This window comes from Mucilaginibacter gossypii (assembly GCF_900100945.1).
In the GTDB taxonomy this organism is placed as follows: Bacteria; Bacteroidota; Bacteroidia; order Sphingobacteriales; family Sphingobacteriaceae; genus Mucilaginibacter; species Mucilaginibacter gossypii.
This window is the reverse complement of sequence record NZ_FNCG01000005.1, coordinates 57,672-114,940: the sequence shown is the minus strand read 5'-3', so window position 1 is coordinate 114,940 and position 57,269 is coordinate 57,672. Positions and strand designations below refer to the sequence as shown.

Here is a 57,269-nt window from a genome sequence, read left to right as displayed (position 1 = left end):
TAACGTTTGATTGGGTAAGTTCTTTACCACCAATTTTAGTTGATGAGTAACCGGTTTCTCTTGCCGCCTTTTTAATGCCCAAAGCACCAGTTACAACTACCTCTCCCAGCTGTTTAGCTGAGGGTTCAAGAACTGCATTAACAATTGATGAAGTTCCAACCGTCTTGTCAAGTGACGTGTAACCAACGAATGAAAATGTGAGCGTTGAATTTGCCGGTACGCTGAGAGAGAATTTACCGGCTGCACTGGTTTGGGTACCTATGGTTGTACCCTTAATCTTTACTGTTACTCCCGGAATGGGTAGGCCGTCGTCTTTGGCCGTAACCGTACCAGTAACTGTACGGTTTTGCGCGAATACTTGCGTCATAGACAACACAAGTAAGCACAAACTTACGAGTAGAAGTTTTTTCATTTCGTTAATAATAAGATCAGTTAATAGTTAATTAATCATAAAAGTAATGTTACGTTATCAAAAAGTCAAGTAATTTCTTTTAAAACGTCATTTTTTTTTCAAAAAACCAAGTTTCAGCTAAAAGAATAATAATTATAGTACTATGTATTGCATAATACAATCTAAAACATATATCTTTGTATTATGATCGTCGAAAACACCCAAACCCAAATGAGGAAAGGCATACTGGAGTATTGCATCCTCTCCATCATAGCTAAGGGCGAAACATATGCATCAGACATAATTGCTGAACTTAAGAAAGCCCAACTGCTTGTAGTTGAGGGTACTCTGTATCCTCTTTTAACCCGTTTAAAAAATAACGGACTGCTCACCTATAACTGGGTAGAGTCAATTTCCGGGCCGCCCCGAAAGTACTATGTGCTCTCGGACGAAGGCCGGGCGGTACTTGAACAATTAGATAAAACCTGGCAGGAGCTGGTATTTGCTGTTCAAACAGCTATCGGCGATAGAAAATAGAAAAACCTACAAACTCACTACAATCATGAACAAAACAATTATCATAAATATAAACGGCATGGTTTTTCACATTGAAGAAGATGCCTACGAAGTGCTGAAGAATTATATGACGGATGTAAAGCGTCATTTTTCTACTTCGGCCGATAGCCTGGAGATCACAACCGACATCGAAAACCGCATTGCCGAAATGTTTAACGAGATCCTGGCACGAGACGCCAAACAAGTTATTGTTGAGACCGACGTTAAGGAAGTTACCGAGCAAATGGGCAGCGTACAGGATTTTGAAACTGCCGAAACCGACGCCAAAGCTGCAGGTGGCAATCCGTTTGAGTACAATACCGAACGCCGCAGGCTTTTCCGCGACCCGGATGATCACCTCATCAGTGGTGTATGTGCTGGTATTGCCAATTATTTTGACATTAACCCGGCCTGGGTAAGGCTGGCCTTCGCTATCCTGGTACCTTTTGCCGCCATGGGCCTTATTATATATTTTATACTATGGATGGCTGTCCCAAAAGCCATTACCCGCGCCGACCGTATGGCTATGAAAGGCGAAAAGCAGGACTTGAAGGGTTTTAAAAAGAACTTTGAAGAAGAGTTGAGTACCGTACGTGAAAACCTTCAAAACTTTAAGCATGAAGCCAAACCGTTCATTTACCAGGTTCGCGATCTGATCAGCGATATCTTTGAACATCTTGGCGCCTTTTTAAGGGGTACGGGCAGTTTACTTGGCAAACTATTGGCTGCAGCTGTTTTATTGGCCTGCCTTGGCATGACCATAGCGCTAATCGTTTCGCTTGTCGCTTTATTTGCGGCTGGTAATATGGGCATCTACAACCTGTTTCCGTTCAACATAACTAATCACCAGGCCAATGGTATTTTCATGGCGAGCGGCTTTTTAGTACTAACTATACCTTTATTAGCCATTATTTTATCAACGATAGGCTTCCTGTTTAAAAAAGCTTCATTTAACCGTTCAATTGGTACTACCTTGTTATGTATCTGGTTAGCATCCCTGGGTGCGGTTTCATATTATGGCGTAAAAACGGCGGCCGGCTTCCGCGAGGGCGGTAAGTTTACGCAAACAGTTAAACTTAAGCCAACTACAAACAACACGTATTACCTGCAGCTGAACGACACTAAGTATTTAAGTAATGAAGACAGCACACGCCTCAAAATAAACGAGCGCTTTAAAGGCATGATCATTTTAGATGATGATTTTAATGGCGATGATATGCCAAATCGCAACGTTACCATTGATATTGAAAAGAGTGATGTTCCTCAACCTGTGCTCATCGAAACATTCAGCGCCCGCGGCAGCAATCTTGAAGAAGCCTTGATCAACGCCCGCAGTGCAGCTTACCGTTTTGAGCAAAAAGATTCTGTTTTAAATTTCGATCGGCACCTGGAAATGCCTAAAGGCTTTTTATGGCGCGGGCAGGAATTACACCTCACCCTTAAAGTACCTCTTAATGCTAAAGTTGTTATTGATGAAAAACTCGACCGCAACATCAACTTTAATATATATGAGTGCAAAGACCAGGACAAGAATAACGGCATTACAACCGCCACTTATATCATGACCACCAATGGCCTCGAATGTAAAATAGATACCAATACAACAGCGGATAAAATTATGGAGAAGATAAAAGCATCAAAAGATGCAGGTGTTCCGGATACTACCAACGCACCTGGGCGTTAAAAATCGCCTGCCCTATGAAAAGTATTTTTAAATATATAAGCCTGCTAATTTTTAGCGGGCTTATTATTCCTTTTTATTTCCTGTTGCAAACAGGAGGCAAATCGCTTTTAAACAACAGGATAAGCAATCGGGAGGCAACCATCCCCTGCCAAAATGAAATGCCAATTACCTTCCGGATTATTAAGGATATGGCAAAAAATTTAATGCCTGCATTAAAAAGTGAAAATAATCTGTAACCAACACCCCTGTTTTTGCATCTTACTATAAAAAGCAACACAATTACCATTTCCGGGTAATCCGGCAACATAAATTTAATAATCGTTAAAAAATGGCCTAAAAGCCAGGTGGGATTGTTTTGCTAAAATTTAAATCAAAAGCATTAACACAATGAAAACAATCGCCTATATCTCATAATTACTAAACCCTAAAAAACCGGAAAAAGCACCCCGGAAACTAAAAACACTTATTTACAAATTTTTAAAAAGGAGCAATCCTTTAACGGCATTGTATTGCCCTTACTTTTAAACCGAACTAAAAATGAAAGCTATCATACACAACATATTTTATACACTGCTGCTTGTTGCTATCAGCTGTAGTGTATCGTTTGCCCAGCAGGCTCCGCCTGCCGCCAAGGTATCAGGGGCCTTAGTTAACGAGCAGGGCAAACCACTTGATTATGCGACTGTAAGCCTTTTACGCGCCTCCGATTCAACTGTGGTTAAAGGAGCATTAAGTAACGATGCCGGTGTTTATGTTTTTGACAACATAAAAGCGGGCAACTATATTATTAAAGCCACTGTTGTTGGCTATCAAAAAGCTGTAAGCAAAAGCTTCACCGTGCCTGCAAATACACCGCATGTTACAGCTCCTGCTTTAAACCTGCACACAGGCAGCACCGAATTAAAGGCCGTTACCATCACCGCCACAAAACCCCTTATTGAGCGTAAAATAGACCGCACCGTAATGAACGTCGAAAACAGCGTACTTGCAGCCGGCAATACCGCCATGGAAATTTTAGAACGTGCACCGGGCGTTACTGTTGATAAGGACGATAACATCAGCCTGAAAGGTAAACAGGGCGTAACTGTCATGATCAATGACAAGCTAACCTATCTTACGGCAGCGCAGCTGGCTACTTTATTACGTTCAACTGATGGCAATACCATTAAATCTATTGAGATCATTACCAACCCATCTGCAAAATATGATGCGGCCGGCAATTCGGGCATCATTAATATTAAATTGAAAAAGAATACACAATCGGGCACAAACGGCAGTATTACCGTGGGCGGTGCCAAAAGCAAATACTGGCGCGATAACAGCAGCCTAAACCTTAATCACAAACAGGGCAATCTCAATGTGTTTACCTCATTAAGCAGGGGTGATAACAAACGCGGCCACGATATTGGCATTGACCGTATCATTACTGATTCGCTTGGCAATAAAACTTATTTCAACCAGAAATCAAACCTGCCAAGCATCAACCATTACAACAACTATCGTTTAGGTGCCGACTATGACCTAACCCCGAAACATACCATAGGTTTTGTGGTAAGCGGCTATTCAAACAGCGAAAAAGACTTGAATGATAACCGCACAATTATCGGCAAACAATTTGGCGTGCCCGATTCTTCGTTGCACACTACATCAGATATCAGGCAAACCTATAAAAACTTCGCCCTTAACCTTAACGACAGGCTTAAGCTTGATACCAGCGGCCAGGAGCTGAGCATTGATTTGGATTACTCTAAATTCAAAAACAACTCCAATGCCATGTACAATACCGATTATTTTTTACCTGATGGAAGTATACAGCATGAACCACAAATGCTGCGTAACCAAACACCTTCAACCATAAGCATCTACACCGGTAAAGCTGACTACACCAAACCGCTTACCAAAACCATCAAACTGGAAGCCGGGGTAAAATTCAGCAGTGTTAAAACCGATAATGACCTGCAAGCGCAGATCTTCAGCAACGGTGCTTATATTAATGATACTACACGTACCAACCGGTTTATTTACACCGAAAAAATTAATGCCGGGTATTTGAACCTGAATAAGCAATTCAAAAAATTCTCTGTACAATTAGGCTTACGTGCCGAACAAACCCGATCTACAGGTAACCTTATTGGTAGCACACCTGTTAAGAGAAGCTATTTAAATCTTTTCCCAAGCGTATTCATTAATCAAACCATTAATGATAAAAACGAAGTAAGCTTTTCATACAGCCGCCGTATCGACCGTCCGGGCTATGACGACCTGAACCCTTTTGTTTATTACCTTGACCCTTACACTTATTCGCAAGGTAACGCGTTCCTGAACCCGCAATACACTCAAAACTTTGAGCTTAATTATACTTATAATAAAACCATCAACGTAAGCCTCGGTTACAGCCATACTACCGATGCTATTACCGAGCTGATTTTAACAGAAGGCAAGCGTTCATTTGAAACACATCAAAACCTGCAAACCCAAACCGGTTACAATGTCAACGTCAACACACCATTCACCATTACCAAATGGTGGGAGGGCAATGTTAACGCAACCGCGTTTTACCTGGGCTTTAAGTCGGATACCCTTGCCGGTCAAAAGTTCAATGATGGGCAATGGGCTTTCCAAGGCCGTACAACACAAACATTCAAGTTTGCAGGCTACCGCTTTGAAGTAACCGGCGATTACCAATCATCATTAACCTACGGCATTTACAAGATCAGGCCGCGCTACTCGGTAGATATGGGTGTCAGTAAATCATTCATGGAAAAGAAATTCAACATCAAAGCTTCATGCGATGACATCTTCAACATTCGCCGCAATGATTTGAGCAGCCAGGTGGTGAACAATAACTTTGTTATCAAACAAAAAAATGATACCCGGGTAATGCGCCTTACTTTTACTTATAACTTTGGTAACAGTTCTATCAAAATGCGTCAGCACCGCAGCGGCGCCGATGATGAAAAAGGAAGGGTAAAGGGGAATAATTAACCCCCCAGCCCCCTGAAGGGGGAGCCTTTGATTAGCATGGCTATAAGTTAAAATTAAAGGGCTTGTTTCCAAAATGGAAACAAGCCCTTTAATTTTAAAGCGATGTAGCTGCTCCCCCTTCAGGGGGCTGGGGGGCTTACTGCCCCACCATAAATACGGCATTACTGAACAACAGCTTACCGTTTTCCCAGAAGCTGCGGAACAACGGGTCATCAACCATATAAACTACCGAACCGCGGCCCATGGGCTGTACGCCAAGCAGCAAACCGTTTATGATCTTCTTTTTTGATTCGGCACCTACAAAGCCTGATACGTAACTATCCTTTTTTATAGTGCCTACGTTCCAGCCATCATCGCCAGAGAAAAGATCGTAGATATCATCATTCAACTTTAATGAATAGTAGTAATCCGGCAAGCCAAAACCAAGCGGATGGGTATTGTCAAGGTTCAGTTTATAAATAGCGCCTGGAATAGACTCGCTAAGCGCTAACCGGTCGCGATCTCCATATAACTTAACCGTTTTATCCTTGTCCTTTTCTTTGTCCTTATCTTCTTTTTTCTCTTCCCTATGCTTAATCAGGAAGCCTTTTTTATCAACCAGTAACGATACAGCATTATCCACGGCTATCAGCTTACCACCATCACGGATCCAGTTTTGTAATTTCTCCGAAGGGAAATCTTCATAACGGCCATCGGGGCAAATCACCACATCAAATTCGCCCAGTTTTGTGCGACTTAAGTCCTGATACCTTATTAAAGTAACCGGGTATCCAATCTGCGCCTCAAACAAATGCCAAACTTCGCCCATAGCTTCCGAATTAACACCGTCGCCGGCAATCAATGCTATTTTAGGTTGATGGATAAACCTTACCGCATCCGAACCAATATCCGATCCTTTATCAACAAAGCCTGTTGAAATAGGAGTGATCTCCTGATTAAGTGCTGCAGCTGTTTGTGTAACCACCTGGTCAAAAGCAGCCAGGTCGTTGCCCGCGCGGGTAACAATTAATGAACCTGCTGTAAATTGCTTGCCCCCTGCTTCAAAAGGCTTCTCGGCATAACGCACTTTAATCTTCTTTTTTAGCAAAGCAGCCAAAAACTTCACATCATTAACCGATTGCCACGCCGATACATATGCGTAAGCATGTGTATTTACCAGAGGCTTAGGCTCGGCCACGCTCCATTCGGTACTGGCAGGTTTAAATGATTCCTTCAATCCGTAAGCTTTCAATCCATAAGCATACGGAAGCGACCATGCCGTGATATCATATGTATTCGAGTCCGGGATAAAGGTTTTGGGCTCCAAAAGCACATGCAGTAATACTGCTTTAGGCTGATAGGCATTAACTACCAGGTCGTTTGCGCCAACATTATATTGCTCCGTTTTTTGGGTAACATAGTTAAAGCCGGTAACGGTTTTATTAGCTAAGCCAAAACCATACTGGATGCCGTTGCGGCCCAGCATTTTTGCCAACGCGTTAATTTTATTATTGTTATCGTTTTTAATAACATAGGTTTTGTAATCGCCCGGGGGATTGGCCCGACTGTTGTCAAAAAACTTTTTATACTCATCCAAAAGCTTTTGAGTATTTAACGCGGCTATTTCAAGCGTGCTTAAACTTGTTGAGTGGTGATGGGCTACACGTTGCACCAAGGTAAGGGTATCACCGCTGCGGGTAACCACAGCCAAACCGGCACTGATACCACCTTGCTCATACGTCATGCCGATAGAGCCATTGTATAAAGGATAAGTATCGCCATATGACGGGTAAAGCAGATCGAACTCGTATTTTGTAAAATACATCCAACCGTTCTGGTCAAAGTACTTGGCATTGTTTTTACCAATGGTGATCTGGAACTGGCGTTGCCATTGGGTAATATCTTTATGGTAAGGCTCGGCAGCAGGGGCAAAGTAATATGGTGCGTTATAACCCTGCTCATGGTAATCAACATGTACCTGCGGCAACCATTGATTATACAAACCTACACGTGCCTGGGTTTCTTTTTGCTGTTGCCATGCCCAATCGCGGTTAAGGTCAAAATAAAAATGGTTTACCCTGCCACCCGGCCATGGTTCAACGTGCTCGCGCGATGTTGGGCTGGGATCTGGCGCAGCGCCAACTACCGAATTATAAAAATTAACATAGCGGTCGCGCCCATCGGGGTTTAAACAAGGATCGATAACAACAACCATATTTTTAAGCCAGGCTTTAGTAGCAGCATTTGCCGGATCAACCATGTCAAACAAAGTCCACATCGAAGCTTCACTTGATGCAGGCTCGTTACCGTGTACATTATAGCTTAGCCAGGTAACAACAGGCATGGCAGTGCTGCCGCCGCCGCTTTCTATCCCGGCCAGTTTAAGGTTATTATGACGGATCTCTTCCAGCCTGCCAATATTTTCATCAGAAGCGATGAACATCGCCAGTAAAGGCCGGCCCTCGTTGGTAGTACCAAACTGCTGTAGTTTTACATTTTTTGAAACCGACGCAACGTATCTAAAATATTCGGCGATACGATAATGTGGAGTAAAATGCTCACCCAGTTTATAACCCAGGAACTCCTGCGGCGATTGGATCTTTTGCGCAAAGGCCGGGCAAAAAAAACTTACAAATACAAAAAGGAGTAAATGTTTTTTTATCATAAATAAATAATAGATATATAGGAGAAAAGAGATAAGCTAATATGCAGAAAAATATTGGCAAATTGTTAGATGTGCAAATTTCAGATGTGCATATGTAAATGATAAAATGTAATTACAGTTAGTTAAGGTAGAAGAGAACCGCACATCTGGAATTTGCACATCTATAATTTAAAATTTGCACATCTGAAATCCGCATATTTATAATCTGAAATCTGCACATTTGCATATCTGCAATCAACAAACATGACACCTATTCAGGCCCTGCAAAAATACTTTGGTTATAGTACCTTCAGGCATGAGCAGGAGGCTATCATTCAAAATATACTTAAGGGGCAGGATGTAATGGCGCTGATGCCTACCGGTGGCGGCAAATCATTGTGCTACCAACTGCCCGCTGTTTTGCTTGATGGCTTGACCATTGTAATATCACCGCTTATTGCGCTGATGAAAGACCAGGTAGATAGCCTGAACGTTAACGGCATCCCTGCGGCTTTCCTCAATTCGTCGTTAAATCCCGAGGAAACGAGGGTGCTGGTAAACCGGCTCCGAAACAATGAGATCAAACTACTTTACCTTGCCCCCGAACGTTTGTTCAGTGCCGAAAGCAAAGAGAATAAAGAAAGTAAGCTTATTCCTTTTTTAAAAACGCTGAAAGTTTCCCAGATAGCAATTGACGAGGCGCATTGTATCTCATCATGGGGACATGATTTCAGGCCTGAGTATTTAATGCTTGCCGGGCTTAAGGAAGAGTTTCCGTCGGTGCCGGTTATAGCACTTACGGCTACTGCGGATAAGCTTACACAAAAAGATATTCTTGAAAAGCTCAACCTTCATAAGCCGGCAATATTTGTATCCTCATTTAACAGGGCAAATATTACTTACCGCGTAGCGCCTAAAAAGAACAGCTTTAAACAGCTCATCGCCTTTTTAAATGAACATAAGGATGAGTCGGGGATTATTTATTGCCTATCCCGTAAATCTACCGAGGCTTTGGCCGAGGATTTAAAAGATGAAGGCTTTGCTGCCGAGGCCTATCACGCCGGTCTTAGTAATGAAGTTAAAGCCCGTAACCAGGAAGCTTTTTTACGTGACGACCTCAAAATCATCGTGGCAACCATCGCCTTTGGTATGGGTATCAATAAATCAAACGTGCGCTATGTAGTACATGTTGATCTGCCAAAAAACATTGAAGGATATTACCAGGAAACCGGCAGGGCTGGGCGCGATGGGCTTCCATCGGAAGCATTGTTGCTTTACTCGCCCGGCGATGCAATGAAATTGCAGGCTTTTGCCAAAGTTGAAGGCAACGAGCAGCAAAGCCGCATCATGCTTAATAAGCTTAATGATATGGTTAAATATTGTCAGCTGCTATCGTGCCGCAGGCAATACCTGATGAAATACTTCGACGAAGAATTTCCGGCCAAATGCGGCTCATGCGATGTTTGCTTAACTGAATATAAACGTTTTGATGGCACGCTGATCGCTCAAAAAGCGCTCTCGGCGGTAGCCCGGTTAAATGAACGTTTCGGGGCTAACTATGTAATAGATTTTTTGCGGGGATCGAAAAGCGATAAGATCCGTGAAGAACATAAGCAGTTAAAAACCTACGGTATCGGTGCAGATATCAGCAAGGCCGACTGGCAGCACCACATCCGCGAGCTGGTTACCATGGGCTATCTGCAAACCGCCGGCGACGAATATCCGGTTTTAAAGCTTACCGCGCAAAGTGCAGCTGTTTTAAAAGGCGGCCAAAAAGTTGAGTTTATTGAAATAGAAAAAGTTGAAGAAGTTCATCATGAAGAAAGCCTTCCTTATGAGATTCCGTTATTCAACCGGTTAAGGGAAGTTAGGCGGGGCATTGCCGAGGGTGAAAATGTACCGGCTTATGTTATTATATCCGATGCTACACTGCAGGAAATGGCTACCTACCTGCCACAAAGTTTGGATGAATTGCGAATGATTTCTGGTTTTGGCGATATTAAACTGGCCCGTTATGGTCGCGAACTGCTTGAACCGGTTAAGATTTATTGTGCTGAAAAAGGCCTCGGTTCAAAAATAAAACAGAAATCGCCTAAACGGGAGCGGAAGGCGAAATCACCGGGGCAAACCAAATCTTCTTCGCGAAGCAATGATACTAAAGCCGAAACGTTTAACCTATATCGCTCCGGAAAAACCGTTGTCGAAATAGCTGCTGAGCGTGGGTTCACTACAGCTACCATAGAAACACACCTGAGTTATTATGTACAAAACGGCGATCTGGATATCACCGAAATAGTTCCGCAGAAAAAGATCGCTGTTATTGCCGACGCCGTTGAAAGTTATGGAACTGAAAGACTATCGCCCTTAAAAGAAGTTTTAGGCGATGATTACAGCTACGGTGAAATCAAAGCTGTAATTGGCTGGATGAACAAGGGGGAATAATTTTTGTTAAGTTTGAAACCTTGGGCTCGTTTGCAACGAGCGCTTAAAATGGGCTTGCGTTTTAAACGCAAGCCCGGCGATACAATCGCCGAGCCACGTTAAGCACTCGTTGCAAACGTACGCAAGCTAATGATGACATATTTTTGAATTGTATTTGTTCAACACACATGACTACCACAACCCAACTGTACGATATATACCTCAAACACCCCGTAATTAGCACCGACACCCGGAAGATAGTGCCTGGCAATCTGTTCTTCGCCCTCAAAGGCGATAAGTTTGACGCCAACACTTTTGCACAAAAAGCAGTTGAGGCCGGTGCAGCTTACGCAGTAATTGATAACGCCGAATATCAACTGGGCGAACAGTATTTATTGGTTGAGGATGTTTTAACTACCTTGCAGGATTTAGCGCGTTATCATCGCCGTCAGCTTGACATCCCGGTTATCGGACTTACAGGTACCAACGGAAAAACCACCACCAAAGAACTGATCAATGCCGTATTATCGCAGCATTTTAAAACCCAGGCTACCCAAGGCAATTTAAATAACCATATTGGTGTACCACTTACAATTTTAACCATTGATGCCAGCCACGAGGTGGCCGTTATTGAAATGGGGGCCAATCACCAAAAAGAGATCGAGATGCTTTGCAGTATTGCTCAACCATCGCTTGGCTTAATTACCAATGTTGGTAAAGCGCATCTGGAAGGTTTTGGCGGAGTTGAAGGAGTGAAGAAGGGTAAAGGGGAGTTGTATGATTATTTTGCCCCCCTGCCCCCTAAAGGAGGAGTAAGCAAAACAGATGGTGCTGTCTTTGTCAATAGCGATGATACTGTTTTAATGGAGATGGCTGCTGTCCGTCGTTTACCTCACGTGGAGTATTACGGAACCGATGCTATTGACAATCTCATCAGCGGTGAACTGTTGGAAAATTCTCCGTTGCTCACTTTAAGTTGGACCAATAATAAAACCGGCGACTGCTATCAAGTTAAAACCCAGCTAACGGGTACTTATAACCTGCCCAATATTTTAGTAGCCATATGTATAGGCACCTATCTCGGTTTACCGGCTAATGAAATCAACGCCGGTATCGAGGGTTATCAGCCTAAAAATAACCGCTCGCAAATTGTACAAACAGCTACTAATACGCTCATTTGCGATTATTACAATGCCAACCCAAGCAGCATGTTTGTAGCCATTGAAAACGTGGGCAAAATTGAAGCAAAAAGGAAGGTACTTATTTTGGGCGATATGTTTGAAATGGGGCCGGAAGCGGCTGTTGAACATGCATCTGTTATCCGCAAAGCTATGGATACCGCTGTTGATGAACGCATCTTTATCGGAAAGGATTTTTTGGGTGCTTCGCAGTCCATGGATCATGGACCATGGACCATGGACAAGTTTTATGAAACTGCCGAAGATGCCATTGCTGCTTTGAAAGCACAGCCTATTACCAATTCAACTATCCTGATCAAAGGATCGAGAGGGATGGCTTTGGAGCGGTTGGTGGAATTGTTTTAAGTTTTCAAAGTAAAGACGCATCACATGCGTCTCCCATGAGGACAGATAAGCAATCAACGCAAAACCAGTCATTCGGGAAACGCATGTGACGAGTCTCTACCAATTTGAACCAACTATTACTCCCTCCTTAAACTATCAACCGGGTTAGCCAGCGCGGCTTTAACCGATTGAAAGCTGATGGTAATAAAGGCTATCAATAGGGCGATAGCTGCCGATAAGATGAAAGTTGTCCAGCTAATACCCACTCTGTAAGCGAATGCATCCAACCAGTGGCTCATAGCCAGCCAGGCTATCGGGAAGGCTATTACAATAGCAATCAATACAAGCTTTATAAAATCTTTGGCTAATAAGGCAACAACATTAGTAACGGTAGCGCCTAAAACCTTTCGCACGCCAATTTCTCGGGTACGCACCTGGGCGGTGTAAGCAGCTAAACCAAGCAGGCCAAGACAAGAAATTAAAATCGCGATCCCTGCAAAATAGTTAAATAAGGTACCTTCGCGCTGCTCGCCCTGGTAAAGGTTGTTGAATATGTCATCCAGGAAAGTGTAACCAAATGGAAATTGCCCATTGTATTGTTTAAACTCTTTTTCGGCAGCTGCTATGGCTTTTGGCGCACCATCGCCGGTTGTTTTAATATACAGTGAAGCATACGTATCCGGGGCGTAGAAAAACACCATCGGCCCAATTTTTTCACGCATACTTGCAAAGTGAAAATCCTTTACCACGCCTATGATAGTTCCTTCAGTTTTACGCAACCTGAAACGTTTGCCTATCGGGTCTTTCATACCTAACTCCTTAATTGCAGCCTCATTCAGGATATAATGAGCCGAATCACTCACCGAGCCATCAAAACCGCGACCTGCAGTCATTTTTATCTTGAAAAAAGAAATAAAATCTTTATCAATTCCCTGCGGGTGCACGATAAATGTTTGCCCTGTGGCTTTGCCATCCCAATCATTATCGCCCGAGATGCCGCCGTTGTTAACAATATTTCCGCTTGATCGGGTTACCGCCTCAACACCCGGTTGTTTCAACAGTTCGGCTTTAACAGCATCATAATGATCTTTCATATCGCGCATCCAAAAAGCAAACACATGGCTTTTATCATAGCCTAAATTTTTAGACCGGATGTAATTAAGTTGGCTGGTGATTACGATTGTACCGATAATAAGCACAACCGAAAAGGTAAACTGTACCACTACCAGGATTTTACGGAAAACCACATCGCCAATGCCATTGGATATTTTACCCTTAAGTGCCTTTAAAGGTTCAAAAGATGATAACAGGAGCGCCGGGTAAATACTGGACAATACAAGTGTAGCAGTAATGGTACCCGCAATAACTAACCAGATATGGTAGTTGGAAAGATTAAATACCAGCTGCTTACCCGCAATTTCATTAAATACAGGAATTACGTTATAAATTACCAACACTGCTAAAACCGACGAAAGGATAAACAGCAAAGCTGTTTCTACCACAAACTGCATAAACAATTGTGTTTTTGCCGCGCCGATGATCTTTCGCATGCTTATTTCCTTGGCGCGCAGCATGGCCCGCGCGGTTGAAAGGTTAACATAGTTGATACAGGCAATTACTAATATTACTAAGGCGATAATGATAAAGATATGTACAGTGCTGATCCCCCGGTCGGTACCATCAGCATTATAAAGGTGCATTTTAGTTGCGGGCAGCAAGAGGTAATCGGCATCGGTATCTTCAGGCTTCCGTTTCAGGTGAACTTTATTCAAATCGGCCGATAGCTTTTTTAAAGAAGTACCCGGCTTCAACAACAAATAGGTTTCATAAGCGTAATTGCTGAAATCATGGTTCAGATCAACCTTATTGTTGGTAAACATATATTTGATATGATAGCTCATAGGCATGATCATATCATAATTAATGCTTGAGTTAAGCGGGAAATCATCAATAACGCCCGATACAGTAAAATTCTCTTTATTATCGGCCACAATAACTTTTCCTAAAGCATCTTGATTACCGAAATATTTTTTTGCCGTTCTTTTTGTAATCACTACGGAATTATCGTTCGTAAAAGGCTTTGCCTTGTTACCTTCAATCAGCGGAAAGTCAAAAACAGTAAACAGGGAGGGATCAGCAAAGCCTACCGCCTGCTCGTTAAAAATTTTATCCTGGTATTTAAATAATGAGAAAAACCAGTTATTGGTTATGCGCACCTGATCTTGCACAACGGGCAGTTCCTGTTTGGCCAGCGGCCCCATCGGTGCTACTGTTGTTTGCCAGATCTGCTTGCTGGCCCCTGTACCGCCAAAAAGCTCTACCCGGTAAATATTTGATGCGTTTTTATGAAAGCTATCAAAGCTAAATTCGTCCTGCACCCAAAGCAGGATGAGGATCCCAATGGCGAGGCCTACAGTTAACCCGGCAATATTGATCACCGAATAAAACTTATTGCGGACAAGGTTCCGCCAGGCGGTTTTGATATAGTTTTTCAGCATAAAAATCCGTTTTATTTAATTGTGTGGCATGCAAAACAGTGCCAATATCACAAATAGCTATATATCAAACAATTAAACTCAACCAACAATGAAGTACCGTTCGGATACGGACAGGTGGGTGTTCATTTATGTAACGCAAGCATCACTCAGTTCTTAAGCTCTTAATAGGGTTCACGGTTGCGGCTTTGATAGATTCATAGCCAACCGTAAGCCAGGCTATACCCAAAGCTGACCCCGATGCCAACAAGAATATCAGCCAGCTAACATTAATATGATAAGCAAATCCAGCCAGCCAGGTATTTGCCGCGTACCACGCAACCGGTAATGCTATACAGATAGCTATCAGGATCAACCTGGTAATTCCGGATGATAACAAATAAACCAGGTTAAATACCGATGCGCCCAATACCTTGCGTACGCCTATTTCCCTGGTACGCTGTTCGGCAATAAACGCCGATAAACCGTATAAACCAAGACATGAAATAAAAATGCCTATTGCCGCAAATAGTTTAAAAATATTACCCATCTGCTGCTCTCCATGGTAAAGGCTGGCCATTTGCTGATCAACAAAATTGAAGCTGAAAGGATAAGCAGGACTAATTTCTTTACTCATTTTCTCCAGAGCCTTTATAGTTGCAAAGGTTGCTCCAGGCTTAGTTCGTATAACCACATTACCGCCACCACCTGTTAAAGCAATGATCAGGGGTTCAATGGCCGACTGGGCAGGTTTGAAATTAAAGTCTTTAACCACACCAATAATAACACTGGGTTTATTGTGCAATGTCATCGGTTTGCCAATGGCTGCCGCAGGATCAGTAAAGCCCATCAAGCTCAATAGTTTTTGGTTAATGACACAATTATTTGAATCGGTTTTAATTGATTCGGAAAAGAAACGGCCTGCCAGTAATTTCAATCCGAATAGATGGGCAAAATTTTCGCTCACGTAAATTCCCGGCGTCGGGTTTCCGAGCGTTTTGGGGTCTTTGCCGGGCCATGAAACGTTTGCGCCAGCTCCCACATCTATAGGAAGTTCGTTGGTAATAGCAAAATCACTGGTGAGCGGATTTTGCCGTAGCTCATTTCTCAGCAAAGCTTCTTTATCTACCATGTCACCGTTCATGTCCATATATAAAAGACTGGATTTGTTAAAGCCGGGATTTCTTTCTCGTACAAACTTAAGTTGCTGGTAAATAACTATCGTACCTATCAGTAAAACCACCGAAACAACAAACTGGGTCACCACCAAAGCATGGCGAAAAATTAAATTACCGCCCATTGATTTCACATTCCCCTTAAGCACTTTAACAGGATTAAAACCCGATAAAAACAATGCCGGGTAACTTCCCGATATCACCCCTGTTAATAACGCGATACATAACAGACCAAGCCAAAGATTCGCATCGGCAAAATCAATGGTAAGTTGTTTACCAATCAGCTGATTAAACATCGGCAGGACCAAAACTACTATCCAAAGTGCAAGAAGCAGCGATAAAAAAGCAGTGAACACGGCTTCGCTTAAAAACTGAAATATCAGTTGAAACCTTTGCGCCCCAGCTACTTTGCGCAAGCCAATTTCCTTTGCCCGTCGGGCCGAACGCGCAGTAGCCAGGTTCATGAAATTGATACAGGCAACGGCAAGTATTAAAATAGCTACAACAAAAAACATTTTTAGGTATAGCGCATTACCGTGCCCGGGTAAATCCATCTCTATCGCCGGGGCCATATGGATTTGGGTAATCGGCTGAAGATGGAAAGCGCTCTTCATTTGCGGTTCGTATTTATGGTAGATCTGGAAAATCTGGCTTTCCAGCTTTTTTAAATTGACAGGGCTTGGATCAAAATTTTCATCTAACTGAAGATAAGTATGAAAATACGGCGCTTCCCATTGATATTTTTCAACCTTTGGGTTAGCTCTGTACAATGCTGCTGTTGGCATTACAAAATCAAATTGCATGTGCGAGTTAGCAGGGATGTTGGCTAAAACCCCGGTCACTACCACGTTTTCACTATTGTCTTTTTTCAGAAACTTGCCAACGGGATTTTCATTACCAAAATATTTCACGGCTGTAGCTTCCGTTATTAAAACGCCATCTATTTGCTTTAGAGCTTCTGCACGATCACCTTTTACAAGCGGGAATGAAAATACATCCAGAAAATTGGGATCGGCATAAATTACCCTGTCTTCTATAAACCTTTTGTCGTTGGCTCCAAACAAGTAACTCTTCGTGTTTATACGTACTGCATTTTTCACAGCCGGTAATTGCGCTTTTACCGAGGCAGCCATTGCAGTGGGTGTGCCGGCCATGGTTAAGCCATCAACATCCCAGTTTATACGATATAGTTGTGCCGCATTTTTATGAAACATATCGTAACTCAGTTCGTTTTGTACCCAAAGCAATATCAGGATACTTGCTGCGAGGCCAATTGCCAAACCAGATATATTAATAACGGAATAGGTTTTGTCTTTAATTAAATTGCGGTAAGCGAGTTTAAAGTACGTTCTGATCATGGTTATGTAGGTTTAAGTTTTCCTAACGAAAAGAACAATTTTATTCATCAATATACAGTCCCCAACAGCGTTATGCTATTATACTCACAGATATGTCCCAATAATCTTTTTCAGCACATATTTAAACTAATCAGGCATCGCATTTGTAATATCGGTACAGGTACCATAACATGATATTAAATTTCATGCCACAATATAAATAACTTACAATGAACACATTGAAAGGCAATAAAGGACACTATTGTTCGGAAACGTTACAGCCAGTGTACGGCTTTAAACGGTTAGGTCTGGTTATTAAACTATTACTGAATAAATTACCTGGATAGCAATGCGATCAACCTTCAAAAACCGAAGTTATGATGTTATGGTTCACCAGGATCCGCATCAGCATCTCGACTGAGAAATCGCGGGTTATGTCAATACTGATAAAATCTGTTTCTCCATTTTTCACCTCGCAGGCATCGCGGTCAAAATACAATACCAATCCGCGCATACTGCCCGAGATAATAACAATACGTTCGTTATTAATAAGCTTAAAACTATTGCGCGTGCGCTTGAAAAAGCTGCAAAGGTTTTTAATATGCCGATAGGTAAGTAATGAAATGATCATGCTGTCAGCTTTTAATAATGGTGGCCAGGCGCTGCCTTATAATGATGTCTTTAACAGCGGCAGGCAGCAAACTGTTTAGTAAAACAAGCATCCTGTTTATCATGCCAGGTATAATTTCTTTTTTTCCTTTCAGCAAACCATCAATTGCTATACGTGCCACGTGCCCGGGCTCCATAATAGTTGCCTTTGATATGCCTCTAAGCTTATTATTCATTACCAGCAGCTCAGGCTTGGTGTTAATGCCTCCGGGACTAAGCAGGCTGATTTTCACATTTGAGCCCTGAAGTTCCAGCTGCAAACATTTGGTAAAATACCTGATAAATGATTTGGTAGCACCGTAAACCTGCTTTTTAGGCACTACAAACAAGCCGCCCAAGCTCCCTACATTCAATATATAAGAGGTAGTAGAGACATCGGCCTGGGCCAGGAACAGGCGGGTAAGCAGTACAGGTGTAATCACGTTCAGTTCAATTTGCTTTTTATAAAACCCAATGTTCAAATCTTCAAACCACGACCAGTTACCTAAACCCGCATTATTGATGAGTAGGTGGGCCGTAATTTGCTTATCACTAAGGTAATTAAAAATAGCCGGGTAACTTTCGGCAAGGGTTAAATCAATTTCAAGATAACTTACTTTAACCTCAAAATTTTTGCGGATAAACGATGCCAGTTCGGGCAGACCTGAACCCGGCAATGAAACCAGTACCAGGTTTACATGGCGTAATGCCAGTTCAATGGCAAATGATTTGCCCAACCCTTCGCTGGCTCCGGTTATAATTGCAGTTTGATGTACCATGTTCAGGCTTGTTTAAGGTAGTTGATTGTTTTGTGCATCCCTTCGGCAAAGGGGGTTATCCGATAACCCAATTGGGTTATAGCCTTATTGCTGCTATACTTTTGATCATACTTTAAACGTTCGGCAAACTCAGGTAAAAAAAAGGGGCGTAACCCGGTAAGCTGTGCTTTCAGCTTTTCAAGATGGCTGTAAAATTCGATAGCCTTTAACGGCAGATGAATGAGACGATGTTGTTTACCTGATACCTGATGTACTGTTTTGAAAAAATCATTAAAACTAATATCCTCTCCGCCCAAGATATAGCGTTCGCCGCTGGTTCCATTATTCATAGCCGCAAAATGTCCATCAACCACATCAGTTAAAAAAGCATAATTGGCTACCTGTTCGCCGTTGCCGGGAATAAAATGCCATTTGCCGCGTAAATAGGCCAAAACCATTTTACCCACTGTATTACTTTCGGTAACAGGCCCTTCGCCATATACGCGTGATGGATTTACTGTAACGATGTATATCCCTCCCTGCTTTGCAAAGTTTTGCACCTCCAATTCTGCCAGGTATTTGGTACGCTCGTAAGCAATGGGGAAACCAGCTATTCTTGGATCATTCTCGCTCATGGGATGTTTTACTGTTGGGCCCCAAACACCGCAGGTTGATGTGTAAACTATTTTCTGTACACCGGCACCTGCTGCAACTTCAAGTACGTTACGGGTACCAACAACATTGGTTTCATGGTAATCATCCGGGTTACGGCACCACATTTTGGCCATGGCGGCTGTATGATACACCTGCTGGCAGCCCTGCATTGCCCTGCCCAGGCTTTGCCGGTACATGATATTGCCTGTAACCGGTTCAATATTTTTATGCTTTATTAAATATGGATGATCGGTATTACGGCATAAGGCTTTAACATCATAGCCCTGCATAGCCAGCGATAACGTGAGCTGCCTGCCAATAAACCCTGTTGCCCCGGTTACTAAAACTTTCATACAGGTATTACAACCTCACTATTGTTTACCCCTACGTATGGAAAAGAATTTTTAAATCATTTTTTAACCTATAGTTTTAATGCGGTAAATATTTAAATTTGGCTTATTACTTTTTAATAAGCCTTACCTATATGAACATGTACCAGGACCCACATAGTACGTTTGCCGGTTTTTCGCCAGAAGAGTTGGGATTTTTACAGCACGCCACCCCCGATCTGACAGAAAGCCAGAAAAAATATTTTTACATGGTTTATAGCAATAAGCGCAAAAACTCGCAGGATATATTGTTATTTACCTTGCTTGGTTTTGTAGGCTTTGCCGGCATTCAGCGCTTTGTATTAGGCCAGATTGGGATGGGTATTGTTTATTTACTAACAGTAGGCTTTTGCTGGATTGGCACCATTGTGGATTTGATCAACAATAAGTCGATAACTTTGGAGTATAATAAGAATATGGCTTATGAAAGCTACCAAATGGCTAAAATGAGCAGCTAAACAAAGCCGTTATTTATCTCTAAAAAAACTTAATGAAACTATCTGCCCTAACCGCTTACCTTGAAAGCCTCGCGCCACTTAATTACCAGGAAGATTACGACAATTCTGGCCTGATAGTTGGCAACCCGGAGCAGGAGGTAAGCCAGGCCCTGATCTCGCTTGATTGCACCGAAGCTGTGGTTGATGAAGCCATCGCCACCGGCTGCCAGGTGATCATATCTCACCACCCTATAGTTTTTAAAGGGATCAAGAAATTCAACGGTAAAACTTATGTAGAACGCGTGGTTGAAAAAGCTATCCGTAAAGGTATTGCTATATACGCTATTCACACCAATTTGGATAGCATCATGACCGGTGTTAATGCCCGCATCTGCGAAACTTTGGGTTTAAAAAACAGCCGAATACTGCTGCCCAAACATAACCTGATCAAAAAACTGGTTACGTACGTTCCGCTAAACCATGCCGACACTGTACGTGATGCTTTGTTTGCAGCAGGTGCAGGCAATATTGGTAATTACAGCGAGGTTAGTTTTAATGCAGAGGGAACAGGGACATTTAAAGGCAATGATGCCGCAACCCCTTATGTGGGCGAAATTGGCAAACGCCACAAGGAAGATGAGATCCGCATTGAAACGGTATATCCGGCCAATTTGGAGAGCAAGATCCTGATGGCGCTGATCCTGGCCCATCCGTATGAAGAAGTTGCCTATGATCTTTACAATTTAACCAATCAGCACCAGCAGGTAGGCTCGGGTATGATAGGCGAGCTGGAAATGCCGCTTAATGAAGAAAGTTTCCTGTTTCATGTAAAGGATAAGATGCGCACGCATGTGATACGGCATACTAAATTATTAGGCAAACACGTTAAAAAAGTAGCTGTGTGCGGCGGTTCGGGAGGCTTTTTGCTAAAGCATGCCATAGCCGCAGGAGCCGACGTTTTTATCACGGCCGATTACAAGTATCATGAGTTTTTTGATGCCGAAGGAAAGATAGTTATTGCAGATATCGGACACTTTGAGAGTGAACAATTTACGCAGCAATTATTGTATGAAATAATTAGAAAAAAATTCCCTATCTTTGCCGTCCGTTTAACAGAAGTAAATACAAACCCCGTCAAATATTTTATTTAATGGAACAAACCGTAGAACAAAAGCTTAAAGCTTTATACGAACTACAAACTATCCACACCAAGATTGACAGGATCCGCCAGGTAAGGGGCGAATTGCCAATGGAAGTTGCCGACCTTGAGGACGACGTTGCAGGCCTTGAAACCCGCATCCAAAAGATCAAAGGTGAACTTGACGATGTGGAAGATGACATAGTTACCCGTAAAAACCTGATCAAAGAAGCTCAGGCGAACATCAAAAAATACGAAGGCCAGCTTAACGAGGTTAAAAACAACCGCGAATATGATGCAATCTCAAAAGAAATTGAGATCCAGGGCTTAGATATACAGGTAAGTGAAAAGAAGATTCGCGAATACGGCTTCGAAATCACCAACAAAACCCAGGTTTACGAAAAAGCATTGGCCGATCTGGAAGCCCGCCAGGCCGACCTTGACGCCAAGAAAGAAGAATTAGGCACCATTACTGCCGAAACTGAAAAAGAAGAGACCGAATTAAATGCCCAGGCTGCAAAAGCTATGGACAACATCGAAGAACGTTTATTAACTGCTTACACCCGTTTACGTCAAAACGCTAAAAACGGACTTGCAGTTGTAACTATCCAACGTGATTCATGCTCTGGTTGCTTTAACCAGATCCCTCCTCAGCGCCAGTCAGACATCCGTCAGCGTAAAAAGATCATCGTTTGCGAGCATTGCGGACGTATCCTTGTTGACGAGCAAATGGCTTTGGAAGCTGAAGAAGCATAAGCAACCATTTATAAAGTTAAATATATCAAAGGCACCCAATGGGTGCCTTTTTTGTTGCATTTATTTAGCCGATATTTATTGTATGTCTAAAACCCGGATAACCTATTTTATATTATCAATAGCAACCATTATCTTCGGCTTGCTATCCCGCCATTTTAAATTTATCCCTTTATTTATTGGCGATATTTTATGGGCTGCTATGGTTTACTTTATCATGAGATTTCTGTTTATTACCAAAACTATCAGGTTCAATGCTATTGCGGCTTTGCTGTTTTGCTTTGCGATAGAGTTCAGCCAACTTTATAAAGCGCCATGGATAGATGACATCAGGAACACACTGTTTGGCAGGCTCGTTTTAGGTGAGGGTTTTTTGTGGAGCGATTTGTTGTGTTATGTTATTGGGGTGGGGATAGGTGTTGGAGTTGAAAAGCTTTTATTCACACGGAGCCGATAGCCCTGGAAACTTTAAACCTTATTTGACTATTAACTTTAAACCACTTACGTTCTAAACTGTATATACAAGATTGTAAAAGAGCGTCGAAAGAAATTCCACTTAAAACATACTCGTCTGCTTCCCTTTCCTCGGCACAAATAAACTATAGTCATATTCGGGCATTTGCCTATCGCCCATAAAGCGTTTGCAAGCCATTTTAAACATCTGGTGAATGGATTCGGCTACCTTGCCCTCGCCGCTCATCCTGCGGCCGTAATCGCTGTCATTTAGTTTACCATCATGCGTCGCGCGGATCATATTCAGTACCTTTTCGGCACGGTCTGGAAAAGCTTTGTAAATCCAGTCGCTGAAAATCTCGGCTATGCTGCCGTTGAGCCTCACCATGGTAAAACCGGCGGCTAAAGCGCCTCTGTCAGCGGCGGCTTTAATGATATTAGGCACTTCATTACTGTTTAACCCGGGAATGATCGGCGCTGCCATTACCCGTACCGGGATGCCTTTTTCCGAAAGCTTTTGAACTACCGCCAAACGGCCTGTTGCTGTTACAGTGCGCGGCTCAAGTTTCTGCCTCAGTTGCTCATTAAGGGAGGTGATGGATATGTTTACATGTACCAGGTTCAGCCTGGCCATATCTGTAAGCAAATCGATATCCCGCAGTATAACGTTGTTTTTAGTGATGATACTAACCGGATTTTTATACTTCCAGAAAACCTCCAGCAGGGCCTGGGTTATCTTAAGCTTCCGTTCAACGGGCTGATAGCAATCGGTATTACCGGAGAGCATGATACAAACCGGCTTATAATTTTTTTTGTTGAAATATTGCTCAAGCAGCTGGGGGGCATTGGGTTTAATAATGATCTTGCGCTCAAAATCGAGCCCGGCGCTAAAGCCGTAATATTCATGGCTGTTACGGGCATAACAGTAAATGCAGCCATGCTCGCAACCCTGGTACGGGTTTATGGAGTACATATGGCTCAGGTCGGGACTGTTGGATTCGCTTACAATTTTTTTGGGCGTTTCTTCAAAAAGCTGCGTGTTGCTATTTTCAAGCAAAGGCTCGTCAATACCCTCGATATGATCAAGTACATACTTGTTTTTCAGAAACTTGTTGTGCGTATTTACCTGCGCCCCTCGTCCTTTAAAAAAATCCGGATTTTCCTCATGTGACATTGAACAAATTTGCTAAATTTATTAGCAAATTACAATTCAATCAGTTTATTTTTTATGCTATACAAAACCAGCCCTACGCGGCTTTTAATCTGGAGTTTTTCAAAAAGCTGGTCGCGATAGCTATCAACGGTGCGCACGCTGATGTTCATGGTTTCGGCAATTTCTTTATAAGTAAGCTCTGTGCCGGTAAGACGAAGGAATTCTATTTCGCGCGGGTTAAGCTTGATGTTCTCTAACTTGCTGTTAAAGTTGGTAATGAGATGGCGGGTTACAAATTCCGGATAGTAAAGCTCTCCCTGCGAAACCTTCAAAAGGGCCTCTTCAACTTCATAAGGCTCCGAATCTTTAAGCAGGTAGCCTTTAACGCCCATTTTTACCATGAGCAGTACCTTTTCGGCATCCTCAAACATGGATAATATGATGACCCTAACGCCGGGATATTTTGCCCTGAGCACTTGCGCGGCTTCAACGCCATCCATAACCGGCATACTGATATCCAGCAGTATAATATCAGGAACTATGCCTTTGCTTATCGTGTCTATTAGTTCCTGCCCGTTTGCGGCCTCAAATAGTATGTTGTATCTTTTAAAATTGGAGACAAGAGCAGCCATACCGCTCCTGAAGAGTTTATGATCATCAACTAAGGCTATTTGAATGGGTTCCTTTAGCATAAATTTGTTGTACCAGGGGATTGAACGACAATTTTATCTGGCAACCCTTACCAGGCGAGCTGGCAATAATTACGTCCGCGCCTACTAAAGCTGCCCTGTTTTCAATGTTACGCAATCCCGAACCGCCCTTATTATCAACCTTTTCGGCATTGAAACCAGCACCATCATCTTCGATGAGCAAATTAAACATTTGTGCAGTATAATACAAACCGATTTTAAGGTTAGCTGCCTTAGCGTATTTCAGGGTATTATTGACCGCTTCCTGGAAGATCCGGAATATCACCAGTTCGCGCTGCTCTCCTAAACTATATACATCACCTTCAACCTCAAAAATAACATTGATGATACCACTGCGGGTTAAACGTTCGGTTTCGGTTTCGAGGGTTTTTATAAGTCCCTGCGAACTGATATGCTCAAAGCTCATGCTTTTTGAAAGGTGCCTCAAATCATTAATGGTTTGCGAAACCAGTTCGCGGTTCTCATTTACACGGGCTTTTTTTTCGTCATCAAGGCTATTGTTAAGCAGGCCCAGGTTCAATTTTACAAATGACAAAACCTGCGTGATATTATCATGGATCTCACGGCTTATATCGTTAAGCGTTTGCTCCTGGATCTCTATCTGCGTTTTAAGCATCTCCTGCTTAAATGAGGCTTTAAGGTTTTCGCGCTCAAGCAGGTTTTTGTTCTGCTTTTTTTGGTACATGAGCATAAAGCCGATAATGAATACACCAAGCAGCAGTATGAAGGCGGAGCCCGCTATTATAACGAGGATAACCTGTTCTTCCTGAAAGAGCATATAAAGGCTATTGAGAATAAAAAATTCAATGCAAAAGTTGTTAGGTTAAGCAGCGTTGCTGCTATCAAATAGAAATGATAATTATTTCGATACACCATATAACCAAAACATGAGTAAAAAAATGTTGTGGATAAGTAATAAAAAAATACGCCCGTTAATGCCAGGAAAGGGGGGTGGGTTATCAGCTCAATATACTCGTCACTATCATTGTTCAGCAGGCGATAGTAATAATCGCAAATCATCCATATCAGAAAAAGATCTTGTAAAAGGGTAGCTGCAGTTGCTCTTTTCCATATCCCCCCTTGTACAAATAAGATATCCAGTATCGATAACAAGATAACTACGCCGGCACCTATATAAACCTTCTTTCGTCGTCCAATACGCTCATCAAAGCCTTGTATAAACCATGTAAAAAAGGCAAATAGCAGTATGTCTTCAATATTATTGCACCACGCGTTTGAATGATAAATATTTAGCCAGCCAAAAATGTTCACAAAATCGTAAACAAGCAAAAAGCTCAACAAGGGCAGTAGTCTTTTAAAGTTCTTGTCAAGCCCTTTATATGTAAAAAGGCAGCATACAAAAGCCACCACATCCATTACATAGTAAAAATTCTCCAGCATGAATGCTAAAATAACATATATACTTTAGCATTCATGAAACTGATTAATTTATTCTATCCCTGGCACATTGGCGGACATTCCCTTCCGCTGCTTAAAGCTGCAAGGCCGCTCACAGACAGGTTTGCTACCTGATCACTTTGTATCGCATCAATATGCTCATCTTTACCTGCTCCGGCAACAGTGCCAACTATAGCAACCGACGTTTGGTGCGGCGCATTACTATGATCGGCATCATGAACTCCGAAATGTAACCTTACACCTGTGGCTTCAGGTGGTAAATTATTAACAAACTCCTTTAGCTTATCAATCGAAATCCATGTCGATTCCGTATCATTAACCTCATGATGTTTGTCAATAACCGCTTTTCGGGTCTGCTTATAGCGAGCCACCATTTCCCTGGCTGTTTTTAAGTCAATAGGTTCCATATAATTTAGGGTGTCTTTAAATCAGGCCTAATCTAACTAATTATAATAAAACAACCTATCCGTTATTTCACTGTATTACATCCCGTTTAAACACGGTAAAAGTAACTGTCAACTTACAACACAATACACTATATCATACGTTAAAAAGTCATGCGCAAGTTTTTACAAAAACTGTTAACTAAGCCGGTTGCCCGGTTGGCCGACAGGCTCTCATCACGACCGGATAAGAAGCGGGTTAACAGATCACTGAACCGGTTATACAAAAGCCTGCTAACCGGGTCGGGTAAAAAAGGCCTTATAATACCTTTCGACGCAGAAAAAGGTAAATTCATTATCTTTTCTGATCAACACAAGGGCGCCCGTGATGATATGGACATTTTCGCCCTTGCCGAGAAGAACTACCTTACAGCACTTGATTATTACTACAGCCAACCATTTTTCTACATCAATCTTGGCGACAGCGAGGAGCTTTGGGAAAACTTGTTCATCACCATAAAAAAGCACAACAAAGCCACATTTGAAAGCGAAAAACGGTTCATACAACGTAAAGAATTCATGAAAATATTTGGCAATCATGATCTGTTTTGGGACAATGACCCTTTAGCGGCAGTTGGATTAAAGCAAATTTATGATGAAGTAATTAAGATCTATGAAGGAGCTGTACTACAAACAACAGTTAATGGTAAACCACTAAATATATTCATGACGCATGGCCACCAGGGCGATTTGCAAAGCGATGGCAACTGGTTCAGTAAATGGTTTGTATCCAATGTATGGGCACCTTTCCAGGCATATCTGAAGGTAAATATCAATACGCCGGCAAATAATGACCTGCTTAAAACAGATCATAACCGCATTATGTATGAATGGAGCCAGAGGCAAAAAAACACGCTGCTGATAACCGGGCACACACATCAGCCGGTATTCAGGTCATTAACCCACCTCGAAAAACTGTATAACGATATAGCGAAAGCGAGGAAAGCAGGAAACGATAAACTGGCCGATGAGCTAAATAAACAGATCGTTAACCGGCAAGTGAAAGGTGATGTGGCTCCCGATTTTAGCGCATGCCACCCAAGCTATTTCAATAGCGGCTGCTGTTGTTACGATGATGGCGATATAACAGGCATCGAAATCTCAGATGGCCACATCCGCCTCGTTAAATGGGAATACAACAAGCTAAATCAAAGTGAACGAATAGTATTAGAGGGATGTGGTTTGGAAGAGCTGTTTTGAGGAGAGCGGTGAAAGGTTAAAGACGAAAGGAACAGCAATCAGATGGCGCAAAAATCAGATCAATCTCTAATCGAAAAATCGCACTTCAGAAAAAACCAACCAAATCATTGTAATCAAAAAAATCAGCGGTCAGCCTTCCAGCATAAAAACAAAAAGCTCTTTAGGGCCGTGGGCGCCTAATACCAGTGTTTTCTCAATGTCAGCGGTACGGCTTGGGCCGGTTACCGTGCTGATCATGGATGGCAGTTGGTTGCCATATTTGGTTTTGATGAGTTTAAAACCATCTTTCAAGTCCATAACCATTTGCGAAGTATAAGCCAGTACAATATGCACCGATGGATAGATGCTTAACCTGCGGCCGGCCATATTACCGTTTGAAAGCAGGATGCTGCCGTTACGGGCAATCAGAGCCTCGCAAAGAGTAAAACCAACTTCGGCTTGTTCAAAGTCTTTATCGGTTTCGTAGTGCGGGTATTCAAACTGGTTCAGGATCTCCTGCAACTTAGGTTCCCAGCAGTAAATTTTGTGCCATTTACGTTCTTCGGCAAGGGTAAGCAGGTTTTCAATAAATTGCAGCTCATCCTCACAAAAAACAAACTGGCCTGCTACGTTGGTAAACTGTTCGGCGAAGACCACCTCGGGCATTTCATCCGTTGCAGGATAAAGGGGTTGGTCTTCCAGTTGAGGGTATGGATTATCCCTTTTCTCCAAAAGTGCTTTCCTGATTTTTTTAAGCAGTTTTTCTTTTGATGTAGTGATATCCCTCATGGCTAAAAAAGAAAAGCCACCAGCTTTGCCGGTGGCTTTGTATTATAATTTAAAAATTAAAGTTTCGGATCTTCGCTGTCTATTCTTGAAAGTTCAGGATTAGTCAGCGAGTCTGGAATAGCATTGTTATCCACATCCGGATTTAACGCGGCTTCACCGTTTACAAACTTATCATAAGTTGTGCGCTCGTCAAACGGACGTTTGCCCAGGATCTCTTCCAGATCACTCTGGAACAATACTTCCTTCTCCAATAGCTTTTGAGCTATCTTTTCAAGTCCGTCGCGTTTAGCATTCAGCAGGTCTTTGGTTTTTTGATAAACCACATCAACCAGTTTGCGCACTTCAGCGTCAATCATTTCGGCTGTAGTATCAGAATATGGTTTGTTAAACTGGTACTCGCCCTGCGGATCATAAAATGATACGTTACCCACGCTATCGTTCATACCATAAATTTTGGTCATGGCATAAGCAAGTTTAGTAATACGCTCCAAATCACTCAGTGCACCGGTAGAAATTTTACCGAAAACGATATCCTCGGCAACACGACCGCCCATAGATACACTCATTTCGTCAAGCAATTGCTCGGTAGTGTACAAAAACTGCTCTTTTGGCAGATATTGAGCATAACCTAACGCAGCGACACCACGAGGCACAATTGATACCTTAACCAAAGGATCGGCATGTTCAAGGAACCAGCCTGCAATAGCGTGACCGGCTTCGTGGTAAGCAACAATCCGTTTTTCTTCCGGAGAGATGATTTTGTTTTTCTTCTCTAAACCACCAATAACACGGTCGATAGCATCCTGAAAATCGGTCATATCAACCGACTCTTTATTTTTTCGGGCGGCAATCAGCGCAGCCTCATTACAAACGTTGGCAATTTCGGCACCGGCAAAACCAGGGGTTTGTGCCGATAGTTTTTTAGCATCTACACCATCAGATAGTTTAATTGGTTTCAGGTGAACTTTGAAAATTTGCTCACGACCAATCAAATCCGGTTTATCGATAGATACCTGCCTGTCGAAACGTCCCGGACGCAATAACGCCGAATCCAGTACGTCAGGTCGGTTGGTAGCAGCAAGGATAATGATACCCGAATCAGTACCAAAACCATCCATCTCAACCAGCAATTGGTTCAGGGTGTTTTCACGTTCATCGTTACCACCTACTATATTATTTTTGCCACGGGCACGGCCGATAGCATCAATTTCATCAATAAATATGATACAAGGAGCTTTGTCCTTAGCCTGGCGGAACAAGTCGCGTACGCGTGAAGCACCTACACCTACAAACATCTCCACGAAATCAGAACCTGACAGAGAGAAGAAAGGTACCTGCGCCTCGCCTGCAACAGCTTTGGCCAATAAGGTTTTACCGGTACCGGGCGAACCTACCAATAGCGCGCCTTTAGGGATTTTACCACCCAGGTTAGTATATTTCTTAGGGTTTTTAAGGAAATCGACAATTTCCATTACCTCCTGCTTGGCTTCTTCCAAACCGGCAACATCGTTAAATGTAACGGTTACCTGGGCTTCTTTATCAAACAGGGTAGCTTTTGATTTACCTATGTTAAAGATCTGGCCGCCCGGGCCACCGCCCGAACCACCGCTCATCCTGCGCATGATAAAGATCCACACGCCGGCAAACAATATCACCATGATAACGCCCTGTACCAGCCAGTTTGATAACAGGCTTTCGTGTCCCTGTTCAAATTGTAAAGATACTTTTTGATCATCAGGCACATCCTTTTGAGCATCGGCAATAGACTTTTTCAGGCTCTCATATGAGGCATCCGTAAAAGTAAACTGCGGACCGCTATTGGTACTGGTATTAAAAAAGTTTTTGTCTTTAGATACGTTACTGGCAAAATATGGCTTTGACAAGCTTTGTTGTTTAATGTAAACATCGGCCATTACCAGGTCCCCGCTTTTATAAGCTACAATTTTTTGAACATCATTTGTACGAAGCATGTTTGCTTCAAATTCCTGGAAAGTAACCGGTTTGCCCGATCCGCCGTTTAACAAGGCCGGAATCAGTAAAAAAGCCAAAATAACAATACCATATAACCACATGATATTGAACTTGGGCGGTTTTGGCGAGGGCTTCTTGTTCACAATTTTACGGATAGGTCTTGGATTTTCTGATTTAGAATCTTTAATATCTTTCATTTCTTTTAACGAGCTCAAACTTACAATCTATAATTTAAATTTTACGCGGTAACAGTAAGACTATGCGTTGAGCCTTTTTGTGACGGATGTTTATGCACTTTTATAATATTTAATATCTGCATCGCCCCACAAATCTTCCACTCCATAAAACTCACGTTTATCGGTCCTGAACACGTGGATCACAACATCCACATAATCAAGCAATATCCACTCACCATGCTCAATTCCCTCTTTGCGCCAGGGCTCGGCTTGGGTGGCTTTGAAAATTTCATCCTCAATGCTATTTGCTATAGCTTTTACCTGTGTCGAGGAATCAGCATGACAGATTACGAAATAATCTGCTACTGAACTGAATATATTACGAAGGTCTAACCTGATAATATCGTTGCCTTTTTTTTCCTGGATACCATGTATTGCCAGCTCTGAAATATAGGCAGATTCACTTAACACTTTGTTTTTTACCATCAAAAAGAATTAGTTTTGAACGTTTTTGAGTATAAAATTATTACACTTTGCAAAATAACATATTTTCAGGATTATTTGTTGGTCAAAATTTAGTAACAATTAAACAAGTTGACTCAACAAATAGTTTTCTTAAAAATCTACTGTCAAATTCCAAGCCAGTACCCGAAGGTACGGTCATTATGGCAGAAGAGCAGTACGCCGGCCGGGGCCAGCAACAAAATACCTGGCATAGCGAGTCTGGAAAAAACCTTACTTTTAGTATTTTATTAAAACCCCGTTTCTTACCGGTTGAAGCACAATTTGATTTGAACCGCGCGGCCAGTTTAAGCGTATATGACGCCCTGCATCCCCTCTTAGGCGATCGGTTAAAAATAAAATGGCCCAATGATATTTATTACGGCGACCGAAAACTTGGGGGCATGCTCATTGAAAACACCATACAGGGTGCTCAGCTCAAAGACTCGGTTATTGGCATCGGTTTAAATATAAACCAGGAAAATTTTCCGGCCGGCGCCTCAAACGCCACTTCTGTAAAACAAATCTTACAAAAGGATTATGATTTAACACTGTTATTATCGGAAATTTGCAAAAAGCTTGAGGTATACTATCTTAAACTGAAAGCCGGGCAAATTGATTTGGTAAGGAATACATACTTAAGCCGACTATACTGGTTAAACGAGGTTAAAAGTTTTGAGTCAAACGGCAGGGTATTCAATGGCATTGTAAAAAATGTACTGCCAAACGGCTTATTGCTTATTGAAGATACTAACGGGCAACAAATGGAGTTTAACCTCAAAGAATTGAAATTTTTAAATAAATAATAACCGTAACAAACAAATGAAGAAACTATTGGTATTGGTAACCGCGCTTATCATCAGCGTTGGCGCTTACGCTCAGATCGAATCGCCTGTGAGGTGGTCATACGCGGCAAAAAAGGTAAATGACAAAGAAGCTGTAGTATTTTTAAAAGCAACCATACAAAACGGCTGGCACATTTATTCACAAACCGTAAAAGACGGCGGCCCAATAAAAACTTCATTTGATTTTACCCCATCAAAATTATATGCTGCCGTTGGCAAAACAACGGAGCCAACTCCTGTAACAAAATACGAAAAATCATTCAGCATGAATGTAAGCTATTTTGAAAAGGAAGTTGTTTTTAGCCAAAAAATCAGTTTAAAATCGCCCAAAGCAACAGCAGTTACAGGCAAACTAACCTACATGACCTGTAACGATATGAAATGCCTGCCACCGGAAGATGTTGACTTCACTATCCCTTTAGGTAAATAATTCAGCACACCTTAACAGTAGTCATGAAATTATTAAATAAAGGTGCTTACCTGCGCGCCGGGCTTATCACATTAGTCACTATCATCATCTTTAACATAGCCGGGGCAAACCCGGTTTATGCTGTGCAAAAAAAAGCAGCCGATACATCTGTGTCAGCTGCCGATGTTACATTTACAGATATCCCCACCGCTGCCGATAGCGTAGCCATCAGGAAAAAGCAAGCCGATTCCGTAAAAAAGGCAGAAGCGGCAAAAACATCAAAGACGCCCGCAGCTGCTTCAAAAACAGCAGAAAAACCAAAATCACTTTGGCAAATCTTTATTGAAGGTTTACTGGGTGGCTTTACCGCGGTAATTTTGCCTTGTATTTATCCTTTACTGCCTTTAACAGTAAGCTTTTTTACCAAAAAAAGCGGCAGCAAAAGCAAAGCTGTTATGCAATCGCTCATATATGGGGTATCAATCATTGTAATTTATGTTACGTTAGGGTTGCTGATCTCCATTATTTTTGGTTCGGATGCACTCAATGAACTGGCAACGAACGGCATATTTAATATTTTCTTCTTTTTGCTGCTCATTGTATTTGGCATTTCCTTTTTGGGGGCGTTTGAAATCACACTACCAAGTTCGCTGGCCAATAAACTGGATGCAAATTCGGATAAAGGCGGTCTTGCAGGTATCTTCTTTATGGCTTCAACATTGGTTGTTGTTTCGTTTTCATGTACAGGCCCTATTATAGGAACATTGCTGGTTGATGCAGCCTCAAAGGGTGATCGCCTTGGCCCGGCAATGGGTATGTTTGGCTTTTCGTTAGCATTAGCTTTACCATTTACCATATTCGCTTTATTCCCTTCAGCACTTAAAACACTTCCGAAATCAGGCGGATGGCTTAACAGCGTTAAAGTTGTATTGGGTTTCCTTGAGCTGGCATTTGCATTGAAGTTTTTATCAAATGTTGACTTGGCCTACCACTGGAACTGGTTTGACCGCGAGATATTTTTATCGTTATGGATAGCCATTGGCTTACTGATCGGGCTTTACCTCATCGGTAAGATCAAGTTTTCGCATGACAGTGATGTAAAGTACCTTACTATTCCGCGTACATTCCTCGCCATAATTGTATTTGCATTTGTTATTTACATGATCCCTGGCCTATGGGGAGCGCCTCTAAAATCCATAAGCGCTTTTTTACCTCCTGAAGCTACGCAGGATTTTAACCTTTCAAATATTCCGGATGGCTCGGGTTCAGCTTTAGCAAGCCCGTCGGCCACAATCCCAGCAAGCATTGGCGAACGTAAATATGCCTCCAACTATACCCGTATCAAAACCAAAGGGCTGGATGCATGGTATGATTATGACCAGGCTTTACAGGTATCAAAGGCCCTGCATAAACCGATACTCATTGACTTTACTGGCTTTAACTGTGTTAACTGCCGTAAAATGGAAGCCAACGTATGGTCAGATCCGCAGGTGTTTAGCCGCATTAAAAATGATTTTGTGCTGCTGCAGCTGGTAGTTGATGACAAAGCAGAATTACCTGCGGCGGAACACTTTGTATCAGATTACAGCGGTAAAAAGATCACTACACTTGGCGGTAAATGGAGCAACCTGGAGGCGCAACGCTTCAATTCAAATTCGCAGCCATTATACGTAATGCTTGATAGTGATGGCAACTTACTTAAAGATGCATCGGGTGCAGAAATACCGACATCGCCGGCAAATTATGACATTGCCAGTTATCTTAAATTTTTAGACAGTGGCGTAGCTGCTTACAAAAAATAGGGATCGGGTTCAAAAAATAAGTGTAAATTCGCGCAAAATTCAAATTCCGCGTGTTATTGGTTAGGCGCGGCGTTTGAATAACGAACAATATTTACAACCCTAATTAGTTATGAATAGGTTAGCCTGTTTATAACCAAAACAAAAAAATGACTCAGATCAAAAATATCGGCGTTTTTACTTCGGGTGGTGATGCCCCCGGAATGAACGCTGCCATAAGGGCGGTTGTACGTGCCGCCATGTATTACGGAATTGAAGTCACTGGGATCCGCCGTGGTTACGACGGCATGGGCAAAGGTGATTTTTTTACCATGAACCGTAAATCCGTTTCAAACATTATCCAGCGTGGCGGTACAATCCTTAAAACTGCAAGGTGTGATGAGTTCAGAACACCCGAAGGTCGTAAGGCAGCATATGAGCACCTGGTAAAAAATAAAGTTGACGCATTGGTAGCCATTGGCGGCGATGGTACTTTTACCGGCGCTAAAGTTTTTGGCAGCGAGTATGATATTCCGGTGGTTGGTTTACCAGGTACAATTGACAATGACCTTGTAGGCACCGATTTTACCATTGGTTACGATACCGCCATTAATACTGTTGTTGACGCCGTTGACAAGATCAGGGATACTGCAGAATCGCACGACCGTTTATTTATTGTTGAAGTAATGGGCCGCGACTCGGGCCTTATCGCTTTACGTACAGGTATTGCTACCGGTGCCGAGGCTATCCTGATCCCCGAAAGCAAAACCGGGCTCGAAGGTTTGTTAAACCGTCTTGAATTTGGCCGTAAAGATAAAACATCGCGTATAGTAATTGTTGCCGAGGGTGAAGATGCGGGCGGCGCGTTTGAAGTGGGCAGGTTAGTGCAGGAAAAGTTCCCTAATTATGATACCCGGATCTCTATTTTAGGTCACATACAACGCGGCGGAGCACCAAGCTGTATGGACAGGGTATTGGCAAGCCGTGTCGGCGCTGCCGCAGTCGAAGCTTTGAGAGACGGGCACCGCAACGAAATGATAGGCCTCATCAATGGTGAAATTGCTTATACCCCATTTGAGCATGCTATTAAACACCATCAGGGCATCGATCCAAACATGATCAAACTGGTTGAAATGCTTTCTATGTAATTTAAGCTAAAACGATAAATAAAAACAGCCCCGCCTTAATCAAGCCGGGGCTGTTTTATTTGGCAATGGTGCTGTCAACAACAAGTCTTATCGCTGTATCAATTTCGGCACTCACGGTAAACAGGTGCGCTATGATCTCCTTATTTTCGGGGTTAAAGAAATCTTCATGATCCATTAAGCTGATAAGCCCCAGCATGCTTGCCACCGGCCGGCGTAACTCATGCGAGCTTAAAGAAGCTATGTTTCTTAAACGATCGTTCTGGCTAACAAGCTCTTTCTGTATTTTGAGCCGTTCGGTAATATTATGGCCAAAACATCCGGCACCTATTACGTCGCCGGTTGCGGTATAAATAGGATTAAAACTCACTTCGTAATACAACCGCTGCCCATTTACCGGATCTATGCTTTCACTGATAATATCATACCGTTCTCCGCTTAAAGCACGGTTATAGTAAGCAGTCCAATCGTTAATTAATTGCTTGCCAAAGCCCTTATGTTTATAGGAGTATTCACCTTTAAAAGGTTTTTGGCCCGTTAAATGAGTCACCTGCTCAACATAGGCCTGGTTCATGTACAAATAACGCAACTCCTTATCAACCGACCAGATATGGTCCCGGGTATTATTGATCAATGCTTCAAGGCTGTCTTTCATATGCAAAGCCTCCTCGCGCATTTGTATTTGCGGAGTAATGTCCCTGCCTATACCCTGTATCTCAACTACCACTCCGTTATCGTCGGCGATGGATACAAACTCCCATTCGGTATCATGCAGGTTCCCATTTTTAGCAGGCTTTTTGTGAGCGAGCCTGACGATCTTGCCGGGATTATTAATACATTCCACAAAAGCGTCCTGGCACAGCTGCGCATCCTGCGGAATGGTTGTTTTTGAAAAATGATGCCCTATTATGTCAGCCTCATCATAACCGAAGGTTTTAAAAAACCGGCGGTTAGCAAAGCTAAATCTGCCATTGGTATCTACCCTCACCAGGAAATTGGTTTGCGAATCAATAAGCGAATTGAGGAACTGCTCGCTCAGGCCGGGTTTAATAAAAGGGATCGGGGTACGAACACCTTCCAGGGCAGAGGTAATGTTACTTAATATAATTTTATGCCCGGTAAGCCCATCAGTAGTAAGTGTCCGTTTTTCGGTTAGCTGCTTTTGGCCGGCCTCCAGTGGATACGTTATTTGGATCGACTCGTTCATAGCAAGCCCTTCAGTAAGTTGCTTTACACCGGCAAACGTTTCAGGTTTTACCAATCCAATCAAAAAATCAACATTTTGACGAAGGTGATCAGCGCCGACCTCAAAAAGGTTGTAAAAGCTTTCACTTACAAACAGGTATTTCTGTTCATCGATATCAAAAACAATTGTACAATTTCCGGTTGCAGCCGGGTTTGGGTTAAACATATAAAAAAGCTGTGAATACTTAAAGATATGGCTATTTACATGATAAACAAACAACTACAATAATTTCGCTGCAACTTCCTTCCAGGTATTTACCCGCTCATAGTCGGTAAGCAGCATGTTATGCGGCGAAGTATACAGGATCTTCCGGCCATTAAACGTGGCGAAGTTTTTGATCCGGTCATCTATCATGATATCCACGTCCAAAATCTTGTGCCCGCAAAAAATTATGTTTGTCCACGAAATAAATGGAAAATGTTCTTCCAGCCATTCCTGCTTATCCTCCAGCGAGTACTTGAACTCCATAGCAGCCGATGCTATGTACACGTCGTACTTTTCGTGCAGGGCCTTTACTACTTCCTGTGCATCCGGCATTACCGGGATATCCCTGAAAAAACCCCGTTCATTAATATAAACCCTTAGGGTTTCGCTTAAGTGCGGCGGCAGGATCTCCCTAAACTCCTTACCCTCCATATTGCCCAGGCTTATTTCTTCACCATGCCTTTCTTTATACATACTGATGAATTTGCCAATGGTATCGGCAATAACTTCATCCATATCAATAGCTACCCGTATTTTTCTGTTGATGCTCATGGCTGGTAAGTTCCGATTTTTTTAAATTATTGCAATGTTAAGTTTAAAAAACAGCTAAATAAACCGAATCAAGTCCTGCAAAAACAGCCATTCACCAGTCAACCCAATCAGCCATTCACTTCAACCATAAATAATTAATTATCAACCATTTTTAATTATGATAAAAATTAATACCTTTGCATCCCCGCAGAAAGAACTCCGGGGATAATGTTGAATACATAAAAATTTACAATGGCAACTAAGATCAGACTACAAAGACACGGTAAAAAAGGCAAACCTTTTTATTACATCGTAGTAGCAGACTCACGCGCTCCACGTGATGGACGCTTCATTGAGCGTTTAGGTTCATACAACCCAAACACTAACCCAGCAACTATTGACATCAATTTCGACAAAACTTTAGATTGGGTTAACAACGGTGCCCAGCCTACCGATACTTGTCGTGCTATCCTTTCATACAAAGGTGTACTGTACAAAAAACACTTACAAGGTGGTGTTAAAAAAGGTGCTTTAACCGAAGAGCAACTTGAAACCAAATTTGCTGAATGGTTGGATCAAAAAGACAGCAAAATCACTGGTAAAAAAACCAGCCTTAACGTTGCTAAAGACGAAGCCCGTAAAGCCGCTTTAGCTGCTGAAGCTAAAAAGAGCGAAGAAAAAGCCGCTGCTATTGCTGCTAAAAACGCTCCTGTTGCTGAAGAAGAAGCTCCTGCAGAAGATGCAGCAACTGAAGAAGCTGAAAGCGCAGAATAATTTTGAAAAAAGCGTACAGAACGCAGGAAAAGTAATTTATCTTGAATCTATACGTTTGATTTCTTAAATCCGAATAATGGCGAGGCAAACAGCTTCGCCATTATTGTTTAATTATATTTTAAATGAAAACTGAAGAGCATTTCAGGATAGGCAGCGTACTAAAAACCAAAGGCTTAAAAGGTGAACTACAGATCTACGTTGATTTTGATGGCATTGAAGCCATTAAATTTAACGCAGTGTTTATTGACATTGCGGGTAAAATGATCCCTTATTTTGTATCATCAATAAAGTATCTGCAAAAAAACAACGCCTACTTAAACCTGGAAGATGTTGATACCATTGAAAAAGCATCAACCCTGGTAAAGCGGGATATCTACCTGCCCGCTAAGCTAAAGCCAAAAAAGAAAAAGAACGAGTTTACCCTGAATGACGTGGAAGGCTTTATCGCTATAGATGAAACCCACGGTGAACTGGGCGAAATATTATCGGTGCAGGAATATCCGCAGCAATTGATAGCCACAGTTAAATACAAAAATAAGGAAGTACTTTTTCCGCTTAACTTAGAGATAATTAAAGGTATTGATGTTGAAGGCGGTGAGATTTACATTGACCTGCCCGAAGGGTTGCTGGACATTTACCTGGAAGGCTAAGTTTGATAGTCAAGACTTTTAGATTAAAGAAATAAGATTCCCCCATGCCCGTGTCCTCACGGGCATTTTTCATTTAACGGGATTTTAAAAAATATTTGTCAAATATATTGGTAACTATATATCAGTTGGGACAAGTTATTTTTTAAAGAATTGAATAATTAAAAAAATCAAACCAATAAAAGCGATGATTGCAGATAGTATAGCAGCCCACCAACCAGACTTCTCGAGTTTAGGCATTTTTCTTATTGAGTTATCAGCTTTCTTTCTGTGTGTTGCAATTATATGTTTTTCGCTATCTAAACTATTCCCTAAAGATTCATCTCGTTGAATTCCCATTGATCTTTTCAACAAATCATCGGCTGCGGTAATAATGTACTTATCTTTTTTAGGCATAAAAAAAGAGGCTTTGGTTGAGCCTCTTAAATTAATATTATTTATCTTCTTTTTTAGGTGGCAATTTAGTATTACCTGCCATCTTAATCATTTGTTCTAAAGTCCCGTCAAAACTTACCTTTCCCTCGTACTTCTCAGCGCGTGGTTTCGGTTCTGCTTTTTTCTTTTCTTTTGCCATATACTAAGCTATTAAAGATTTATAAGTTAAACGAACGTTATTCACGTTTTTGATAGCATCTTCAAACCTTACTACATCTTTTACTTGACGGGTGTTGTAACGGTATCCAAACTCATTACAATAGCGATGTAAATGTTTTGGTGATACTTGATGATAAATGCCAACTATCCCGCGTTTCAACTGGCTAAAGAAACCCTCAATAGTATTAGTGTGCATTGCACCCCTTACATATTCTTTACGAACGTGGTTAACTATCTCATGTTTGTAAGAATGTTTCAGACTACCATACATAGTTGAGCTGTCAGTAATGATTAAAGCGTTTTCTGAAATGTAAGCTTGAATTAAAGGCAATACATCTGAATATTTAACGCTATTTGCTTTAATAACATGGGTTTTAACAGTTCCAGTTTCACGCCCTACCATAGCAATAACCGATGTTTTCTTTGCCCAAACTTCGCCTGTCTCACGTAGTTCTTTACGTTTTGAATTGCTTTTGTTTTTAGTTGCACCACCAACATAAGTTTCATCAATCTCAACTGTACCGTCTAAATGTTCTGCGTTGTTAATATTCAGCATTTCGCGTATACGATGTAAAATAAACCATGCGGTTTTTTGAGTAATATTTAAATCCCGGCTTAATTGTAATGAACTAACGCCTTTTTTATGAGCAGTACATAAGTACATAGCAGCAAACCATAAACGCAATGAGATTTTGGTGTTTTCAAAAATAGTACCTGTAGTAACTGTGAATTTTTTATGGCACTCTTTTGCTTTGCATTTAAAGCCACGATTAGTTACATAAGCGCCAAAGTTACCGCAATGTGGACATGTAGGTGTTTCGCCCCAACGCGAAGCAGCCAGATAATTAATGCAGGTAGATTCTTCTTTGAAGAAATCTAAAACTTGAATCAGGCTGTTAAATTTTGTTGTCATTATCTTATCATTTGCTTATACAAATATAATATTAATAACAACATGGGACAAGTTTATTTGAAAATAGTTTTGTAGGTTAGTGATATAAAACCTAAATAAGATGACAGAAGAAGACACCCCAACAATGGATGAGTTCTATAAAAGAACAGGCTATGTAATTGTAATCACAATTGAACTGGAAAAATTCTTAGATGATTTTTTAAGCAAGCACTTCTGTTTTCAAATAAATAGACAAGAAGAATTTAAAAATCTTATTTTATACAATGAGAGGATTACTTTAGATTTTAAAAGAGAGCTTTTTACTTTAATATTAAAAAATGAATATAAAGATATATTAAAAACCCATCCAACTGTTATAACTGACTTGGGCAGATTACCAGAACATAGAAATCGGTTTGCTCATTTAAAAAAGGTCGGAATACTTGAAATAAAGGAACTTATTACAAGAAAAACTCAAGTTTGGAGTGGTATTAATGGTGACAAAACAATTGTTGTAACCGAGAATACTATAATTTTCAAAAGGTATAAAAACGGCTCTGTAAAGTTTTTGGGTTATGGTGAAAATGAAATTCAAGAAATGAAAGGCCAGTTAACAAACATAGCTAAATGTTTCATTGAGATTTATAAAATTATGGAAGAGCGTTATATGAATCTGCAATCTGATATTGCAAAAATAAGAATAGAAACCCTGATTGATATTAAAGAAAAAATTCTTAACACAGACCGGGACGGCCAGCTTTAAAAAATAAAACTAACCGTCTCCCTTCTGCAAATTTCTATATTACCTTTGTCCCAACTGATATATAGTTACCAATATATTTGACTTTTGTAAAGTTTACTTTACTTTTGGTAAGCCAAACTTTACAATCATGAAATCACGTTTTTTATTTCCGCACTATTGTCGATTAATCGGTTACTTGTGTTTTGTCATAGATATATTAAAAGCCGTTGCTTTAAAATTTATTTATCCCAAGGGCTTCGCCCAAACAGGAGATACTCCCAATATCTGGATGAATATCACAAACGACTTTAATATTATCATCGTTATCATCGGATTATTGCTTATAGCTTTCTCCAAAGAAAAAGATGAAGATGAGCATATTTCACAGCTGCGGTTGGACTCATTACAATGGGCGATATATGTAAACTATTGCCTTTTTCTGATCTTAGTCGTTTTGATACATGGTTTTAAATTTCTTGAAATCGTAGCCTACAATGTCATTACCCCTTTGATATTCTTTATCATCCGGTTTAGATGGAAGGTTTTTTTATTAAACAGAAGCCTCGCAAAAGAATCAAATTAAACTATAGTTGATTGAATAAGAAAAATTTAGAATACAGCCATCTTGTGTTTCGAGCAAATTTTACAATCATGAAATCACGTTTTTTATTTCCGCATTGGTTCAGGTACCTGGGGCTTGCGCTGTTCCTGATCCATATCCCCATCGTAATGTTTAAAAAAGAGATGGGCTTTAGCATGCATGAAGAACCTGTAAGCGACGACCTGTTTAACAGCCATCATATCTTTTTTATGACTACCACACTGCTCATGGCCATAGGTTTATTCTTTATCGCTTTCGCAAAAGAACGCATTGAAGACGAACAGATCTTTAAACTCCGGCTCGACTCATTGCAATGGGCCATTTATGTAAATTATATACTTTTGGTTGTGAGTTTAATATTAAGTAAAGACACCGAACATATTTTGTTTTTAAATTTATTGGTACCGCTTGTGTTTTTCATTGTGCGTTTCAGGTGGAAGATTTTTCAAAACAATCGCCTCATCAACAAGGAAGAGGGGCAGGCATGAAAAATAACATCCGGGTTGAGCGCGCCATCAAAAACATAACCCAGGCCGAGCTTGCAGAGCTTATCGGGGTGTCGCGGCAAACCATCAACACAATCGAAAGCAACCGGTATGTGCCATCCACCGTGCTGGCTTTAAAAATAGCCCGCGTATTTGGCAAACCTGTTGAGGATATTTTTTCGTTAGACGAAGAGGATTAATTAAACCAATATAACCATGGCAACAAAACCAAGCTTCGCGCCGCAGTTAGCCATTCCGCATGGTGTAACCGATATCAGCTTTTACATTAAAGCTTTGGGCGCGGTAGAACTCAGGCGATTTAGCAATGATGATGGCAGCATCCACGTATCAGAGCTTTCGATAGACGGAACTATCTTTCACCTGCACGAAGAAACCGAGCGAACGGCTGTGCTTTGCCCCGATACTACAAAGGCTACCACTGTAACCATCGGTGTTTTTGTTGATGACGTACATGCGGTGATGGAAGCTGCGAGGCAGGCAGGCGCAACAATAGCTTCGGAAGTAACAGACTGGGACTATGGTTACCGCCAGGGTGACTTTATCGACCCTTTTGGGCATCGATGGATGATTGAGAAGGTAATTTAAACAAAATACTTTTATAAACCATGTCATTGCGAGCGTAGCGCGGCAACCGCACGGAAGCATAGCCGCCCTGTATAGCATGCGATTGCCACGTCGTTCCTCCTCGCAATGACATAATTTTAGCGTTAGATTTTATCACTTTAACTTAGTAAAACCATGGCAAAGCAACCCATCTACGGCAATGGCAAAATATGTTATATCGAGATTCCAGCTACTGATATCAGCATATCCTCAAAGTTTTTTGAAACTGTTTTCGGCTGGCACATCCGTACGGATAATCACGGCTCCGCCTCGTTTGATGACGGCGTAGGAGAAGTAAGCGGCATGTGGGTAACCGGTCGCGAACCGATGGGCAAAGCAGGGTTACTGATCTCCATTATGGTTGATAATGCAGAAGCAACACTTAAACTGATAGAGGCTAACGGAGGTATCATTGTTCAACCCATTGGTAAAGATTTTCCTGAGATTACCGCACATTTTACCGATCCGGCGGGTAATTTATGGGGAATTTATCAGCATAGAGGATAGTCATAGAAGCAAGATTGCACGACTCAGGAATCAAGACAATTTCGGAGAGAGGACATTTTTCAGTAATCTTGCATCCTGATTCTTTTATCCTGAGTCTGAAGAAAATATGCGTTTCGATATCATTTCTGTATTACCCGGTTTGCTTGAAAGCCCTTTTGCACATTCTATTTTGCAGCGTGCGCAGAAAAAGGGGATTTCTGAAATTGTTGTTCATAACCTTAGGGATTATGCCACCAATAAGCAAAAAAGCGTGGATGATTATCCTTACGGTGGCGGCAGCGGTATGGTGATGACCATTCCACCTTTTGCGGCATGTATTGAAAAACTAAAATCAGAGCGTGATTATGACGAGATCATCTTCATGTCGCCCGATGGCGAAACCCTCAATCAGGCTATCGCTAACCAGCTTTCCATCAAAAAAAATATCATTATCCTTTGCGGTCATTACAAAGGTATCGATCAACGCATCCGCGACATTTATGTAACCCGCGAGATCTCGATAGGCGATTATGTACTTTCGGGAGGCGAACTGCCCGCAGCCGTACTGGTTGATGCCGTAGTGAGGCTTATCCCGGGGGTGTTAAGTGATGAAACATCTGCATTGTCTGATTCGTTCCAGGACGACCTGCTGGATGCCCCTGTTTATACCCGTCCGGCCGACTGGAACGGGCACAAGGTCCCCGAAATACTTTTAGGAGGCAACACACCCGAAATAGAAAAATGGCGCCACGAGCAGGCATTAGAGCGTACAAAAGCACGACGGCCGGATTTGTTGGATAAAGATTAAACAGCCGCTTCTTTAAACTTCAAGCTCATTTTGGGCATTTTATCAATAGTACAGGCTATCCAAAAAAACAGTATCGGCACTACAACATCCAATTGCCTCACGTAAGCACTTGCAAAGCCGCTAAGCAAAAAGTAAACCGTAAAAAGCAGCATGGTTAGCTTAACCGGATAGATGATCTGCTTTCGGTTAATTACACTTATGACCAAACAAATAACGGAAGCCCACAAAAGCAAGGATCCTGTAATAATGTTGCTTATTGTTTGAGTAACCTGATAGGTATATGAATAAGGAAAATCAAAAAGCATTCGCGAGATGTTGTAGAAGTAATTTTTTACAAATTTTTTAGGGGCGGATTTAATATTTCTGATTGCCGCTTTTTTAAAAAGTTCATCCTGCTCAACACCTTGATGCGCCATAATAAAAGATATCTCTTTGGCATGATTTGCTTGCAGCAGCGAATCGCCTTCGGTTGATTTAAATGGCATCGGGAGTATTGAGTTAGACAGATAGGGAGCCTTCCAGTCGCCATATTCCAAATCATAGGGCGAACTCATCCAGTACAAACTCATCCCTCCGGAATTTCCCCAGTAAAAAACCTTTCCGGTAAGGTGTTGGGTATAGGAAAGATAGGGCACTGTGGTAAGCAAGGCTATAGCGAAGATATATACCGCTTTAATACAAGATGTTCTTATCGCTTTTATGATACTTAACAGCAAACAGATGATAAAACAAAGCAATATTACATAACCAAAAATGATTTTGGTTAAGGCCAGGAAACCAATCAGAAAACCTGAAAGTACAAGGTATATTGTTTTATGCTTCACAAAATACAAGGTGACGCTGTATACAATACTTACTATTAAAAATGAAGTAAAAACTTCAGTATAAATAGCGGGCAAAAACTGGTAAAGATTAATATAAAATGCCCATATAATGGCAAATAACATGGCAAGCTTTTCCTTAACCAGATAGCGCAGGGCCTGATACAAAAACACGACCGACAGGTAAAAGAAAAGCGCGTTTAATAAGGTATACCAAATAACCGGTAAATGCAAAGCGGCACAAGGCATAAGTACAATAGGATAACCCGGACCGCTCCACAAATTAATATCAGGCGCGGGGGGCGAGTAAAAACCATGAATTAAGTTGGATGCAAAACCAACGTACCTGGGCTCATCGCCATATAACACCGGATATTTAAATTTCAATACACGATAAACGTAATAAACAAGGAAGGGTGACAACAGGAAATAGGGGCTTTGCTTTACATTAAAACGCATATGATATGGCATATATCAATGATACCAATTTATGGCCTATCTCCGGATATAATTATTCAAAATTCAACGCTTTGTTAAAAGGCAACCATAAACACTCGCACTCTGCAGCGATACGCTCATCAATTTTGCATTTAACCTGCTTTTAATTGGACTGATCTACACACTTATAGCTTACTTCACCGAGAAGAGACCCGTGCTGGGAATTATTGAAAAATAAAAAGCCGATTTATGGCATTACGAAATATACGATGATTCGAAATGCCTTATCAATCTTAACCCTTTTACGCTGCAAACAAGAAAAGCAGCGGGATAAACGATCATCAATGCGCCGAAGGACGGCGCGCTGAAAAACCTAACCAGATAGCTAACAATAAAAATTGCATTGACAATTATTGAGAAAACCCACCCAACCGGGTTGAGGACATTGTCTGTGTTAGTCGTCTGTCGATAGTAAATATATTGCAATGCTATACCAGATAACATTAAGCTTAGGACTATCCAATCGTAAGTATTTCTAAAAGAGTTTTGTTCCAACTTATTAAAGGTGATAAAAATAACGCCTCCCGCAATAACTGTTGGTATAAGGTTGATAAAGAATAACCACCTGGCAATATTGGAGGCTCTTGCAATAATTGAATCAATTGAGTTGCGCATGTCAGGCTTGGTTAGCATTGGCAATTTAATCAAAAACATGAGTTTAATAACATCGCCAAAGCGGCAATAGGTTTAACATTGCTGTCCAATTTTAAAAAGGGGTGGTTAACCCACGCAAACATCCCCTTATCTTTGCTAAAACCACAACCTACTGTTAATAAAAAAACTAAATGTGGAAATTTTTAAATTTGGCTTTCTTTTATTGAAAATAATCCCTATACTTGCAATCCGATTTTTACGGGCTAAAAATCGCATTAAGAGCTTAAAATCATGGATTTAGTAAAATTTGTTGAAGAGCAATCAGTAGAAAAAAAGCAGCTTCCATCCTTCAAAGCTGGTGATACTGTAAGTGTTCACTATAAAATCAGAGAAGGAAATAAAGAACGCGTTCAGGTTTACCAAGGTGTTGTTATTCAGCGTAACAGCGTTGGTGTAAGCGAAACTTTTACTGTGCGTAAAGTATCAAATGGCATTGGCGTTGAGCGTATCTTCCCTGTTAACTCTCCAAACATCGACAAAATCGAAGTTAACAGCGTTGGTAAAGTTCGTCGTTCTAAACTGTACTACCTGCGTGCCCTTACTGGTAAAGCAGCTCGTATCAAATCAAAACGCGTTTAATTTACCCAACCGCTTAGCGGTATATAAAAAATTAAAAGGCCTTTCTGAAGTAACTTCGGTAAGGCCTTTTGCTATGTGATGGTTTTTGAAAAACCGTCCTCTTAATCTATTGATTTTCAAATACGAAGGCAAAGGCAAGCTATCAAAGTAAACTACCGCGGGTTTGTAACCCGTGGTGAACCATGGCTTAAGCTTTCAGCTTAAGATGCCACTGAAGCTGAAAGCTTCAATCATGCCACTGTAAACGTTAAAGCATGGTGTAGAAGATTTCTCCTCACACCATTACTTTACCCTCCGCCTGTTCGTCGAAATGACAACAGGTTTTGCTTATGTAGATTGCATAGCACAAGCAACTATCCGGGCACAAAAAAAGCAGATGGATAACCCAACTGCTTTTTTAATATAAAATTCTAATTATTCGCTATCCGCTTCCTGTGCCGCATCACCACTATCAACTTTTTTAGCTTTTGATGCTGTTTTTTTCTTAACAGGTTTCTCTGCGCCGCTTTCTTCCACTGCCGGATTTTCAGCTGTCTCAGGATGATCAACTACCAATGACGGAGCAGGAGTAATGCTGTTCATAGTTGGTGTTTCCTCTACCAAAATGGCTGGTTCAACAGGTGCTGCAGGCGGCTCGGGAACAACAATGGCATCAGGTTTCGCAACTTCTTTTAAAGGCTCAGCGTCAACCAGCTCGGCTAAAATGGTACGACCGCCTTTTACTACATCGCCAATATTTACCAGGATTTTAGTACCTAAGGGCAGGAAAACATCCACCCTTGATCCAAACTTGATAAAGCCAAACTGCTGGCCCTGATCAACAACATCGCCTTCTTTAACATACCATACAATACGGCGGGCCAGCGCACCGGCTATTTGCCTGAACAATACGGTTACACCTTTGCTGTTTTCAATGGCTATAGTTGTACGCTCGTTCTCTGTTGATGACTTAGGGTGCCAGGCCACGAGGTATTTACCCTTGTGGTATTTAAAATAACTCACAACACCAGCAATTGGGTTGCGGTTCACGTGTACGTTAACCGGCGACATGAAAACCGATAATTGAATACGTTTATCTTTTAAAAATTCGGTTTCTTCAGTTTCTTCAATCACTACAACCTTGCCATCGGCAGGGCACAGAATAGTATTTTCGGCGGTTTCAATATCAAAGAACGGACTGCGGAAAAACTGCAGGATGATCAAAAATAAAGCACCCGAAAAAATATAAACTATCCATTTCAGCGTATGCGCAGTTGGCATGTAAAACTGGATGAGCGCATTTAAAACAAAAATGAACAGGATAGTAATAGCGAGTGAGGTATAGCCTTCTTTATGTATGGTCATTATTTATTGTGTTTAATACAAAACTACTAATTTGAAATTAAGTACAGGTATGCATATACAATTGGCGCGGCCATCAGCAAGCCGTCAAACCTATCAAGCAGGCCGCCATGGCCTGGTAATATGCCCCCCGAATCTTTTACGTTGAGGCTGCGCTTGAACATGGATTCAACCAAATCGCCCATGGTACCGAAGTTTGAGATAATAAGCGACATAATGATCCAGTCAAAGCAGTTGTACTCTGTATAAAAATGGCTCAAAATATATGCCGCAAAAGCACAGATCAGGATGCCGCCGATAAAGCCTTCCCATGATTTTTTAGGCGAATGCCTTTCGAATAACTTGTTACGGCCAAATTTGCTGCCCACCAGGTAAGCCCCGGTATCATTGCTCCACAGCATAATTAAAAAGCCAAGCGGCACGTGAAAGTTAAAAACACCATCGCCACGGGTAAAAGCCATCGCATGAAAAAACATGAACGGCACAACAGCCATCAGCAAACCCAAATAAGTGAAGCCAATATTAGTGAATGGCGCGGTAGATTTTTTATATAACTCGCCTATCGGAATAAAACTAAGCAGTATGGGCAGCAGTATAATGTATTTATATGCCGGGAAATAGCAGTTAGCTGCAAAAAAGAAGAACATGATTACGCCGGTAAGTGCCCCGGTAAAACGCTCGGGCTGCATACCGCCCTGTTTAACCAGTTTGTAAAACTCCAGCAAGCAAAACAGGCTCAATAACAGGTAAAAAACACTAAATACATACGGGCCTAACAAATTAGACCCGATCATTACGATAATAAAAAATAAGCCAGTGATGGCGCGTTGTTTCATATATTAATTTGATTGAGGATCATGATCTCAATAGCCTTACTAAAATCCTCCTGGTGAATATAAACCTCTATTTCGCCAAAGTTGCGGTGCGATGAATCCTGTTTATTCAGCAAAACGGTATCAATATGATTCCCGGTAAGCATTTGCTTAACAATTTCTGATTGGTAAAAATTAGTTGAAGTAAAAATTTTGACCCAGTTTTTTTCCATTTAACTCAACAGCGGGCTTTTTCCTTTAGCAGTATTTCTGTACATAAAAAGCAAAATTAAAATAATTATCAGGCTTAAAGCATAGCTCTGGTAATTAAATACGTGCTGATCGTTAGGATCAAGGGTAATGCGCTTTTGCGAATACAGGTACAGGATCACCACCTGGGTGGCATTGTTTAAAAAATGCGCCCAAACGCTTGTCCAGATACTGCCGCTCCACATTACAAAATAGCCAAAAAACACGCCCAGCGCCACACGCGGTAAAAAGGTAAAAAACTCCATATGAAAGGCACTGAAAAGGATAGCAGTAATCCAGATTGCCGCATGCGGATTACCTGTCCACCTAATCATGATGGTTTGCAAACACCCCCTGAATAAAAACTCTTCGGCAATAGCCGTTAACAACCCAACAACCAAAACCGCAAATAACATGTCTGATATCGTTTTCATTTGCAGCATAGCTTCTGTAGCTTTTTGGGCCTGGGCTTCCATGGCCCGCAAGGCATCCTCAAGGCCTTTCAAAGAAGCAGGCAAAGCCAGTTTCTGGTTAACGTTTACCAGTACTTCCATAACCGGCGATGAGCAGATCATGATGGACAGGATCAGCAGTAACAGCACCGGCGGAAATTTGGGGGTAACCTTCAAATAATCTACAGGTTCCTTTACTATAAAGCGCGCAAAAATTACAGGGGCAAGATACAAAGGCAGCGTAGTGCTGATGATTTGCAACGTCCACAAAGCAGCGCCAACATTCGGGTTTCGGGTATTAAAAGTAAACGTATCAGTAAGCGTTTGTGACCCAAATATCACCCCGATAATTCCGGCAGCTATTAAACCGCACACAATCAGCATCCCTATAGTTAGCGCAATCAGTATTATAAATTGTAAAAACGGCGTTATTTGACTTCCCTGTGGCTGAGGGCTTTGATATGAGGCTTTTATCATTCGATGTAAAATTCGTATTTTTGCAGGCTAAAGATAAGGATGTCTGTACAAATAGGAAATATTGATTTAGGGGAGTTCCCGCTGCTGCTGGCACCGATGGAGGATGTGAGTGATCCACCCTTCCGTTATGTGTGCAAGCAAAACGGCGCGGATATGATGTATACAGAGTTTATTTCAAGCGAAGGCCTGATCCGCGATGCGGCAAAAAGCAGGCAAAAGCTGGATATTTTTGAATACGAAAGGCCTATCGGCATCCAGATCTTCGGCAGTGATATTGACCACATGCGCGAAGCTACTGAAATAGCTACGCTGGCCAATCCCGATTTAATGGATATTAATTATGGCTGCCCGGTAAAACAGGTGGCCTGTCGAGGTGCCGGTGCAAGTTTATTGCAGGATATTGATAAAATGGTTGCCATGACCAAAGCGGTTGTTGAGGCCACGCATTTGCCGGTAACTGTAAAAACCCGCCTTGGCTGGGACGATAACACCAAAAATGTTTACGAAGTTGCCGAACGCTTGCAGGATGTGGGGATCAAGGCACTTACCATACACGGCCGTACCCGCTCGCAGATGTATAAAGGCGAAGCCGATTGGTCGTTGATCAGGGATATCAAAAAAAATCCGCGGATAAAAATCCCCATTTTCGGCAATGGCGACATCGATTCGCCCGAAAAGGCCGCCGCATGGCGTATGGAATATGAGGTTGACGGCATGATGATCGGTCGTGCGGCGATTGGTTATCCATGGATTTTCCGCGAAATAAAGCACTTTTTTAAAACCGGCGAATACCTGGATAAGCCAACAATTGCCGAGCGCGTTGCAGCCTGCCGGGCCCATTTATACAAATCAATAGAGTGGAAAGGCCCTAAAACGGGCATTTTTGAGATGCGCAGGCATTACTCTAACTACTTTAAAGGTATAGATCATTTCAAAGAGTTCAGGATGCGTTTTGTTACTGCCCCTGACCTTGAAGCAGTTGACCAGATATTGGCCGAGATCGAAGAAAAATATGCCATCGAAATGGCTTAATATTTGCTCCCTTTCCATATATTTGAAATAAACGATACTTGTCACATGGTTACCACTATAACTGAGGGTGTTAAGGTTTCCATCGAAACCATATATCAGCCGGAGTATTCAAACCCGGCAAACGATCATTTTATGTTTGCCTACAAGGTAAGCATCGAAAATATGACCAACTACGCCATCAGGTTGATGAGCCGTCACTGGTATATATTTGACTCAAACGGTGCAAAGCGCGAAGTGGAAGGCGAAGGTGTAGTAGGTCAGCAGCCTGTTATTGAGCCGGGCCATACCCATGAGTATGTATCAGGCTGTAACCTTAAAACCGACATGGGCAACATGAAAGGCGAATACCACATGATCCGCCTGTTGGATAACGCCAACTTCAATGTACAAATCCCTGAGTTTTATCTGATAGCACCATACAGGTTGAATTGATAAAGAGGCAAGAATTCAAGAAATAAGTAAAGAAGCAAGAAGTCAAGATTCAAGAGAAAAGAGAAAGAATTTAAAAATAGAAAAGCTCTAACTGAATAATCGGTTAGGGCTTTTCATTTGACATCAACGCAAAAGACTTCTTTTTCTTGTCTCTTGAATCTTGATTTCTTGCCTCTTGAAGCTTAATTCCTCCTGTTAAACAAAAATGAAGCATAGTAAACCAGCGTAGCCAAAGCGCTCAACGCGGCAACTACATAGGTCATGGCAGCCCACCAGAGGGCATCTTTTGCCATTTCATGTTCTTGTCCGGTTTGTACTACAGCATAATTGTTATCCAGCCACGCTAACGCCCGGCGACTTGCATCAAACTCAACCGGCAGGGTTATAAAGCTAAAAAATGTAACCAATGCAAGCGCGGCAACACCAACCGCCAAAACATAAGGGCTACCCGAAAAGAATAACAGCATAATGCCGATGAACAAAGTCCACTGGGTAATAGTTGATGCCACGTTGATAACGGGCACCATAGCCGATCTGAAACTTAACCAGCCATAAGCCTCGGCGTGTTGTACGGCATGGCCGCATTCGTGTGCGGCGACAGCGGCAGCGGCAATGCTGCGGCTGTAAAAAACATCGGTGCTCAGGTTCACTGTTTTTGTTTCGGGGTTATAATGATCCGTAAGCTGTCCTTCAACACAAATTACCTGTACATCAAAAATACCATGCGCACGCAGCATCTTCACGGCTACTTCCTGCCCCGATAAGCCAGACATTAAGCCAATTTCAGAATACTGCTTAATTTTACTCCTGAACCGCCATTGTACAATAAAGCTTACCAGGGCAACAATAATCATCAGGAACCAGGCCGAGTTCGGCGCGATGTATCCCATAATTAATGACATGTGATTCATATGATTGATAAATATTAAGTTAAAACTAAGTAGGTTGAAACCTTACAAACGTTACAGCGCTTGTTCAAAAACTATTCCGCTTTAAGCAAAAAATTTTAAAAGCATTAGGTTACCTCAAAGTTTTTGCTTCCCGAATAGCTATTTTTGAACATGTTGGAGCCATCATTTTCATACTGGGAGCGTACAGCCTTTACTGATAATGCCGATGTTATCATTATTGGCAGCGGACTTGTTGGCCTTAGCGCCGCCCTTCAGTTAAAAAAACAACAACCAACCTTAAAAGTTTTAGTGTTGGAGCGCGGCTTCTTACCGTCAGGTGCCAGTACTAAAAACGCTGGTTTTGCCTGTTTTGGTACAGTTTCGGAACAAATTGAAGCAATAAATCATTCATCAGAAACAGAGGCCATGCACCTGGTAGCTTACAAGTGGAAAGGGCTGCAACGTTTAAGGGAAAATTTGGGTGACGCTAACATCGATTATTATCAATATGGCGGGCATGAACTGTTTATGGATCATGAGGAAACCCATGCACGTAATTCTATTGATCAAATAGACCACCTTAACAAATTAATACAACAAGCTATAGGCCGGGCTGACATTTATTCAGTAGCCGATGAAAAAATTGCAGATTTTGGCTTCAATAAAGTGAAGCATATCATATACAACTCTTTTGAAGGGCAGATCCACACAGGCAAAATGATGCGTGCTCTTTTATATAAAGCATACCAACTTGGCGTATTGGTACTTAACAATTGTAGTATTTCCGTTATCGGGCAGGAAGATCAGCACATCAGGCTAAGTACCTCGCAAGGTATTTTTAAAGCGGGCAAAGTGATCCTGGCTACCAATGCCTTTGCAAGCCAGCTATATCCTCAGCTCGATGTAGTGCCCGGCCGCGGACAGGTAATGGTTACCAGGCCTGTTCCCGGGTTAAAACTTAAAGGCACTTATCATTTTAATCAGGGTTATTACTACTTCCGCAATATTGACGGGCGGGTATTGTTTGGCGGCGGCCGTAACCTCAATTATAAAGCGGAAGAAACCTGGGATTTTGGCCATACCGATGAAGTTAAACAGCAATTGATAAACTATCTGAACGAGGTGATCCTCCCTGGCCAAAATGTAGAGATTGATTATTGGTGGAGCGGCATCATGGGTTTCGGGCAGGAGATCAGCCCGATAGTAAACCAAGTACGACCTAATATTTTTTGCGCTGTGAGATGCAATGGCATGGGCGTTGCCATGGGGAGCTTGGTAGGTGAGGAAGTGGCAGAGTTGTTACTTAATTCGTAAGTAATTGATTTTAAGAACCCGATAATTGTGATATAAAACTGCCTCTCAGCACGTCATTGAGCCTACATCCAACGGAACTCCTGAGCGGAGATAAGGTAAGAAGCCCGGGCCGAACCAGCGCGCTATAATCACTGATTAAAATTATTTGCCGATTTTGTGTGAACCCGATTTGATGAAACTAAAAGAATTCATCGAATTTATTTAGCATTCTGTTAATTGATCCAATTACAGGATCTGGGTTCAGACAACAGTAAGCACAGGTAAAAATAACCTGTTATTAGCTAAATAGATAAGCGCCTTGCACTGCTGTAAATCTTTTTTGAAAATTTTTCAAATCACTGTTGAATATTTGATTTAAAAGTCTGATATTTGCAAACTCTTTTTGGATAAAGGGTTGATAATTAAAAATATTTGTCATGTCAAGAATTTGTGATCTAACAGGAAAAGGATCTATCGTAGGTAACAACGTTTCAAACTCAAACGTTAAAACAAAACGCAGGTTTCATCCTAACTTGAAACTTAAAAAGTTTTATATTCCTGAAGAAGATAAATGGATTACCTTAAAGGTATCTACTTCTGCTGTAAAAACTATCAGCAAAAACGGTATTACCGCCTGCATCAATAAATTTGTTAAAAAAGGCTACATTTAGTAGTTGGCTTTCAAGTTTAGCAGTATAATAAAATTGAAAAATTACGTAAGCCGTGAGGTGACACGTACAACATAAAAAGAAAATGGCAAAAAAAGGCAACAGGGTTCAGGTGATTTTAGAGTGCACCGAACACAAAACAAGCGGTATGCCAGGCATGTCTCGCTATATCACCACTAAGAACAAAAAAAATACAACTGAAAGATTAGAGTTGAAAAAATTCAACCCTGTTTTGAGGAAAGTAACCGTTCACAAAGAGATTAAATAATTAGTTGACCGGATTGATTGGCTCATTAAGTTTTAATTTGATATAGCCAACTCAATTAATTCACTAAATCAATAATTAAACAACATGGCAAAGAAAGTAGTTGCAACGCTGAAAGTAGCAGGTAAAGGCAAAGAATATTCAAAAGTGATCACCATGAATAAATCACCTAAAACTGGTGCTTATTCATTCAAAGAGCAAATTGTCCCTAACGATTTAGTTAAGGATGCAATTGCAGGTAAAACTATATAATCACTCTGTGATTAAAATATTGAAGCCGTCTTGTTTTAACGAGAGGGCTTTTTTTGTTGAATGTTGTCTGAATCAGAATTTACAGAATTAATAAATTGACAGAATGCTGTTTGAATTAATATCTGATATTTCTGAAAACATATTTAAATTCAGAAAATTCTATAATTCTGAGAATTCTGATCACCATGGGATTATTTGATTTTTTTAAGAAAAAGGAAAACACGCAGCAGGAACAGCAGGCGCTTGATACCGGTTTGGAAAAAACCAAGGATAACTTTTTTTCAAAGATCACCAAAGCCATCGCCGGTAAATCAACCGTTGATGATGATGTGTTGGATGAGCTGGAAGAGATCCTGGTTACATCCGACGTTGGCGTAAGCACCACGCTCAAGATCATTGACAGGATCCAGGCCCGTGTTGCCCGCGATAAATACGTAAGCACCAACGAGCTGAACGCCCTGTTAAAAGATGAAATTCAGCAACTGCTTGCCGAAAACAACAGTAACGACTTCCGTAATTTTGAATATGGCGATCATAAGCCATACGTAATTATGGTAGTTGGCGTTAACGGCGTAGGTAAAACCACTACTATAGGCAAGCTGGCCCATAAACTAAAGCAGGCCGGCAACCAGGTTGTTTTAGGTGCCGCCGATACCTTTCGCGCAGCCGCGGTTGACCAGATTAAACTTTGGGGCGAACGTGTTGGTGTAAAAGTTGTTGCCCAGGCTATGGGTTCCGATCCGGCTTCGGTTGCTTATGATACCCTTCGTTCGGCTGTGGCCAATGGCGATGATGTGGCTATTATAGATACTGCCGGCCGTTTGCACAACAAAGTTGGCCTGATGAACGAGCTAACCAAAATCAAGAACGTGATGCAAAAGGTGATCCCCGGTGCTCCGCACGAGATACTGCTGGTACTGGACGCCTCAACCGGGCAAAACGCCATTGAGCAATGCAAGCAGTTTACCGAAGCTACCAACGTAAACGCGCTGGCGCTAACCAAATTGGATGGTACAGCTAAAGGTGGTGTGGTTATAGGAATATCAGATCAGTTTAAGATTCCGGTTAAATATATAGGTGTTGGCGAGGGAATAGATCACCTGCAGCTGTTTGACAGGCAGGCGTTTGTAGATAGCTTATTTAAGCAATAACAGCCCAACCCTCTCCGGTAGGGAGGGCTAAATGAACTTGAAAGCCTCCCCTACCGGGGGAGATTTAGAGGGGCTTCCCTCAATGATTAGTGTGTTATGAAGACAAAAGAAATTTCCCATCCATCAGTTAAACAGGCCAAACCCCGTGTAAACGTGGTTACGTTAGGTTGCTCAAAAAATATTTACGATTCGGAGATATTAATGGGCCAACTGAAGGGCAACCAGTTTGATGTGGTGCATGAGGCCGAGAAGGTAGGCAAAAATGATATTATAGTAATTAATACCTGTGGCTTTATTGATAATGCCAAGCAGGAGTCGATAGATACTATTCTGCAATACAGCGAACTTAAGGAGCAGGGCAAAGTAGGCAAGGTGATTGTTACCGGCTGCCTGAGCGAACGCTATAAACCCGAACTTGAAGCTGAGATCACCAATGTTGATGCCTACTTCGGCACTAATGACCTGCAAAATTTATTAGCTACTGTAGGCGCAAACTATAAACACGAGTTGATAGGCGAGCGTTTATTAACCACACCTTCGCACCTTGCTTACTTTAAAATTGCTGAAGGTTGTAACCGTCCCTGTTCATTTTGTGCTATTCCGCTGATGCGTGGCAAGCACCTGAGCTCGCCTATTGAGCAACTGGTTGAGGATGCTAAGAAATTGGCTAAAAACGGAACAAAAGAACTGATCCTGATTGCACAGGATTTAACCTATTACGGTCTCGACCTTTACGGCAAACGCAACCTGGATGAGTTGCTTCGCCGTTTATCGGATGTGAACGGTATCGAGTGGATCAGGTTGCAATACGCTTATCCTTCAGGTTTCCCGATGGAAATATTGGATGTGATGAACGAGCGCGAAAACATCTGTAAATACCTTGACATGCCGTTGCAGCACATCACCGATAACATGCTGAAATCGATGCGCCGCGGTATTACCAAGCAAAAAACCATTGATATTGTGAACGAGATCCGCGATCGTGTACCGGGCATTGCTATGCGTACTACGTTAATCACCGGTTACCCGGGCGAAACCCAGCAGGATTTTGAAGAGATGGCACAATGGGTTGAGGATACCAAGTTCGACCGTTTGGGCTGTTTCACCTATTCGCACGAGGAAAAGACCCACGCCCATACTTTGGTTGATGATGTACCTGAAGAAGTAAAACAGGAGCGTGCCGATGCCATTATGGAAATCCAGCAGGGCATTTCTTTTGATAAAAACCAGGAAAAGATCGGCAATACCTATAAAGTACTGATTGACAAAAAGGATGGTGGCTATTTTGTTGGCCGTACAGAATTTGATTCGCCTGAGGTTGATAACGAAGTTTTGATTGATGCCAGCATTGATTATGCTACCGTTGGCAGCTTTGTTAACGTAAAGATAGAGAGCGCCGAAGACTTTGACCTTTATGGACAAATTGTAAAATAATGTTAATTTGCGGTCGGCTGTAAAGCGATTTGCGATTTATAATCTAATTTCGACATCAGCATTTAATTTTATTTGCTGATGTTTTGTTTTAGGGGAAATCTGAACTGAGCATCCAAAACCCGAAATCAACAATGGACGCATCCTGTATAAGTTATAAAGACACCGGTTTTTTTTCAAGCACAGTTGCCGAATATATCGACAATAAACCCGAACTACGCCCTTTTTATGGTTACCGCCCGGATATGGCCGGTTTTGCGGAGTTTTTGAAAAACAAAAAGGTAGTTGCTGACCGCGCAGTGCTGGTACGTGTTTTAACTAAGCAGTACGAGTGTTTAGGCAAAGAGCCGGGTAAATTATGTACTTATTCAACTGCCCTTACAGCCCAAAACCTGGAGCTGTTAAAACAAGATAATACCTAT

58 protein-coding genes and 1 pseudogene (2 of these 59 cut by a window edge) are annotated in these 57,269 nt (G+C 41.7%); 33 read left to right on the top strand and 26 right to left on the bottom strand.

Annotation, left to right across the window (positions count from 1 at the left end; translation table 11 throughout):
- Positions 1-367 carry the 5' end (the start) of a SusC/RagA family TonB-linked outer membrane protein gene (locus BLS28_RS12205; protein WP_176844441.1) on the bottom strand. Its footprint begins 2,777 nt before the window's first position, so 367 of the gene's 3,144 nt are visible here — the first part of the coding sequence; its start codon is at positions 365-367; its stop codon lies beyond the left edge, outside the window.
- A 228-nt stretch (positions 368-595) separates the two neighbouring features.
- Here BLS28_RS12205 and BLS28_RS12200 point away from each other — a divergent pair, with 228 nt between their 5' ends.
- From BLS28_RS12200 to BLS28_RS12185, 3 genes are all read left to right on the top strand, one after another.
- The gene (locus tag BLS28_RS12200; RefSeq protein ID WP_090532189.1) at positions 596-928 is read left to right on the top strand and encodes a PadR family transcriptional regulator; all 333 of its coding nucleotides are present in this window, start codon (positions 596-598) and stop codon (positions 926-928) included.
- 25 nt (positions 929-953) lie between these two features.
- Positions 954-2,630 (top strand): PspC domain-containing protein, encoded by a 1,677-nt coding sequence (locus BLS28_RS12195; RefSeq protein WP_091167226.1) that lies wholly within the window; start codon positions 954-956, stop codon positions 2,628-2,630.
- Between the two features lie 537 nt (positions 2,631-3,167).
- Positions 3,168-5,615 carry an outer membrane beta-barrel family protein gene (locus BLS28_RS12185; RefSeq protein ID WP_091167221.1) on the top strand — a complete coding sequence of 816 codons (2,448 nt, stop codon included), beginning with the start codon at positions 3,168-3,170 and terminating at the stop codon, positions 5,613-5,615.
- Positions 5,616-5,751: 136 nt separating this feature from the next.
- On the opposite strand, the gene BLS28_RS12180 is transcribed toward BLS28_RS12185, so the two are convergent.
- Positions 5,752-8,259 (bottom strand): M14 metallopeptidase family protein, encoded by a 2,508-nt coding sequence (locus tag BLS28_RS12180; RefSeq protein WP_091167218.1) that lies wholly within the window; start codon positions 8,257-8,259, stop codon positions 5,752-5,754.
- Positions 8,260-8,502: 243 nt separating this feature from the next.
- Between BLS28_RS12180 and recQ the strand changes: the two genes are divergently transcribed.
- Positions 8,503-10,680, top strand: coding sequence for a DNA helicase RecQ (recQ, locus tag BLS28_RS12175; protein WP_091167216.1), 2,178 nt, complete (start codon positions 8,503-8,505; stop codon positions 10,678-10,680).
- Positions 10,681-10,847: 167 nt separating this feature from the next.
- Positions 10,848-12,203: a UDP-N-acetylmuramoyl-tripeptide--D-alanyl-D-alanine ligase gene (locus tag BLS28_RS12170; protein ID WP_091167213.1), complete on the top strand. Its 1,356-nt coding sequence runs from the start codon at positions 10,848-10,850 to the stop codon at positions 12,201-12,203.
- Positions 12,204-12,319: 116 nt separating this feature from the next.
- Here BLS28_RS12170 and BLS28_RS12165 read toward each other — a convergent pair whose 3' ends face one another.
- From BLS28_RS12165 to BLS28_RS12145, 5 genes are all read right to left on the bottom strand, one after another.
- Positions 12,320-14,680: an ABC transporter permease gene (locus tag BLS28_RS12165; RefSeq protein WP_091167210.1), complete on the bottom strand. Its 2,361-nt coding sequence runs from the start codon at positions 14,678-14,680 to the stop codon at positions 12,320-12,322.
- Between the two features lie 142 nt (positions 14,681-14,822).
- On the bottom strand, positions 14,823-17,189 hold the full coding sequence (locus BLS28_RS12160; RefSeq protein ID WP_091167207.1) for an ABC transporter permease: 2,367 nt from the start codon (positions 17,187-17,189) through the stop codon (positions 14,823-14,825).
- 334 nt (positions 17,190-17,523) lie between these two features.
- Positions 17,524-17,799 carry a hypothetical protein gene (locus BLS28_RS12155; protein WP_091167204.1) on the bottom strand — a complete coding sequence of 92 codons (276 nt, stop codon included), beginning with the start codon at positions 17,797-17,799 and terminating at the stop codon, positions 17,524-17,526.
- Positions 17,800-17,803: 4 nt separating this feature from the next.
- Positions 17,804-18,595: an SDR family NAD(P)-dependent oxidoreductase gene (locus BLS28_RS12150; RefSeq protein WP_091167200.1), complete on the bottom strand. Its 792-nt coding sequence runs from the start codon at positions 18,593-18,595 to the stop codon at positions 17,804-17,806.
- 2 nt (positions 18,596-18,597) lie between these two features.
- Positions 18,598-19,581 (bottom strand): NAD-dependent epimerase/dehydratase family protein, encoded by a 984-nt coding sequence (locus tag BLS28_RS12145; protein ID WP_091167197.1) that lies wholly within the window; start codon positions 19,579-19,581, stop codon positions 18,598-18,600.
- A gap of 137 nt (positions 19,582-19,718) precedes the next feature.
- On the opposite strand from BLS28_RS12145, the gene BLS28_RS12140 reads away from it, so the two are divergent.
- From BLS28_RS12140 to BLS28_RS12125, 4 genes are all read left to right on the top strand, one after another.
- Positions 19,719-20,075, top strand: a complete 357-nt coding sequence (locus BLS28_RS12140; protein WP_223266146.1) for a TM2 domain-containing protein — start codon at positions 19,719-19,721, stop codon at positions 20,073-20,075.
- Positions 20,076-20,107: 32 nt separating this feature from the next.
- Entirely contained in the window at positions 20,108-21,205 is a 1,098-nt protein-coding gene (locus tag BLS28_RS12135; protein ID WP_091167193.1) for a Nif3-like dinuclear metal center hexameric protein, read from the top strand.
- Positions 21,205-21,948 carry a zinc ribbon domain-containing protein gene (locus tag BLS28_RS12130; RefSeq protein ID WP_090532210.1) on the top strand — a complete coding sequence of 248 codons (744 nt, stop codon included), beginning with the start codon at positions 21,205-21,207 and terminating at the stop codon, positions 21,946-21,948. Before BLS28_RS12135 ends, BLS28_RS12130 begins: the two co-directional genes overlap by 1 nt.
- Before the next feature lie 82 nt (positions 21,949-22,030).
- Positions 22,031-22,402 (top strand): ribosomal maturation YjgA family protein, encoded by a 372-nt coding sequence (locus tag BLS28_RS12125; protein ID WP_091167189.1) that lies wholly within the window; start codon positions 22,031-22,033, stop codon positions 22,400-22,402.
- Positions 22,403-22,501: 99 nt separating this feature from the next.
- On the opposite strand, the gene BLS28_RS12120 is transcribed toward BLS28_RS12125, so the two are convergent.
- The 5 genes from BLS28_RS12120 to BLS28_RS12100 are packed head-to-tail and all read right to left on the bottom strand — an operon-like array spanning position 22,502 to position 26,087.
- The gene (locus BLS28_RS12120) at positions 22,502-23,572 is read right to left on the bottom strand and encodes a PA0069 family radical SAM protein (protein ID WP_091167186.1); all 1,071 of its coding nucleotides are present in this window, start codon (positions 23,570-23,572) and stop codon (positions 22,502-22,504) included.
- A gap of 29 nt (positions 23,573-23,601) precedes the next feature.
- Entirely contained in the window at positions 23,602-24,243 is a 642-nt protein-coding gene (locus tag BLS28_RS12115; RefSeq protein ID WP_091167184.1) for a response regulator transcription factor, read from the bottom strand.
- Complete coding sequence (locus BLS28_RS12110) at positions 24,209-25,039, bottom strand: sensor histidine kinase (protein ID WP_091167181.1); 831 nt, start codon at positions 25,037-25,039, stop codon at positions 24,209-24,211. Before BLS28_RS12110 ends, BLS28_RS12115 begins: the two co-directional genes overlap by 35 nt.
- Complete coding sequence (locus tag BLS28_RS12105) at positions 25,003-25,662, bottom strand: hypothetical protein (protein WP_091167179.1); 660 nt, start codon at positions 25,660-25,662, stop codon at positions 25,003-25,005. The genes BLS28_RS12110 and BLS28_RS12105 overlap by 37 nt, the downstream gene beginning before the upstream one ends.
- Positions 25,663-25,715: 53 nt before the next feature.
- Complete coding sequence (locus tag BLS28_RS12100) at positions 25,716-26,087, bottom strand: hypothetical protein (protein WP_091167176.1); 372 nt, start codon at positions 26,085-26,087, stop codon at positions 25,716-25,718.
- A gap of 150 nt (positions 26,088-26,237) precedes the next feature.
- Here BLS28_RS12100 and BLS28_RS12095 point away from each other — a divergent pair, with 150 nt between their 5' ends.
- Entirely contained in the window at positions 26,238-27,323 is a 1,086-nt protein-coding gene (locus tag BLS28_RS12095) for a metallophosphoesterase (RefSeq protein WP_091167174.1), read from the top strand.
- 129 nt (positions 27,324-27,452) lie between these two features.
- Here the strand turns inward: BLS28_RS12095 and BLS28_RS12090 are convergent, their stop codons facing one another.
- The 3 genes from BLS28_RS12090 to rsfS all read right to left on the bottom strand — a co-directional run bounded on the left by BLS28_RS12090 (position 27,453) and on the right by rsfS (position 30,724).
- On the bottom strand, positions 27,453-28,091 hold the full coding sequence (locus tag BLS28_RS12090; RefSeq protein WP_091167171.1) for a LutC/YkgG family protein: 639 nt from the start codon (positions 28,089-28,091) through the stop codon (positions 27,453-27,455).
- Between the two features lie 56 nt (positions 28,092-28,147).
- Positions 28,148-30,259 carry an ATP-dependent zinc metalloprotease FtsH gene (ftsH, locus tag BLS28_RS12085; RefSeq protein ID WP_091167169.1) on the bottom strand — a complete coding sequence of 704 codons (2,112 nt, stop codon included), beginning with the start codon at positions 30,257-30,259 and terminating at the stop codon, positions 28,148-28,150.
- 90 nt (positions 30,260-30,349) lie between these two features.
- Positions 30,350-30,724: a ribosome silencing factor gene (gene rsfS / locus BLS28_RS12080; protein WP_091167167.1), complete on the bottom strand. Its 375-nt coding sequence runs from the start codon at positions 30,722-30,724 to the stop codon at positions 30,350-30,352.
- 47 nt (positions 30,725-30,771) lie between these two features.
- Here rsfS and BLS28_RS12075 point away from each other — a divergent pair, with 47 nt between their 5' ends.
- From BLS28_RS12075 to pfkA, 4 genes are all read left to right on the top strand, one after another.
- Positions 30,772-31,545, top strand: a complete 774-nt coding sequence (locus tag BLS28_RS12075; protein WP_091167164.1) for a biotin--[acetyl-CoA-carboxylase] ligase — start codon at positions 30,772-30,774, stop codon at positions 31,543-31,545.
- Between the two features lie 16 nt (positions 31,546-31,561).
- Positions 31,562-32,014, top strand: a complete 453-nt coding sequence (locus BLS28_RS12070) for a protein-disulfide reductase DsbD domain-containing protein (RefSeq protein WP_091167161.1) — start codon at positions 31,562-31,564, stop codon at positions 32,012-32,014.
- 23 nt (positions 32,015-32,037) lie between these two features.
- Positions 32,038-33,795 (top strand): protein-disulfide reductase DsbD family protein, encoded by a 1,758-nt coding sequence (locus BLS28_RS12065; protein WP_091167158.1) that lies wholly within the window; start codon positions 32,038-32,040, stop codon positions 33,793-33,795.
- Between the two features lie 146 nt (positions 33,796-33,941).
- Complete coding sequence (gene pfkA, locus BLS28_RS12060; RefSeq protein WP_090532241.1) at positions 33,942-34,919, top strand: 6-phosphofructokinase; 978 nt, start codon at positions 33,942-33,944, stop codon at positions 34,917-34,919.
- Positions 34,920-34,974: 55 nt separating this feature from the next.
- Here the strand turns inward: pfkA and BLS28_RS12055 are convergent, their stop codons facing one another.
- Entirely contained in the window at positions 34,975-36,327 is a 1,353-nt protein-coding gene (locus BLS28_RS12055) for a PAS domain S-box protein (RefSeq protein WP_143020744.1), read from the bottom strand.
- Positions 36,328-36,381: 54 nt separating this feature from the next.
- Positions 36,382-36,918 carry a 5' nucleotidase, NT5C type gene (locus BLS28_RS12050; protein WP_091167152.1) on the bottom strand — a complete coding sequence of 179 codons (537 nt, stop codon included), beginning with the start codon at positions 36,916-36,918 and terminating at the stop codon, positions 36,382-36,384.
- Between the two features lie 231 nt (positions 36,919-37,149).
- On the opposite strand from BLS28_RS12050, the gene BLS28_RS12045 reads away from it, so the two are divergent.
- Positions 37,150-37,671, top strand: coding sequence for a 30S ribosomal protein S16 (locus BLS28_RS12045; protein WP_091167150.1), 522 nt, complete (start codon positions 37,150-37,152; stop codon positions 37,669-37,671).
- A gap of 122 nt (positions 37,672-37,793) precedes the next feature.
- Entirely contained in the window at positions 37,794-38,321 is a 528-nt protein-coding gene (gene rimM, locus BLS28_RS12040) for a ribosome maturation factor RimM (RefSeq protein WP_091167147.1), read from the top strand.
- 135 nt (positions 38,322-38,456) lie between these two features.
- Here rimM and BLS28_RS12035 read toward each other — a convergent pair whose 3' ends face one another.
- Genes BLS28_RS12035 through BLS28_RS12030 form a run of 3 tightly spaced genes read right to left on the bottom strand, consistent with a single transcriptional unit; the run spans position 38,457 to position 39,825 of the window.
- Positions 38,457-38,714: a DUF805 domain-containing protein gene (locus BLS28_RS12035; protein ID WP_091167144.1), complete on the bottom strand. Its 258-nt coding sequence runs from the start codon at positions 38,712-38,714 to the stop codon at positions 38,457-38,459.
- Positions 38,715-38,751: 37 nt separating this feature from the next.
- On the bottom strand, positions 38,752-38,892 hold the full coding sequence (locus tag BLS28_RS30790; protein WP_176844440.1) for a hypothetical protein: 141 nt from the start codon (positions 38,890-38,892) through the stop codon (positions 38,752-38,754).
- A gap of 3 nt (positions 38,893-38,895) precedes the next feature.
- Positions 38,896-39,825 carry an IS1595 family transposase gene (locus BLS28_RS12030; protein WP_091167142.1) on the bottom strand — a complete coding sequence of 310 codons (930 nt, stop codon included), beginning with the start codon at positions 39,823-39,825 and terminating at the stop codon, positions 38,896-38,898.
- Positions 39,826-39,925: 100 nt separating this feature from the next.
- Between BLS28_RS12030 and BLS28_RS12025 the strand changes: the two genes are divergently transcribed.
- The 7 genes from BLS28_RS12025 (at position 39,926) to trmD (ending at position 43,550) form a co-directional block, all read left to right on the top strand.
- Positions 39,926-40,567 carry a hypothetical protein gene (locus tag BLS28_RS12025; protein ID WP_091167140.1) on the top strand — a complete coding sequence of 214 codons (642 nt, stop codon included), beginning with the start codon at positions 39,926-39,928 and terminating at the stop codon, positions 40,565-40,567.
- Positions 40,568-40,694: 127 nt separating this feature from the next.
- Positions 40,695-41,129, top strand: coding sequence for a hypothetical protein (locus tag BLS28_RS12020; RefSeq protein ID WP_091167138.1), 435 nt, complete (start codon positions 40,695-40,697; stop codon positions 41,127-41,129).
- Between the two features lie 68 nt (positions 41,130-41,197).
- A complete protein-coding gene (locus tag BLS28_RS12015; protein ID WP_091167136.1) occupies positions 41,198-41,635 on the top strand; it encodes a hypothetical protein in 438 nt (145 codons plus the stop codon).
- On the top strand, positions 41,632-41,832 hold the full coding sequence (locus tag BLS28_RS12010; protein WP_090532259.1) for a helix-turn-helix transcriptional regulator: 201 nt from the start codon (positions 41,632-41,634) through the stop codon (positions 41,830-41,832). The genes BLS28_RS12015 and BLS28_RS12010 overlap by 4 nt, the downstream gene beginning before the upstream one ends.
- Positions 41,833-41,848: 16 nt before the next feature.
- Complete coding sequence (locus BLS28_RS12005; RefSeq protein ID WP_091167134.1) at positions 41,849-42,238, top strand: VOC family protein; 390 nt, start codon at positions 41,849-41,851, stop codon at positions 42,236-42,238.
- 153 nt (positions 42,239-42,391) lie between these two features.
- On the top strand, positions 42,392-42,763 hold the full coding sequence (locus tag BLS28_RS12000; RefSeq protein WP_091167131.1) for a VOC family protein: 372 nt from the start codon (positions 42,392-42,394) through the stop codon (positions 42,761-42,763).
- A gap of 106 nt (positions 42,764-42,869) precedes the next feature.
- A complete protein-coding gene (gene trmD, locus BLS28_RS11995) occupies positions 42,870-43,550 on the top strand; it encodes a tRNA (guanosine(37)-N1)-methyltransferase TrmD (protein ID WP_091167128.1) in 681 nt (226 codons plus the stop codon).
- Here the strand turns inward: trmD and BLS28_RS11990 are convergent.
- Positions 43,547-44,830 carry an ArnT family glycosyltransferase gene (locus tag BLS28_RS11990; RefSeq protein ID WP_143020743.1) on the bottom strand — a complete coding sequence of 428 codons (1,284 nt, stop codon included), beginning with the start codon at positions 44,828-44,830 and terminating at the stop codon, positions 43,547-43,549. The two genes, trmD and BLS28_RS11990, sit on opposite strands and share 4 nt — an antisense overlap.
- A gap of 924 nt (positions 44,831-45,754) precedes the next feature.
- Between BLS28_RS11990 and rplS the strand changes: the two genes are divergently transcribed.
- Positions 45,755-46,102, top strand: coding sequence for a 50S ribosomal protein L19 (gene rplS, locus BLS28_RS11980; protein WP_090532282.1), 348 nt, complete (start codon positions 45,755-45,757; stop codon positions 46,100-46,102).
- A 690-nt stretch (positions 46,103-46,792) separates the two neighbouring features.
- Here rplS and BLS28_RS11975 read toward each other — a convergent pair.
- From BLS28_RS11975 to BLS28_RS11960, 4 genes and pseudogenes are all read right to left on the bottom strand, one after another.
- Positions 46,793-47,446: pseudogene (locus tag BLS28_RS11975) on the bottom strand (phosphatidylserine decarboxylase family protein); the annotation flags it as partial.
- A gap of 26 nt (positions 47,447-47,472) precedes the next feature.
- Complete coding sequence (locus BLS28_RS11970) at positions 47,473-48,279, bottom strand: phosphatidate cytidylyltransferase (RefSeq protein WP_091167120.1); 807 nt, start codon at positions 48,277-48,279, stop codon at positions 47,473-47,475.
- On the bottom strand, positions 48,276-48,488 hold the full coding sequence (locus BLS28_RS11965; protein WP_091167115.1) for a putative signal transducing protein: 213 nt from the start codon (positions 48,486-48,488) through the stop codon (positions 48,276-48,278). The genes BLS28_RS11970 and BLS28_RS11965 overlap by 4 nt, the downstream gene beginning before the upstream one ends.
- Entirely contained in the window at positions 48,489-49,433 is a 945-nt protein-coding gene (locus BLS28_RS11960; RefSeq protein ID WP_091167111.1) for a CPBP family intramembrane glutamic endopeptidase, read from the bottom strand.
- A gap of 39 nt (positions 49,434-49,472) precedes the next feature.
- Between BLS28_RS11960 and dusB the strand changes: the two genes are divergently transcribed.
- Positions 49,473-50,465 (top strand): tRNA dihydrouridine synthase DusB, encoded by a 993-nt coding sequence (gene dusB / locus BLS28_RS11955; RefSeq protein ID WP_091167108.1) that lies wholly within the window; start codon positions 49,473-49,475, stop codon positions 50,463-50,465.
- A 45-nt stretch (positions 50,466-50,510) separates the two neighbouring features.
- Entirely contained in the window at positions 50,511-50,897 is a 387-nt protein-coding gene (gene apaG, locus BLS28_RS11950) for a Co2+/Mg2+ efflux facilitator ApaG/CorD (protein WP_090532292.1), read from the top strand.
- Positions 50,898-51,079: 182 nt separating this feature from the next.
- On the opposite strand, the gene BLS28_RS11945 is transcribed toward apaG, so the two are convergent.
- Positions 51,080-51,787, bottom strand: a complete 708-nt coding sequence (locus BLS28_RS11945; protein WP_256337406.1) for a zinc metallopeptidase — start codon at positions 51,785-51,787, stop codon at positions 51,080-51,082.
- 171 nt (positions 51,788-51,958) lie between these two features.
- Between BLS28_RS11945 and BLS28_RS11940 the strand changes: the two genes are divergently transcribed.
- The 7 genes from BLS28_RS11940 to bshC all read left to right on the top strand — a co-directional run.
- Complete coding sequence (locus tag BLS28_RS11940; RefSeq protein WP_091167104.1) at positions 51,959-53,101, top strand: NAD(P)/FAD-dependent oxidoreductase; 1,143 nt, start codon at positions 51,959-51,961, stop codon at positions 53,099-53,101.
- A gap of 416 nt (positions 53,102-53,517) precedes the next feature.
- Positions 53,518-53,751: a 50S ribosomal protein L28 gene (rpmB, locus tag BLS28_RS11935; RefSeq protein ID WP_022830076.1), complete on the top strand. Its 234-nt coding sequence runs from the start codon at positions 53,518-53,520 to the stop codon at positions 53,749-53,751.
- Between the two features lie 82 nt (positions 53,752-53,833).
- Positions 53,834-54,016, top strand: coding sequence for a 50S ribosomal protein L33 (gene rpmG, locus BLS28_RS11930; protein WP_022830075.1), 183 nt, complete (start codon positions 53,834-53,836; stop codon positions 54,014-54,016).
- Between the two features lie 84 nt (positions 54,017-54,100).
- A complete protein-coding gene (locus BLS28_RS11925; protein ID WP_090532298.1) occupies positions 54,101-54,265 on the top strand; it encodes a DUF4295 domain-containing protein in 165 nt (54 codons plus the stop codon).
- 185 nt (positions 54,266-54,450) lie between these two features.
- Complete coding sequence (gene ftsY, locus BLS28_RS11920; RefSeq protein ID WP_091167102.1) at positions 54,451-55,416, top strand: signal recognition particle-docking protein FtsY; 966 nt, start codon at positions 54,451-54,453, stop codon at positions 55,414-55,416.
- 96 nt (positions 55,417-55,512) lie between these two features.
- Positions 55,513-56,850 (top strand): 30S ribosomal protein S12 methylthiotransferase RimO, encoded by a 1,338-nt coding sequence (rimO, locus tag BLS28_RS11915; RefSeq protein WP_091167099.1) that lies wholly within the window; start codon positions 55,513-55,515, stop codon positions 56,848-56,850.
- Between the two features lie 131 nt (positions 56,851-56,981).
- Positions 56,982-57,269 carry the 5' portion of a bacillithiol biosynthesis cysteine-adding enzyme BshC gene (bshC, locus tag BLS28_RS11910; RefSeq protein WP_091167097.1) on the top strand. The gene runs 1,329 nt beyond the window's last position, so 288 of the gene's 1,617 nt are visible here — the first part of the coding sequence; the start codon lies at positions 56,982-56,984; its stop codon lies off the right edge, out of view.

Bases quoted from the DNA above. Each gene is read 5' to 3' on its own strand.
- BLS28_RS11970 (WP_091167120.1), bottom strand. From the start codon at position 48,279: ATGAAACAACGCGCCATCACTGGCTTATTTTTTATTATCGTAATGATC.
- BLS28_RS12110 (WP_091167181.1), bottom strand. From the start codon at position 25,039: ATGCTCTTTCAGGAAGAACAGGTTATCCTCGTTATAATAGCGGGCTCC.
- BLS28_RS12125 (WP_091167189.1), top strand. From the start codon at position 22,031: ATGTCTAAAACCCGGATAACCTATTTTATATTATCAATAGCAACCATT.
- BLS28_RS12180 (WP_091167218.1), bottom strand. From the start codon at position 8,259: ATGATAAAAAAACATTTACTCCTTTTTGTATTTGTAAGTTTTTTTTGC.
- BLS28_RS12020 (WP_091167138.1), top strand. From the start codon at position 40,695: ATGAAATCACGTTTTTTATTTCCGCACTATTGTCGATTAATCGGTTAC.
- BLS28_RS12010 (WP_090532259.1), top strand. From the start codon at position 41,632: ATGAAAAATAACATCCGGGTTGAGCGCGCCATCAAAAACATAACCCAG.
- BLS28_RS11965 (WP_091167115.1), bottom strand. From the start codon at position 48,488: ATGGAAAAAAACTGGGTCAAAATTTTTACTTCAACTAATTTTTACCAA.
- BLS28_RS12015 (WP_091167136.1), top strand. From the start codon at position 41,198: ATGAAATCACGTTTTTTATTTCCGCATTGGTTCAGGTACCTGGGGCTT.
- BLS28_RS12150 (WP_091167200.1), bottom strand. From the start codon at position 18,595: ATGGTACATCAAACTGCAATTATAACCGGAGCCAGCGAAGGGTTGGGC.
- BLS28_RS12050 (WP_091167152.1), bottom strand. From the start codon at position 36,918: ATGAGCATCAACAGAAAAATACGGGTAGCTATTGATATGGATGAAGTT.
- BLS28_RS12030 (WP_091167142.1), bottom strand. From the start codon at position 39,825: ATGACAACAAAATTTAACAGCCTGATTCAAGTTTTAGATTTCTTCAAA.
- BLS28_RS12185 (WP_091167221.1), top strand. From the start codon at position 3,168: ATGAAAGCTATCATACACAACATATTTTATACACTGCTGCTTGTTGCT.
- BLS28_RS12035 (WP_091167144.1), bottom strand. From the start codon at position 38,714: ATGCCTAAAAAAGATAAGTACATTATTACCGCAGCCGATGATTTGTTG.
- apaG (WP_090532292.1), top strand. From the start codon at position 50,511: ATGGTTACCACTATAACTGAGGGTGTTAAGGTTTCCATCGAAACCATA.
- BLS28_RS12120 (WP_091167186.1), bottom strand. From the start codon at position 23,572: ATGTCACATGAGGAAAATCCGGATTTTTTTAAAGGACGAGGGGCGCAG.
- BLS28_RS12195 (WP_091167226.1), top strand. From the start codon at position 954: ATGAACAAAACAATTATCATAAATATAAACGGCATGGTTTTTCACATT.
- ftsY (WP_091167102.1), top strand. From the start codon at position 54,451: ATGGGATTATTTGATTTTTTTAAGAAAAAGGAAAACACGCAGCAGGAA.
- BLS28_RS11960 (WP_091167111.1), bottom strand. From the start codon at position 49,433: ATGATAAAAGCCTCATATCAAAGCCCTCAGCCACAGGGAAGTCAAATA.
- rsfS (WP_091167167.1), bottom strand. From the start codon at position 30,724: ATGGTAAAAAACAAAGTGTTAAGTGAATCTGCCTATATTTCAGAGCTG.
- trmD (WP_091167128.1), top strand. From the start codon at position 42,870: ATGCGTTTCGATATCATTTCTGTATTACCCGGTTTGCTTGAAAGCCCT.
- dusB (WP_091167108.1), top strand. From the start codon at position 49,473: ATGTCTGTACAAATAGGAAATATTGATTTAGGGGAGTTCCCGCTGCTG.
- BLS28_RS12070 (WP_091167161.1), top strand. From the start codon at position 31,562: ATGAAGAAACTATTGGTATTGGTAACCGCGCTTATCATCAGCGTTGGC.
- BLS28_RS12025 (WP_091167140.1), top strand. From the start codon at position 39,926: ATGACAGAAGAAGACACCCCAACAATGGATGAGTTCTATAAAAGAACA.
- rpmB (WP_022830076.1), top strand. From the start codon at position 53,518: ATGTCAAGAATTTGTGATCTAACAGGAAAAGGATCTATCGTAGGTAAC.
- recQ (WP_091167216.1), top strand. From the start codon at position 8,503: ATGACACCTATTCAGGCCCTGCAAAAATACTTTGGTTATAGTACCTTC.
- BLS28_RS12155 (WP_091167204.1), bottom strand. From the start codon at position 17,799: ATGATCATTTCATTACTTACCTATCGGCATATTAAAAACCTTTGCAGC.
- BLS28_RS12165 (WP_091167210.1), bottom strand. From the start codon at position 14,680: ATGCTGAAAAACTATATCAAAACCGCCTGGCGGAACCTTGTCCGCAAT.
- BLS28_RS12105 (WP_091167179.1), bottom strand. From the start codon at position 25,662: ATGCTGGAGAATTTTTACTATGTAATGGATGTGGTGGCTTTTGTATGC.
- BLS28_RS12200 (WP_090532189.1), top strand. From the start codon at position 596: ATGATCGTCGAAAACACCCAAACCCAAATGAGGAAAGGCATACTGGAG.
- BLS28_RS12005 (WP_091167134.1), top strand. From the start codon at position 41,849: ATGGCAACAAAACCAAGCTTCGCGCCGCAGTTAGCCATTCCGCATGGT.
- BLS28_RS12000 (WP_091167131.1), top strand. From the start codon at position 42,392: ATGGCAAAGCAACCCATCTACGGCAATGGCAAAATATGTTATATCGAG.
- BLS28_RS12095 (WP_091167174.1), top strand. From the start codon at position 26,238: ATGCGCAAGTTTTTACAAAAACTGTTAACTAAGCCGGTTGCCCGGTTG.
- BLS28_RS12160 (WP_091167207.1), bottom strand. From the start codon at position 17,189: ATGATCAGAACGTACTTTAAACTCGCTTACCGCAATTTAATTAAAGAC.
- BLS28_RS12130 (WP_090532210.1), top strand. From the start codon at position 21,205: ATGGAACAAACCGTAGAACAAAAGCTTAAAGCTTTATACGAACTACAA.
- BLS28_RS12135 (WP_091167193.1), top strand. From the start codon at position 20,108: ATGAAACTATCTGCCCTAACCGCTTACCTTGAAAGCCTCGCGCCACTT.
- pfkA (WP_090532241.1), top strand. From the start codon at position 33,942: ATGACTCAGATCAAAAATATCGGCGTTTTTACTTCGGGTGGTGATGCC.
- BLS28_RS12045 (WP_091167150.1), top strand. From the start codon at position 37,150: ATGGCAACTAAGATCAGACTACAAAGACACGGTAAAAAAGGCAAACCT.
- BLS28_RS11945 (WP_256337406.1), bottom strand. From the start codon at position 51,787: ATGGGATACATCGCGCCGAACTCGGCCTGGTTCCTGATGATTATTGTT.
- BLS28_RS12170 (WP_091167213.1), top strand. From the start codon at position 10,848: ATGACTACCACAACCCAACTGTACGATATATACCTCAAACACCCCGTA.
- rpmG (WP_022830075.1), top strand. From the start codon at position 53,834: ATGGCAAAAAAAGGCAACAGGGTTCAGGTGATTTTAGAGTGCACCGAA.
- rimO (WP_091167099.1), top strand. From the start codon at position 55,513: ATGAAGACAAAAGAAATTTCCCATCCATCAGTTAAACAGGCCAAACCC.
- BLS28_RS12140 (WP_223266146.1), top strand. From the start codon at position 19,719: ATGTACCAGGACCCACATAGTACGTTTGCCGGTTTTTCGCCAGAAGAG.
- rplS (WP_090532282.1), top strand. From the start codon at position 45,755: ATGGATTTAGTAAAATTTGTTGAAGAGCAATCAGTAGAAAAAAAGCAG.
- BLS28_RS11940 (WP_091167104.1), top strand. From the start codon at position 51,959: ATGTTGGAGCCATCATTTTCATACTGGGAGCGTACAGCCTTTACTGAT.
- BLS28_RS30790 (WP_176844440.1), bottom strand. From the start codon at position 38,892: ATGGCAAAAGAAAAGAAAAAAGCAGAACCGAAACCACGCGCTGAGAAG.
- ftsH (WP_091167169.1), bottom strand. From the start codon at position 30,259: ATGAAAGATATTAAAGATTCTAAATCAGAAAATCCAAGACCTATCCGT.
- BLS28_RS11925 (WP_090532298.1), top strand. From the start codon at position 54,101: ATGGCAAAGAAAGTAGTTGCAACGCTGAAAGTAGCAGGTAAAGGCAAA.
- BLS28_RS12090 (WP_091167171.1), bottom strand. From the start codon at position 28,091: ATGAGGGATATCACTACATCAAAAGAAAAACTGCTTAAAAAAATCAGG.
- BLS28_RS12145 (WP_091167197.1), bottom strand. From the start codon at position 19,581: ATGAAAGTTTTAGTAACCGGGGCAACAGGGTTTATTGGCAGGCAGCTC.
- BLS28_RS12100 (WP_091167176.1), bottom strand. From the start codon at position 26,087: ATGGAACCTATTGACTTAAAAACAGCCAGGGAAATGGTGGCTCGCTAT.
- BLS28_RS11990 (WP_143020743.1), bottom strand. From the start codon at position 44,830: ATGCGTTTTAATGTAAAGCAAAGCCCCTATTTCCTGTTGTCACCCTTC.
- rimM (WP_091167147.1), top strand. From the start codon at position 37,794: ATGAAAACTGAAGAGCATTTCAGGATAGGCAGCGTACTAAAAACCAAA.
- BLS28_RS12065 (WP_091167158.1), top strand. From the start codon at position 32,038: ATGAAATTATTAAATAAAGGTGCTTACCTGCGCGCCGGGCTTATCACA.
- BLS28_RS12115 (WP_091167184.1), bottom strand. From the start codon at position 24,243: ATGCTAAAGGAACCCATTCAAATAGCCTTAGTTGATGATCATAAACTC.
- BLS28_RS12055 (WP_143020744.1), bottom strand. From the start codon at position 36,327: ATGTTTAACCCAAACCCGGCTGCAACCGGAAATTGTACAATTGTTTTT.